54 protein-coding genes, 4 pseudogenes and 1 riboswitch (1 of these 59 cut by a window edge) are annotated in these 54,970 nt (G+C 69.6%); of the genes and pseudogenes, 26 read left to right on the top strand and 32 right to left on the bottom strand.

Annotated elements, in window-relative coordinates; translation table 11 throughout:
• Positions 1-494, bottom strand: the 5' portion of a protein-coding gene (locus ABT294_RS43900) for a sensor histidine kinase (RefSeq protein ID WP_350812417.1). It extends 880 nt beyond the left edge of the window; only the first 494 of its 1,374 coding nucleotides appear in the window; its start codon is at positions 492-494; its stop codon lies off the left edge, out of view.
• 419 nt (positions 495-913) lie between these two features.
• On the opposite strand from ABT294_RS43900, the gene ABT294_RS43895 reads away from it, so the two are divergent.
• Positions 914-1,924 carry an alcohol dehydrogenase catalytic domain-containing protein gene (locus ABT294_RS43895; protein ID WP_350812416.1) on the top strand — a complete coding sequence of 337 codons (1,011 nt, stop codon included), beginning with the start codon at positions 914-916 and terminating at the stop codon, positions 1,922-1,924.
• Between the two features lie 75 nt (positions 1,925-1,999).
• Here the strand turns inward: ABT294_RS43895 and ABT294_RS43890 are convergent, their stop codons facing one another.
• Together ABT294_RS43890 and ABT294_RS43885 are read right to left on the bottom strand one after the other, a co-directional pair.
• A complete protein-coding gene (locus ABT294_RS43890) occupies positions 2,000-2,323 on the bottom strand; it encodes an NAD-dependent epimerase/dehydratase family protein (protein ID WP_350812471.1) in 324 nt (107 codons plus the stop codon).
• A gap of 264 nt (positions 2,324-2,587) precedes the next feature.
• Complete coding sequence (locus tag ABT294_RS43885; protein ID WP_350812415.1) at positions 2,588-3,307, bottom strand: TetR/AcrR family transcriptional regulator; 720 nt, start codon at positions 3,305-3,307, stop codon at positions 2,588-2,590.
• A gap of 101 nt (positions 3,308-3,408) precedes the next feature.
• Between ABT294_RS43885 and ABT294_RS43880 the strand changes: the two genes are divergently transcribed.
• Positions 3,409-4,263, top strand: a complete 855-nt coding sequence (locus ABT294_RS43880) for an NmrA family NAD(P)-binding protein (protein ID WP_502912218.1) — start codon at positions 3,409-3,411, stop codon at positions 4,261-4,263.
• Between the two features lie 159 nt (positions 4,264-4,422).
• Here the strand turns inward: ABT294_RS43880 and ABT294_RS43875 are convergent, their stop codons facing one another.
• Genes ABT294_RS43875 through trpB form a run of 3 tightly spaced genes read right to left on the bottom strand, consistent with a single transcriptional unit; the run spans position 4,423 to position 7,192 of the window.
• Positions 4,423-5,178, bottom strand: coding sequence for a GntR family transcriptional regulator (locus tag ABT294_RS43875; RefSeq protein WP_350812413.1), 756 nt, complete (start codon positions 5,176-5,178; stop codon positions 4,423-4,425).
• The gene (gene trpA / locus ABT294_RS43870) at positions 5,175-5,990 is read right to left on the bottom strand and encodes a tryptophan synthase subunit alpha (RefSeq protein ID WP_350812412.1); all 816 of its coding nucleotides are present in this window, start codon (positions 5,988-5,990) and stop codon (positions 5,175-5,177) included. The genes ABT294_RS43875 and trpA overlap by 4 nt, the downstream gene beginning before the upstream one ends.
• Positions 5,987-7,192 (bottom strand): tryptophan synthase subunit beta, encoded by a 1,206-nt coding sequence (gene trpB, locus ABT294_RS43865; RefSeq protein WP_350812411.1) that lies wholly within the window; start codon positions 7,190-7,192, stop codon positions 5,987-5,989. Before trpB ends, trpA begins: the two co-directional genes overlap by 4 nt.
• 135 nt (positions 7,193-7,327) lie before the next feature.
• On the opposite strand from trpB, the gene ABT294_RS43860 reads away from it, so the two are divergent.
• Entirely contained in the window at positions 7,328-7,702 is a 375-nt protein-coding gene (locus ABT294_RS43860; RefSeq protein WP_350812470.1) for a VOC family protein, read from the top strand.
• 417 nt (positions 7,703-8,119) lie between these two features.
• Positions 8,120-8,878 carry a class I SAM-dependent methyltransferase gene (locus ABT294_RS43855; protein WP_350812410.1) on the top strand — a complete coding sequence of 253 codons (759 nt, stop codon included), beginning with the start codon at positions 8,120-8,122 and terminating at the stop codon, positions 8,876-8,878.
• A gap of 136 nt (positions 8,879-9,014) precedes the next feature.
• Here the strand turns inward: ABT294_RS43855 and ABT294_RS43850 are convergent, their stop codons facing one another.
• From ABT294_RS43850 to ABT294_RS43830, 5 genes are read right to left on the bottom strand one after another with little or no spacing between them, the layout of a single operon-like run.
• Positions 9,015-9,845, bottom strand: a complete 831-nt coding sequence (locus ABT294_RS43850) for a carbohydrate ABC transporter permease (RefSeq protein WP_350812409.1) — start codon at positions 9,843-9,845, stop codon at positions 9,015-9,017.
• Positions 9,835-10,776 carry a carbohydrate ABC transporter permease gene (locus ABT294_RS43845; protein WP_350812408.1) on the bottom strand — a complete coding sequence of 314 codons (942 nt, stop codon included), beginning with the start codon at positions 10,774-10,776 and terminating at the stop codon, positions 9,835-9,837. The genes ABT294_RS43850 and ABT294_RS43845 overlap by 11 nt, the downstream gene beginning before the upstream one ends.
• 1 nt (position 10,777) lies before the next feature.
• On the bottom strand, positions 10,778-12,022 hold the full coding sequence (locus tag ABT294_RS43840) for an ABC transporter substrate-binding protein (RefSeq protein ID WP_350812407.1): 1,245 nt from the start codon (positions 12,020-12,022) through the stop codon (positions 10,778-10,780).
• Positions 12,023-12,034: 12 nt separating this feature from the next.
• Positions 12,035-13,639, bottom strand: coding sequence for an FAD-dependent oxidoreductase (locus ABT294_RS43835; RefSeq protein WP_350812406.1), 1,605 nt, complete (start codon positions 13,637-13,639; stop codon positions 12,035-12,037).
• Between the two features lie 7 nt (positions 13,640-13,646).
• Positions 13,647-14,648, bottom strand: a complete 1,002-nt coding sequence (locus ABT294_RS43830) for a LacI family DNA-binding transcriptional regulator (protein WP_350812405.1) — start codon at positions 14,646-14,648, stop codon at positions 13,647-13,649.
• Between the two features lie 213 nt (positions 14,649-14,861).
• On the opposite strand from ABT294_RS43830, the gene ABT294_RS43825 reads away from it, so the two are divergent.
• Positions 14,862-16,724, top strand: coding sequence for a hypothetical protein (locus ABT294_RS43825; RefSeq protein WP_350812404.1), 1,863 nt, complete (start codon positions 14,862-14,864; stop codon positions 16,722-16,724).
• A 69-nt stretch (positions 16,725-16,793) separates the two neighbouring features.
• On the opposite strand, the gene ABT294_RS43820 is transcribed toward ABT294_RS43825, so the two are convergent.
• The gene (locus tag ABT294_RS43820) at positions 16,794-17,912 is read right to left on the bottom strand and encodes an ROK family transcriptional regulator (RefSeq protein ID WP_350812403.1); all 1,119 of its coding nucleotides are present in this window, start codon (positions 17,910-17,912) and stop codon (positions 16,794-16,796) included.
• A 58-nt stretch (positions 17,913-17,970) separates the two neighbouring features.
• On the opposite strand from ABT294_RS43820, the gene ABT294_RS43815 reads away from it, so the two are divergent.
• Together ABT294_RS43815 and ABT294_RS43810 are read left to right on the top strand one after the other, a co-directional pair.
• Positions 17,971-19,092, top strand: coding sequence for an MFS transporter (locus ABT294_RS43815; protein ID WP_350812402.1), 1,122 nt, complete (start codon positions 17,971-17,973; stop codon positions 19,090-19,092).
• Complete coding sequence (locus tag ABT294_RS43810) at positions 19,089-20,720, top strand: beta-N-acetylhexosaminidase (protein ID WP_350812401.1); 1,632 nt, start codon at positions 19,089-19,091, stop codon at positions 20,718-20,720. The genes ABT294_RS43815 and ABT294_RS43810 overlap by 4 nt, the downstream gene beginning before the upstream one ends.
• Positions 20,721-20,795: 75 nt before the next feature.
• Here the strand turns inward: ABT294_RS43810 and ABT294_RS43805 are convergent.
• Positions 20,796-21,242, bottom strand: a pseudogene (locus ABT294_RS43805) (aminotransferase class III-fold pyridoxal phosphate-dependent enzyme); the annotation flags it as partial.
• Between the two features lie 182 nt (positions 21,243-21,424).
• Here ABT294_RS43805 and ABT294_RS43800 point away from each other — a divergent pair.
• Positions 21,425-21,814 (top strand): Tn3 family transposase, encoded by a 390-nt coding sequence (locus ABT294_RS43800; protein ID WP_350812400.1) that lies wholly within the window; start codon positions 21,425-21,427, stop codon positions 21,812-21,814.
• An 81-nt stretch (positions 21,815-21,895) separates the two neighbouring features.
• On the opposite strand, the gene ABT294_RS43795 is transcribed toward ABT294_RS43800, so the two are convergent.
• Complete coding sequence (locus ABT294_RS43795; RefSeq protein WP_350812399.1) at positions 21,896-22,447, bottom strand: TetR/AcrR family transcriptional regulator; 552 nt, start codon at positions 22,445-22,447, stop codon at positions 21,896-21,898.
• A 260-nt stretch (positions 22,448-22,707) separates the two neighbouring features.
• On the opposite strand from ABT294_RS43795, the gene ABT294_RS43790 reads away from it, so the two are divergent.
• Positions 22,708-23,889 (top strand): 4-hydroxybenzoate 3-monooxygenase, encoded by a 1,182-nt coding sequence (locus tag ABT294_RS43790; protein ID WP_350812398.1) that lies wholly within the window; start codon positions 22,708-22,710, stop codon positions 23,887-23,889.
• Positions 23,890-24,217: 328 nt separating this feature from the next.
• Here ABT294_RS43790 and ABT294_RS43785 read toward each other — a convergent pair whose 3' ends face one another.
• Positions 24,218-25,183 carry a LysR family transcriptional regulator gene (locus ABT294_RS43785; RefSeq protein WP_350812397.1) on the bottom strand — a complete coding sequence of 322 codons (966 nt, stop codon included), beginning with the start codon at positions 25,181-25,183 and terminating at the stop codon, positions 24,218-24,220.
• 113 nt (positions 25,184-25,296) lie between these two features.
• Between ABT294_RS43785 and ABT294_RS43780 the strand changes: the two genes are divergently transcribed.
• From ABT294_RS43780 to ABT294_RS43750, 7 genes are all read left to right on the top strand, one after another.
• On the top strand, positions 25,297-26,190 hold the full coding sequence (locus ABT294_RS43780) for an NAD(P)H-binding protein (RefSeq protein WP_350812396.1): 894 nt from the start codon (positions 25,297-25,299) through the stop codon (positions 26,188-26,190).
• 60 nt (positions 26,191-26,250) lie between these two features.
• The gene (locus tag ABT294_RS43775; RefSeq protein ID WP_350812395.1) at positions 26,251-26,616 is read left to right on the top strand and encodes a darcynin family protein; all 366 of its coding nucleotides are present in this window, start codon (positions 26,251-26,253) and stop codon (positions 26,614-26,616) included.
• A gap of 262 nt (positions 26,617-26,878) precedes the next feature.
• On the top strand, positions 26,879-27,016 hold the full coding sequence (locus ABT294_RS43770) for a hypothetical protein (protein WP_350812473.1): 138 nt from the start codon (positions 26,879-26,881) through the stop codon (positions 27,014-27,016).
• Entirely contained in the window at positions 26,968-27,231 is a 264-nt protein-coding gene (locus tag ABT294_RS43765; protein WP_502912217.1) for a helix-turn-helix domain-containing protein, read from the top strand. The genes ABT294_RS43770 and ABT294_RS43765 overlap by 49 nt, the downstream gene beginning before the upstream one ends.
• Before the next feature lie 275 nt (positions 27,232-27,506).
• Positions 27,507-28,040, top strand: coding sequence for a PadR family transcriptional regulator (locus ABT294_RS43760; protein WP_350812394.1), 534 nt, complete (start codon positions 27,507-27,509; stop codon positions 28,038-28,040).
• Positions 28,037-28,765 (top strand): ABC transporter ATP-binding protein, encoded by a 729-nt coding sequence (locus tag ABT294_RS43755; RefSeq protein WP_350812393.1) that lies wholly within the window; start codon positions 28,037-28,039, stop codon positions 28,763-28,765. The genes ABT294_RS43760 and ABT294_RS43755 overlap by 4 nt, the downstream gene beginning before the upstream one ends.
• A 5-nt stretch (positions 28,766-28,770) precedes the next feature.
• Positions 28,771-30,561, top strand: a complete 1,791-nt coding sequence (locus tag ABT294_RS43750; RefSeq protein ID WP_350812392.1) for an ABC transporter permease — start codon at positions 28,771-28,773, stop codon at positions 30,559-30,561.
• Positions 30,562-30,832: 271 nt separating this feature from the next.
• On the opposite strand, the gene ABT294_RS43745 is transcribed toward ABT294_RS43750, so the two are convergent.
• Complete coding sequence (locus tag ABT294_RS43745; RefSeq protein WP_350812391.1) at positions 30,833-32,065, bottom strand: serine hydrolase domain-containing protein; 1,233 nt, start codon at positions 32,063-32,065, stop codon at positions 30,833-30,835.
• 1,011 nt (positions 32,066-33,076) lie between these two features.
• Between ABT294_RS43745 and ABT294_RS43740 the strand changes: the two genes are divergently transcribed.
• Positions 33,077-33,229, top strand: coding sequence for a hypothetical protein (locus tag ABT294_RS43740; protein WP_350812390.1), 153 nt, complete (start codon positions 33,077-33,079; stop codon positions 33,227-33,229).
• Between the two features lie 188 nt (positions 33,230-33,417).
• On the opposite strand, the gene ABT294_RS43735 is transcribed toward ABT294_RS43740, so the two are convergent.
• From ABT294_RS43735 to ABT294_RS43720, 4 genes are all read right to left on the bottom strand, one after another.
• Positions 33,418-34,089: a hypothetical protein gene (locus tag ABT294_RS43735; protein ID WP_350812389.1), complete on the bottom strand. Its 672-nt coding sequence runs from the start codon at positions 34,087-34,089 to the stop codon at positions 33,418-33,420.
• Positions 34,090-34,485: 396 nt separating this feature from the next.
• The gene (locus ABT294_RS43730) at positions 34,486-35,781 is read right to left on the bottom strand and encodes an erythromycin esterase family protein (RefSeq protein ID WP_350812388.1); all 1,296 of its coding nucleotides are present in this window, start codon (positions 35,779-35,781) and stop codon (positions 34,486-34,488) included.
• Positions 35,782-35,836: 55 nt separating this feature from the next.
• Complete coding sequence (locus ABT294_RS43725; RefSeq protein ID WP_502912216.1) at positions 35,837-36,490, bottom strand: CatB-related O-acetyltransferase; 654 nt, start codon at positions 36,488-36,490, stop codon at positions 35,837-35,839.
• A complete protein-coding gene (locus ABT294_RS43720) occupies positions 36,490-36,777 on the bottom strand; it encodes an ATP-binding cassette domain-containing protein (RefSeq protein ID WP_350812469.1) in 288 nt (95 codons plus the stop codon). The genes ABT294_RS43725 and ABT294_RS43720 overlap by 1 nt, the downstream gene beginning before the upstream one ends.
• A gap of 379 nt (positions 36,778-37,156) precedes the next feature.
• Between ABT294_RS43720 and ABT294_RS43715 the strand changes: the two genes are divergently transcribed.
• Positions 37,157-37,780 (top strand): TetR/AcrR family transcriptional regulator, encoded by a 624-nt coding sequence (locus ABT294_RS43715; RefSeq protein WP_350812386.1) that lies wholly within the window; start codon positions 37,157-37,159, stop codon positions 37,778-37,780.
• Between the two features lie 550 nt (positions 37,781-38,330).
• Here the strand turns inward: ABT294_RS43715 and ABT294_RS43710 are convergent.
• From ABT294_RS43710 to ABT294_RS43700, 3 genes are all read right to left on the bottom strand, one after another.
• Positions 38,331-38,525, bottom strand: a complete 195-nt coding sequence (locus tag ABT294_RS43710; protein ID WP_350812385.1) for a hypothetical protein — start codon at positions 38,523-38,525, stop codon at positions 38,331-38,333.
• Positions 38,526-38,775: 250 nt separating this feature from the next.
• Positions 38,776-38,947: riboswitch (M-box (ykoK) riboswitch) on the bottom strand.
• Positions 38,948-39,297: 350 nt separating this feature from the next.
• Positions 39,298-39,585, bottom strand: a complete 288-nt coding sequence (locus ABT294_RS43705) for a hypothetical protein (protein ID WP_350812384.1) — start codon at positions 39,583-39,585, stop codon at positions 39,298-39,300.
• A complete protein-coding gene (locus ABT294_RS43700) occupies positions 39,582-40,172 on the bottom strand; it encodes a cytochrome b N-terminal domain-containing protein (protein ID WP_350812383.1) in 591 nt (196 codons plus the stop codon). The genes ABT294_RS43705 and ABT294_RS43700 overlap by 4 nt, the downstream gene beginning before the upstream one ends.
• A 225-nt stretch (positions 40,173-40,397) precedes the next feature.
• Between ABT294_RS43700 and ABT294_RS43695 the strand changes: the two are divergent.
• A pseudogene (locus tag ABT294_RS43695) lies at positions 40,398-40,505 on the top strand (TetR/AcrR family transcriptional regulator); the annotation flags it as partial.
• 301 nt (positions 40,506-40,806) lie between these two features.
• Here the strand turns inward: ABT294_RS43695 and ABT294_RS43690 are convergent.
• Positions 40,807-42,078 carry an MFS transporter gene (locus ABT294_RS43690; RefSeq protein ID WP_350812382.1) on the bottom strand — a complete coding sequence of 424 codons (1,272 nt, stop codon included), beginning with the start codon at positions 42,076-42,078 and terminating at the stop codon, positions 40,807-40,809.
• Between the two features lie 77 nt (positions 42,079-42,155).
• Between ABT294_RS43690 and ABT294_RS43685 the strand changes: the two genes are divergently transcribed.
• On the top strand, positions 42,156-42,719 hold the full coding sequence (locus ABT294_RS43685; protein WP_350812381.1) for a TetR/AcrR family transcriptional regulator: 564 nt from the start codon (positions 42,156-42,158) through the stop codon (positions 42,717-42,719).
• A gap of 220 nt (positions 42,720-42,939) precedes the next feature.
• On the opposite strand, the gene sigJ is transcribed toward ABT294_RS43685, so the two are convergent.
• Positions 42,940-43,863, bottom strand: coding sequence for an RNA polymerase sigma factor SigJ (sigJ, locus tag ABT294_RS43680; RefSeq protein ID WP_350812380.1), 924 nt, complete (start codon positions 43,861-43,863; stop codon positions 42,940-42,942).
• 202 nt (positions 43,864-44,065) lie between these two features.
• Between sigJ and wrbA the strand changes: the two genes are divergently transcribed.
• Positions 44,066-44,674, top strand: coding sequence for an NAD(P)H:quinone oxidoreductase (wrbA, locus tag ABT294_RS43675; RefSeq protein WP_350812379.1), 609 nt, complete (start codon positions 44,066-44,068; stop codon positions 44,672-44,674).
• A gap of 202 nt (positions 44,675-44,876) precedes the next feature.
• On the opposite strand, the gene ABT294_RS43670 is transcribed toward wrbA, so the two are convergent.
• Both ABT294_RS43670 and ABT294_RS43665 read right to left on the bottom strand, forming a co-directional pair.
• On the bottom strand, positions 44,877-45,254 hold the full coding sequence (locus tag ABT294_RS43670; protein ID WP_350812378.1) for an MFS transporter: 378 nt from the start codon (positions 45,252-45,254) through the stop codon (positions 44,877-44,879).
• A 6-nt stretch (positions 45,255-45,260) separates the two neighbouring features.
• Positions 45,261-46,265 carry an MFS transporter gene (locus tag ABT294_RS43665; protein ID WP_350812377.1) on the bottom strand — a complete coding sequence of 335 codons (1,005 nt, stop codon included), beginning with the start codon at positions 46,263-46,265 and terminating at the stop codon, positions 45,261-45,263.
• Positions 46,266-46,460: 195 nt separating this feature from the next.
• On the opposite strand from ABT294_RS43665, the gene ABT294_RS43660 reads away from it, so the two are divergent.
• Positions 46,461-46,949 (top strand): hypothetical protein, encoded by a 489-nt coding sequence (locus ABT294_RS43660; RefSeq protein WP_350812376.1) that lies wholly within the window; start codon positions 46,461-46,463, stop codon positions 46,947-46,949.
• 595 nt (positions 46,950-47,544) lie between these two features.
• Here the strand turns inward: ABT294_RS43660 and ABT294_RS43655 are convergent.
• Entirely contained in the window at positions 47,545-48,693 is a 1,149-nt protein-coding gene (locus ABT294_RS43655; protein WP_350812375.1) for a CU044_5270 family protein, read from the bottom strand.
• A complete protein-coding gene (locus ABT294_RS43650; RefSeq protein ID WP_350812374.1) occupies positions 48,686-49,237 on the bottom strand; it encodes an RNA polymerase sigma factor in 552 nt (183 codons plus the stop codon). Before ABT294_RS43650 ends, ABT294_RS43655 begins: the two co-directional genes overlap by 8 nt.
• 221 nt (positions 49,238-49,458) lie before the next feature.
• Here ABT294_RS43650 and ABT294_RS43645 point away from each other — a divergent pair.
• Positions 49,459-49,785, top strand: a pseudogene (locus ABT294_RS43645) (transposase); the annotation flags it as partial.
• Positions 49,786-50,438: 653 nt separating this feature from the next.
• Here the strand turns inward: ABT294_RS43645 and ABT294_RS43640 are convergent.
• From ABT294_RS43640 to ABT294_RS43630, 3 genes and pseudogenes are all read right to left on the bottom strand, one after another.
• Positions 50,439-51,218, bottom strand: a complete 780-nt coding sequence (locus tag ABT294_RS43640; protein ID WP_350812373.1) for a neutral zinc metallopeptidase — start codon at positions 51,216-51,218, stop codon at positions 50,439-50,441.
• 14 nt (positions 51,219-51,232) lie between these two features.
• On the bottom strand, positions 51,233-51,529 hold the full coding sequence (locus ABT294_RS43635) for a hypothetical protein (protein ID WP_350812372.1): 297 nt from the start codon (positions 51,527-51,529) through the stop codon (positions 51,233-51,235).
• A 363-nt stretch (positions 51,530-51,892) separates the two neighbouring features.
• Positions 51,893-52,810, bottom strand: a pseudogene (locus tag ABT294_RS43630) (AraC family transcriptional regulator); the annotation flags it as partial.
• Between the two features lie 74 nt (positions 52,811-52,884).
• Here ABT294_RS43630 and ABT294_RS43625 point away from each other — a divergent pair.
• From ABT294_RS43625 to ABT294_RS43615, 3 genes are all read left to right on the top strand, one after another.
• On the top strand, positions 52,885-53,343 hold the full coding sequence (locus tag ABT294_RS43625) for an SDR family oxidoreductase (RefSeq protein ID WP_350812370.1): 459 nt from the start codon (positions 52,885-52,887) through the stop codon (positions 53,341-53,343).
• A gap of 99 nt (positions 53,344-53,442) precedes the next feature.
• Positions 53,443-53,715, top strand: coding sequence for a Rossmann-fold NAD(P)-binding domain-containing protein (locus tag ABT294_RS43620; RefSeq protein WP_350812369.1), 273 nt, complete (start codon positions 53,443-53,445; stop codon positions 53,713-53,715).
• 183 nt (positions 53,716-53,898) lie between these two features.
• Positions 53,899-54,714: a recombinase family protein gene (locus ABT294_RS43615; RefSeq protein WP_350812368.1), complete on the top strand. Its 816-nt coding sequence runs from the start codon at positions 53,899-53,901 to the stop codon at positions 54,712-54,714.
• The last annotated feature ends 256 nt before the right edge of the window (positions 54,715-54,970 follow it).

The following is a 54,970-nucleotide window of genomic DNA, read 5'->3' as shown; positions in this document are numbered from 1 at the left end:
AACGCCGCCGTGCCGACCACTGTCACGGCCAGCCACGGTTCAACAAACGGAGGGATTCTGGGAGAGGCGCTGTAAACGATCCAGTCCTGTCCGGCCCTGTAGGCCGTTTGTGCGACCACGATGTTGCACTGAGCGGGTGGGAAGACTCCACCGCATACGACGCCGGTGGTGGTGTGCGTACGGCCGAGGTTGAAGGTGGCCATGGCCGGTTTGCCCTGGAGCTGCGGCGTCGAGGCAACGACGGCACCTTGGGCGTTGACGATCTGCACGTTGCGTTCCCTGTGCGTGACCAGCGGTCTGACCACCTCGTTGTGCTCCACCTCGTGGACCACACGCCCACCGGCCGCGGTGATCTCACTGATGAGATCTCCTGTGGCATATCGATAGATCGCGACCATGAGCGCCGTGGCCAGGAACGCAGACAGCAAACCCGCGATCACCCCGGTAAACAGGGTGATACGGGCCGTAATGGACATGCGGCGCCAAGTGTTCATGTTCTTCCCCTCATCAGGGAAACACATGCGTGGTAGCACTCCGAGAATGGAAGGGTTCGGAGTTGGCAGAGGCGATCCCAAGGTCCCGCCAATTAACGTCACCTGCGCGGCGTTCGCCTAAAGCGTTGGTCCGGGCCGCTTCAGCTACGCCGAGACCCACGCCCGCCACCGCACTGGACCCGGAGGACTACGCCGCGGTGATGCAGCGGTGGAACGACGCCTCACGGGCAACCTGTCCGCTTCGCAGCAAGTGGCGAGCCTGACGTAACTCGTTCTCATGCGGGCAGGCTGAAGTCATCCGGCCCAGGTGGAAGCCGTGGAGCAGTCGGATTGTGGTTCCCACCCAGCAGGCCCAGGAGCGGGCGATCGGGTCGCTGATGCGCGGCTCGGCCGTCACGCTACAACGAGGAGCAACAGGCATGGCACGCAAGGTGATCTACAGGCAGTCCGGAAACCCCGCCGACGTTCTCTCCGTCGCGGAGGTCGACGCCCCTGGACCACCCGGAGCGGGCCAGATACTGGTGCGGGTGCACGCCTTCCCGATCCACATCGGCGACCTACTCGCCATCCAGGGCCCCTACCCCTCACAGACCGCACACCTCACTCCCGGCATCGAGGCCACCGGTATCGTCGAGGCGGTAGGACCCGACACTCCCCCAGCTTCCGGGGTCACCACCGGAGCGCGCGTGTCCGTTTTCCCGCACCCCGGCACCTGGAGCGAATACGTCCTCGTCCCGGCGGAGTTCGTCGTCCCTGTGAGCGACGATGTTCCCGACAGCATCGCCGCCCAGATGCTGGTCAATCCCATTACCGTGATCATGTTGCGGCGTGAGCTCGAAAAGCACGCCGCGGTCGGCTACAACGGCGTCTTCCTGCAGACCGCCGCTGGCTCCAACGTCGGCCGCCTGCTGTCCGCTGTCGCTCAGTACCACGCAATCCAGCACATCAACATCGTCCGCAGCGATGCAGGCGCCCAGACGCTGCGAAAGCGCTACCCGGGCGTTCCCGTGGTCTCCACCGCTCGGCCCACGTGGAAGGAGGAGGTCCGCGAGCACGTCGGGGTACGGCCTGTTCCTGCCGCGGTCGACCCCGTGGGCGGCGCGCTGGCCAGAGACCTCCTGCAGTTGCTCTCGCCCGGCGGAACCCTGATCACCTACGGCGTCCTCGCCAAGGAGCCCATCTCTGTCCACGCCGGGGACCTCCTTGGCACGAGCCTCGGGCTGCGGGGCCTGACCGTCCTCCGCTGGGCACAGACCGTCTCCGCCGAGCAGCGCGCTCATGACATGGACACCGCCGCCCAGCTCATCGCCCGTGGGGCGGCTGAGGCATTCGACGTGGCAGCCCAGTACGGGATCGACGAGATCGCGCAGGCCGTTGAGCACGCGGTCCGGCCGGGAAAGACCGGCACGGTTCTCGTCACCATCCCCTGACCCTGCCGTGTCTCCTGGGCGCGTCCAGGACTGACGCCGAACGCCGCAAGGAAGCCGCCGCCGAGGCCCGGGCGGTCAGTCCCATCCGCGCCGACACATCGTTGACGGTCCGTCTGGCGCAATGTCCCGGTACTCTGCGGCCGGCGAGCTGTAGCCGCCGAGGACGTGAACGGAGCTGGCGAGCAGGACGCGCCGTACGCCCGCCTCCGCGGCCGCCGCCAGAACCCCTGTCGCCATTTCGATGCTGGGGCCTCGCAGCTGGTCCCAGTCGTCGCCGGGACGCGGGTTCCCTGCGAGGTGCACGACTGCATCCGCGCCGGCGCAGAGCCGTTCGGCAAACCCGCGGTCGGCGAGGTCGCCGGGGACCACCTCCGCCCGCCGGGCTCGGGGCCAGTAGATCGGTCAGCCGCGACTCGTGCTCTGCGGCGAGTTCCGGCAGGAGCAGCCGGCAGCACCGGTTATCAGTATCCGCATTCCGATCATCGGTTCGTGAAAGAGCACCGCGGGGTCCACCTGCTGCTGATGTGCTGCAGGGCTCGGGGTTCGGAGTGATGCGGAACGCGATCCGGCGTCAACGGGGTTGCCGCAGGCCAGCGGGGCGAGGGACAGGCGGGGATTCGGGTGGCGGGTTAGCGCCGGATTTCCGTTGGTGTAGTAGGCGCCTCAGCCGCTGGTGGCGAGGCGGTCCAGCCACTCCCGCAGCAGGTGCTGCTCGCCGTCGCTGAGACTCGTTTGTTCGGGCAGTACGGCACGGAGTGCGCGGGCAGCACCGGCCGGGCCCTCCTCCTGCACGGCCGGTTTCTGGTTGGTGACGGCGGCGATCATGGACTCGCGGAGCGTGCTCAGCAGGGCCGGGTCGCGCCGGTCTTTCGGCAGGGACAGCCAGGTGAGCACCGCGCCGCGCGCCGTGGCGTGGATGATGGCGGCGGCCAGATCCTCGTTGACGCGGAGCCAGCCACCGGCGGCCAGGCGCCGAATCCGGCCCATGAGGATCTCCATGCCGGCCTTGAAAGCGGCCGAGGATTCCCTGGCGGGTTCGGAGTACATCAGCACGTAGAGCGCGGGGTTGGCCAGGCCGAACTCGACCGCGACGTCCCAGCCCGCCCGCAGGTCCTCGATGGGGTCCTCCGGGGCGGGGTCGACGTGCTTGGCCGCGAGGAAGGCGGCGAATCCGTGCTCGGCCACGGCGTCGAGCAGCCCGTCCTTGTCGCCGAAGAGCCGGTAGATGGCCGGTGGCTGCAGGCCCGCCGCGACCGCGACCGCCCGGGTGGTGACCGCGTCGCGCCCCTCGCGCGTCAGCAGATCGATGGCGGCCTCGATGACCCGCTGCCGAGTCTGCTCGCGGACCGGGGTGTCGGCTCCCTCTGGTGAATGCGGCGTCACGTATCAACGATACCGCACTCCTCAGATCGCCGTTATTATCAGCGTCACTCTGAAATTGATTCCACTGGAAACATCACCGAGAGGCACGCATCGTGATCATCGTGACCGGGGCCACCGGACAACTCGGACGCCAGATCGTCGACAACCTGCTCACGCGCGTACAGCCCGACCGGATCGGCGTCAGCGTCCGCGTCCCACAGAAGGCACAGACGCTCGCCGACCGGGGAGTACGGGTTCGGCAGGGCAGCTTCACCGACCCCACCAGCCTCGCTCGCGCCTTCGAAGGCGCCACCCAGGTGCTCATCGTCTCCGTCGACAAGATGGGTGAGGAGAAGCTGCAACAGCACCGCACCGCCATCGACGCGGCCGTCGCGGCAGGCGCCGAGCGCATCCTCTACACCAGCCACATGGGCGCCAGCTCCTCCTCGCACTTCCAGGCCTGCCGCGACCACGCCGCCACCGAGCAGATGCTCCAGGACTCGGGCACGCCGTTCACCTCGCTGCGCAACGGCTTCTACGCCTCAAGCGCGCTGCGGTTCCTCGGCCACGGCCTGGAATCCGGCCAGGCCGTGCTCCCCGCGGACGGTCCGGTCAGCTGGACCGCGCCCGCTGACCTGGCCGAGGCGGCCGCCGCCATCCTGACCGAGGAAGGCCGCTTCGAGGGACCCACGCCACCGCTCACCGCAGCCGAGGCGCTCACCTTCGACGACATCGCCAAGATCGCCAGTGCGGTGCTAGGCCGAACCATCACCAGGACCGCAGTGCCGGACGAGGAGTTCCGCGCACAGCTGACCGGCACCGGTGTCCCCGGGGAGACCGCCGACCGACTCCTGGGCGTCTTCGCCGCCGCCCGGGCCGGCGAGTTCGCCACGGTAGACCCCACCCTCGCCACACTGATCGGCCACCAGCCCCGCAGCCTGGAAGCGGTCCTGCGAGAGCAGGTGCCAGGCCGGTAAGGCGTAAGGGCGTAGTTGCGACATCGCCGACCCCGACCAGTTCGCCGCCGCACCCGGGTGGACGCTGCACGACCTGCGGCATTCGGCGCTCACCCACGCCGCCGAGGCCGGAGCCAACACCTGCTCGTCGCCAGGGTGGGATAGACCGCACACAGGTTCTCAGCTGGTGGCGCCCCAGGTGAGAGAGAGGCCGGTGGCGGCGCGTTCGGTGCGGATCTCCATCATGCTGCCGAGGATGGTGGCATGGTCGGACACCACGGGCGTGGCGTCGTGCGTGTAGGTGATCCGGGTGCTGACGAGCACCGGGCTGCCCTGCGGCTCGTGGAGGTGGCGGGCGGCGGCGGGGTCGAGCAAACCGGGCCGGACCACCTCGGACGCCCGGGCGACCGTCACTCCCGCGTCGGCGAGGGCCGCGTACAGGGAGACGGCGGTGAAGTCGCGGTCGCGGATCTGGTCGGCCACCGGCCGGCGGACCCAGGACACCTGGTGTACGGCGGGACGTCCCGCGAACTCGCGGACCCGCTCCAGCCGCAGGGCGGTGTCGCCGGGACGCAGCCGCAGCTCCGCGGCGATCCGGGCGGGAGCGCGGCGCACCGCCCGCCCGGCCACCGCGGTGCGCACGTCGTGGCCCTGTTTACGCAGGTCGTCGACCAGGCTGCGGAGCGAGTCGAGCTGGTACGCCAGGTTGGGCGGGGCGACGAACGTGCCCCTGCCGGGCTGCTGCACGATCAGCCTCTCGTCGCTGAGCTCCCGCAACGCCTGGCGCAGCGTCATGAGGGTCACCCCGTAGGAGGCGCTCAGCTCCCGTTGCGGCGGCAGGGCCTCACCGGGGGCGTAGTGTCCCGACCGGATCTTCGCGGCGAGGTCGGCGGCGATGGCGCGGTATCTCGCCTCGTGCCCGGCGTCGGGGGTCATCGTGGTCGGTCACACTCCTGGTCGAGGGCTTGCCGCAGGGTCGCGAGGAAGGCCCGCAGGTCGTCCGGCCCAGCCCCGTCGAGCACCCGCCGCATGACCGCGGCGCCGACCACCACGCCGTCGGCGTGCCGGCGGGCTTCGCGTGCCTGGTCCGGGGTGGAAATGCCAAATCCTAGCAAGACCGGCCGGTCGGTGAGGCGCCTGATCCTCTCGGTGAGCTCCGCCGCCGAAACGGCGAGAACGGCCCGCTCACCGGTGGTGCCCATCAGCGACACCGCGTAGACGAATCCGCGGCTGCGGCACGAGATCTCCGCCAGCCGCGGCTGCGGCGTCGCCGGCGACGCCAGCAGGACCAGCTCGATCCCGGCGGCGGCGGCCACGTCCGTCAGCTCGTCCGCCTCGTGCACCGGCAGGTCGGGCACGATCAGGCCGCCGACGCCGGCCCGGCGCAGCGCGGCACAGAACGCCTCGGGGCCGTCGTGCAGCACCAGGTTGTAGTAGGTGCTGGCGACCAGCGGCACGCCCAGGTCCGGCATGCCGGACAGGTCGGCGAGGATCCGGCGGGTGCTCGCCCCCCGGGCCAGTGCCGTGTCATTGGCCTGCTGGATGGTGACGCCGTCCAGTGTGGGGTCGGAGAAGGGCAGGCCGACCTCGATCGCGTCCGCCCCGGCGGCGGCGAACGCCCGCAGGTAGTCCGTCCAGGCGGCCGTGATCCCCCCGGTGACGTACGGCATGAGCAGGCCGCGGCCGGCGTCCCGGCGGGCACGCAGGCGGCGTTCGACCGCGCCCGCGGCCAGGGTGGGGTGCGTCACAGCAGCTCCTTCAGGGTTGAGACGTCCTTGTCGCCCCGGCCGGACAACGTCATCAGCACCGTCGATCCTGCGGGCAGGTCGCCGACGCCCGCCGCGCGGATCACCCAGGCGAGGGCGTGCGCCGATTCGAGCGCCGGGACGATGCCTTCGGTGCGCGCCAGCCGTACCGCCGCGCCGACCGCCTCCTCGTCGGTCACCGTGACATAGCGGGCCCGGCCCAGGTCGCGCAGGTGGGCGTGCTCCGGGCCGACTCCCGGGTAGTCGAGCCCGGCGGCGATGGAGTGCGCCTGGGTGATCTGCCCGTCGTCGTCCTGCAGGAACAGCGAGCGGCAGCCGTGCAGGACGCCGAGCCGGCCGCGGGCCGCCCCGGCGCCGCCCTCCGCCTCGACCCCGACCAGGCGCGCCGGGGTGTCGGCGAATCCGGCGAACGTGCCGGCCGCGTTGGAGCCGCCGCCGACGCACGCGACCACGTAGTCCGGGACGCCGGTCCGCAGCTCGGCGGCGCACTGCCCGCGGGCCTCGTCGCCGATGACCCGCTGGAACTCCCTGACCATCCATGGGTACGGATCCGGCCCGACGACCGAGCCGATGCAGTAGTGGGAGTCGCCGGTCGCGCCCACCCAGTGCCGCATGGCCTCGCTGGTCGCGTCCTTGAGGGTACGGCTGCCCGTGGTCACCGGAACCACCTCGGCGCCCAGCATGCGCATCCGGAAGACGTTCAGCGCCTGCCGCTCGATGTCGCGCTCGCCCATGAACACCGTGGCCTCCAGCCCGAGCAGCGCGGCGGCGGTCGCGGTGGCCACCCCGTGCTGGCCCGCTCCCGTCTCGGCGATCAGCCTGCGCCGTCCCATCCGGGTGGCCAGCAGGGCCTGGCCCAGCACGTTGTTGATCTTGTGGGATCCGGTGTGGGTGAGATCCTCACGCTTGAGGTGCAACTGCACGCCCAGCGCCTCCGACAGCCGGCGGGCCGGTGTGAGCGGGGTCGGCCGCCCGGCGTGCACGGCGAGCAGCCGCGCCAGGGCGCCGCGGAACCCCGGATCCGCCCAGGCCTCCCGGAACGCCTCGTCCACCTCGCGGCACGCTTCCACCAGGGACTCCGGCGCGTACCGTCCGCCGTACTCGCCGAATCGGCCCCGCGCTCGGGGCTCCCCCATCGTCCCGTCCAGCGGGACCGGCTCCCGCCACGGCAACACGTCTCCCATGCCCTGCTCCGATCGTTCTATAACTCCGTAATGAGTTCTATAACAGTGAGTGTGGCACGGGCGGCATGGACGCGCCACCGCTGGGCCCGGTTAAGGATTGGCTGCGTGCGGTTGACGCCCTGTAGGGTGCCGATCATGGCTAGTCGCATTTCTGAGCTGGTGATCGATTGCCGGGATCCACAACAGCTGGCGGCTTTCTGGTGCGAGGTGCTGGGCTTCATCGTGCTCGACACCGACGACGACGGCGCGGTGGAGATCGGACCACAGGAAGGGTTCGGCGGACTGCAGCCGACTCTGATCTTCAGCCCCACTACCGAGCCCAAGGCGGGCAAGCTGCGGCTGCACATCGACGTCAACGCCACCGACCGCGATCAGGACGCCGAACTCGAACGCCTTCTGAAGCTCGGGGCGCGCCCGGCCGACATCGGCCAGACCGGCGAGGAGTCCTGGCACTGCCTGGTCGACCCCGAAGGCAACGAATTCTGCCTCCTGCAAGCCCGCCTGAGCTGAGCATCGTCCCGCACCGGCAAACGCCGAAACCACAGGATCGCCCCGGCGGCTCCCGGCCCGTTCCTGTTTCGTGATCTACCTGATCCCCCTGGGCGGGCGCCGACGGCGTGCCGGTGGGCGCGCATCACGGTGGAGTCCACGCTCGCCGTCCAGTCCGCGCCCTCGCCCTGGTCACACCCGGCCGCAGCGCATCCAGGACTTTGGCCCACATCCCCTCCATCGACCAGCGGGATGCCGCTTGCAGACGGTCTTCCAGTTCCCGTGACGCGCCTGGACCTGGCCGGTCACCGCGGCGCCGACACGCCCGACCGCAATGCCCGACTTGCGGCATGACGCGACCCTGCATATCGTGCTGATGTATCAAGTCGATATATCGGGCCGACGGTTCGCCGTAGCCCGGCTGACGCGGGAGCTGCGATGAGGCGGATCGACTACGACACGGAGCAGTACCAGGACTACGCGCGCGGCCGTGCGCTCACCGAGCAGCAGTTGCAGACATGGATCAGTGCCTTCGGAGCGGTGCTGCCCGAGCGGCGTCCGCTGGCGGGGCTGGACGTCGGCTCAGGGACCGGCAGGTTCACCCCCGCGCTGGCGCGAGCGTTCGGACCGGTCACCGGCGTCGAGCCGTCGGCCCGCATGCGCGAGATTGCGCAGGCGCAGTCCCAGCATCCCGGTGTGCGGTATCTGGCAGGCTCCGCCGAGGACATGCCGGTGCCGTCCGGCAGCGCCGACTACGCTCTCATGTTCCTGTCCTGGCACCACGTCCAGGACAAGCCGCGGGCGGCCCGGGAGCTGGCCAGGGTGCTCAGGCCCGGCGGGCGGCTGCTCCTGCGCGCGAATTTCAGCGACCACCATCCCAGGCCGTGGTGGCTGGAGCACTTCCCCCGAGGCTTTGAGGTGGACGCCTCGCTGTTTCAGCCACTGCACGAGGTCATCGCGATGTTCACGTCGGACGGCTGGCGCGTTACCAGCTTCGGCACGGTCACCGAGCCGTCCTACGGCACCCGCGCTGACATGCTCGAACGGCTGCGCCTGCGCACCCTTTCGTTCTTCGCGCAGCTCAGTCCCGACGAGCTGGAGGCCGGCTTCCGCCGCCTGGAGCAGGCTGTTGCCGCAGATCCCGGCGCACCAGCGCCGGTGTTTTCTGAGCCGCTGCTCACGCTCGAACGGCGCTAGTCATGCCGATGGCGCCTCGTTGACCTGCGTTGCGACGAACTTCGGGAGTCCTGGGCCGACACCGTCGACGTCCTGGTGACGTGGCTGGGCGAGCAGTACGAGCAGGTGGCGGGCACGCTCCTGCACCCACCACGCATCAGCCCTTCAGGCCCGTGTGCGCCAGGCCCTCGATGAACTGCCTCTGGGCGAGCACGAACACGACCAGGACCGGGAGGGCGGTCATCGTCGCCGCGGCGAGCTGCACGTTCCAGAGCGGGCCGCCGTACGCGTCCACGAACTGGGTGAGCGCCTGTGGCAGCGTGAACCTTTCTGGCGTCGAGAGGTAGACGATCGGCTCCAGGTACAGGTTCCAGCTGTGCAGGAACGTGAAGATGGCCACCGCTCCCAGAGCGGGCCTGGCCAGCGGCAGCGCGACCCGGGCGAATGTGCCGAACCTGCCCAGGCCGTCGACCCGGGCCGCCTCCTCCAGCTCGCCCGGCAGGGTGACGAAGAACTGCCGCATGATGAACGTCGCCAGGACGCTCGGCGCGCCCAGAATCGGCACCACGATCAGCGGCCAGTGCGTGTTCGTCAGTCCCAGGGTGTGGAACATCTGGAACAGCGGCACGATCGTGACCTCACTCGGGATGAGCAGCCCGATCAGCACCACGACGAACAGCGCGTTCTGGCCGGGGAAGCGGATGCGGGCGAACGCGTACCCGGCCATCGCGGCCACCGCCATCGTGCCGAGCGTCACCACGAGGGCGATGTACAGGCTGTTCAGGTACTGCTCGGCGAACGGCTGCACCTGGAAGACCTGCCGGTAGGCGGACAGGTCCCAGCGGGAGGGCAACAGCGCCGGCGGGAAGGCGAAGATGTCGCTGACGGGCTTCAGCGACGAGGTGGCCATCCACCAGGTCGGGAAGACGAACGGCACGCACAGCAGGCAGAGCAGCCCGTACAGGACGATTTTCAGCTTACGACTCATGGAAGACCCACTTCCGGCGCAGCCGCCACTGCACGAGCGTGAGCACGCCGACGATCACGAACAGCACGACGGACAGGGTCGCGCCGTAGCCGAAGTGATGGAACTGGAACGCCTGCTGATACAGGTAGTAGACGAGCACCGTGGTGGACGTGCCGGGCCCGCCCTGGGTGAGGACGGCGATCTGCGCGAACACCTGCAACGAGCCGACGACCGTGATGATCGACGTCAGCAGGATGGTCGGGCTGATGAGCGGCACCGTGATCCGGGCGAACCTGGTCCACGCCCTGGCCCCGTCGAGCTGGGCGGCCTCGTAGAGCTGGGCGGGCACGCCCTGCAACGCCGCCAGGAACAGCACCATGTTGAGCCCGACGTTCTTGACCACCTGCACCACGATCACCGACAGCATCGCGGTGCCCTCACCACGCAGCCAGTTCGGCCCGTCGATCCCGGCGACGCCGAGCAGCCCGTTGATCCCGCCGTCGGCCTGCAGCAGGAACTGCCAGACGACCGTCCAGGCGACCAGCGAGACCAGCACCGGCGAGAAGAACAGCACGCGGAACACCGTGGTGCCGCGCAGCCGCTGGTTGAGCAGGATGGCCAGGAGCAGCGCGAGGGCCAGGTTGAGCGCCACCAGCCCGACGGAGAACAGCGCCGTGGCGGCGAGCACCCCGCGCAGGTTCTGGTCGGCGAACAGCTTGGCGTAGTTGTCGGCGCCGGCGAACTCGAAGGTTCCGGCCAGGACGTTCCACTCCTGGAAGCTGTACCAGCCGACCAGCGCGAGCGGCAGCAGCACGAACAGGGCGCTGCCGACGAGCTGCGGTCCGACGAACAGGTAGCCGACCAGGTTGTCGCGGCGCCGGATGGTCCAGAAGGGCGCCCGGGAGACGGTGTGACCCGTCAGTCCCCGGGGCTTCACCTGGGTCGCCACCATGTCACGAGCCCAGCATCGGCTGGATCTTCGCGCAGACGCCGTCGAGCACCGCCCTGACGTCGGCGCCGGGCTGCCACAGCGGGTCGAGCGCGGCCCGGACCGTCTGCTGCACCTCGGCCTGGTTGGTGTGGGCGGGCTTGACCACGCCCTTGCCCACGCCGTCGACCACGACCTGCTGGAGCTGCTCGGGCTTGAGCAGCGGGTTGCTCTTGGCCAGTGTCGCGGCGGTGAGCTGCGACGAGCGCGGCGGCGGGAAGTACGCGGCGAGTTTGGCGGAGTTCGCGGAGTTGGTGAAGTAGGCCAGGAAGTCGGCCGCCAGGTCGGCGTTGGGCGACTTCTTCAGCACGCCGATGCCCGCCTGCCCGATGACGGCGTAGTCGCCCTTCGGTCCCGACGGCAGCGGCACCAGGTCCCATCCGAAGGTGGCGTCCTTCAGTAGGGCGGCGCGGGAGATCTGCGTGATGACCATCCCGGCGTCGCCCGCGAAGAAGTCGGCGGTGGCGCCCGGCCCGGGCAGCGCCTTGTCCGTGAAGATCGACTTGTGCAGGAAGGTCATCGCCTCGACCATGGGCGGCTGGTTGAAGCCGCAGGTCCTGCCGTCCTCGCTCCACGCCTGCGCGCCCCAGCCGCCCCAGATCGCCGCCAGGTTCGTCCAGTTCTTGTAGTCGAAGTCCTGGACGACCAGACCCGCCTTGCCCTTCTTGGCCACGGCCGCGTTCATCGCCATCGCCTTGTCCCAGGTCCACTGCCCGGCTTTGACCAGTTCCCTGGGTGTCTGCTGACCGGCCTGCTTGAGCAGGTCGTTGTTGACGAAGACACCGAAAGGCGAGGTGGACAGCGGGTAGGCGTACAGCTCGCCGTCCTTCTCCCAGAGTTTGGTCGTGGACGGGATCAGCTCGCCGGCGTTGTCCAGCTTGCCGTTGAGAGGGGCGAGCGTCGAGGAGGCGACGAAGTCGGGCGCGGAGCCTTCGAGCACCCACGCCAGGTCGGGAGGGTTGCCACCGGCCATCTGCGTCGTCAGCGTGGTGGTGTAGCTCTCGACCGGGATCGGGTCGAACGTGACCTTGGCCTTGGGGTATCCGGCCGCGATCTCGTTGAACAGCTTCAGGTGGGCCTCGTTGGCCGTCCAGATCGTCATGCGCAGCGTCTTCGGCCCCTGCTGCGCGGGCGGCGCGTCGCTCCCGCACGCCGTGACGGTGAGCAGGGCGGCGGTCGCGAGGACGGCCAGCCTCCCGAGTGGTTTCATGATCCGATCTCCTTAGTAGCCGGCGATGTCGGGCCAGCGCAGCTCCACGCCGTCACCGGTGAGGCGCAGCTGGTAGGCGGCGAGGAGGGCCTCGCTCTCCCGCACGGCCTGCGGCGAGGTGGCGTGGTCCAGGCAGAAGGCGGCCAGCGCCCCGGCGGCCTCGCCCACGTTCCACTCGACCGGGTGCAGCCGGTACGCGCCGTTGGTGATGTGGGTCGTGCCGAGGTTCTTGCAGGCGGGCAGCAGGTTGGCCATCCGCTGCGGGATCAGCGCGCCCAGCGGGATCTCGAACGGCGAGCAGGCCACGTCGATGTAGTTGTCGCCGCCGGTCGAGGGGTGCAGGTCGATGCGGTACATGCCGACGCCGACCGGGTCCGGGTAGTTCACCGCGCCCTTGTCGCCGCGCACGGCCACCGACAGGTCCTGCTCGGTCACCGTGGTGAGCGCGCGGATGCGGCGGGACTCGCGGACGTACGGGGCCTGGGCCAGGCCGTCGACGCTGCCGGTCACGTCGCCGCGCAGCCGCAGCCCCGGGTAGCCGGTGCCGCCGTCGTGGCGCGGGGCCTCCGTCTGCAGCCAGTACAGGACCGAGCGCGACAGCTCGCGGGCGGCGGCCAGGTGCTCGGCCGCGTCCGGGACGTCGATGACCGGCCCCTCCAGGTAGTCGATCATCGGCCAGTTCACCAGCGTGATGTCGCTGGCGTACGCGCCGGGGACGAAGGTGTCGCGGGCGGCGATGCGGCGGAACGTCCACAGGTTGGCGTCGCCCGGGTTGACCCGCTGGTCCGCCTCCACCAGGAGCGGGTCGTCACCGGGGTTGGGGGTGAAGGAACGCTCGACGATCTCCAGGGTGCGCGGGCTCGGGCAGCGCCACGACAGCAGCCGATCGCCCCAGAACGGCGGCTGGTAGCCGCGCCAGAAGTCGTAGGAGTCCGGCCTGTCGATGGTGTGGTCGCCGTCGACGTGGTCGAGTGCGAAACACACCGACACGGCCTGCATGTTCAGCGGCTGCGCCTCGGTGGGCGCGCTCGGCTCGCCGGTCTCCGCCTGCGACTCGAACCCGGTCACGTACTCGGTGCCGGTCAGCGGCAGCAGCTCGCCTGTCTCGGTGGCGTCCAGGACGTAGGGCGCGGTCACGGTGACCTCGCCGCCACCGTCGCGGTGTGCCACCCGCACCGCCGTGACGCGGTCGCCGTCCACCTCCGCGCCCGTCGCCCGGTACGGCTGGAGCACGCGTAACCGGCCCGACCCGCGGTAGGGGGCCAGCATCGCGTCGATGACGGCGACCGCGACGCGCGGCTCGTGGCACAGGCGGCTGACGTGGCCACCGCCCGGGTTGAGTTCCCGCCTGGCGCGGGCCACCTCCGTCAGCGGGTAGTGGTCGCGGTAGTAGCGCCTGATGCCGTCGCGCAGCGCCCGGTAGCTCGCTGTGACACCGAACCGCTCCACCCAGGAGTGCTCGTCCGGCGGGACGGCCTGGCTGGTGAGCTGGCCGCCCAGCCAGTCGTACTCCTCGCAGAGCACCACGGTGCGGCCCGCCCGCAGCAGGGCCAGGGCCGCGGCCACGCCGCCCAGCCCGCCTCCGACGACGACCGCGTCCGCCGATATCTCAACCACGTGGGGGTTACCTCTCTCCATGAACGGGTGCCAGCGTGGCGCCCTCGACGGGCTCGCACGGCAGCAGCTCCTGCGGGGTTCCGCCGTGTTCAAGCACGTCGGCCAGCAGCTCGACGGCCCGGCGGCCCATCTCCTGGCGGGGGATGCGGAAGCCGGCGAAGTCGATGTCGGTGCGGACCGGACGTGTCAGCGCGCCGAGCGCGAGGATCGACAGGTCCCCGGGGACGCGCACGCCGCGTTCGCCGGCCGCCCGCACCAGCGCGACTCCGTCGGCGGACTCCTCGACGAACGCCGCCGTCACCCCGGCATCCAGCAGGTCGTCCAGCCCTGCGGCCCGGAGGTGCAGCCGCTCCACGCCCCTGGACCCCTCGGTGAAGCCCCGCAGGCGGTCGGCGTAGGATTCGGCGCCCTCGCCCGCGCCCACGTAGGCCAGCCGCCGGTGACCGAGCCGGATCGCCCGCTCGACCAGCTCGCGGACCGCCGCCGGGTAGTCGGCGCCGACGTACGGCACCGGGCCTCCCGCGTCGTCGCGTCTGCCGACCGACACGAACGGGATGCGCTCGGCCAGCAGCCTGGCCAGGTCGTCGCGGTCGATGGTGCGGCCGAGCAGCACGCAGCCGTCCGCCAGCCGGACCCGGCTCTCCTGGTTGAAGATCCGCCGCCGCTCGCCTGAGGCGCGGGCGCTGGTGAACAGCAGCAGGTCGCAGCCGATGTCCTCGGCGCGCTCCTCGATGCCGACCAGGAACGGGTGGTAGAAGTCGGCGCTCCCGGCGGGGAAGACCGCCTCGTAGGTGAAGACGCCGAGGATCCGGTTGCGGCCCTCGGCCAGGCGGCGGGCGACGGGGTCGGCCACGTAGCCGGTCTCCCTGATCACGCTCAGCACTCGCTCGCGGGTCTCCGAAGAGATCCGCGCCTCGCCCTCGGCGCGGTTGTTCAGCACCAGCGACACGGTCGTCTGGCTGACACCGGCCATCCTGGCGATGTCCTGCTGGGTGAGGCGTCGGGTCACGTTGGGTCACACCTGCCGAAGTTGATAATGCGCATTAGCCGGATTTGAGGCATCATTCTGCGATCTACTCCCAATAAACGTCAAGAGGCGATTTTTCCTGAAGTAATTCGCATTAGCATCTTGACGACGGCTTTGCGGTGGACAAATCTGTGCGATCAGCCGCACCGCGATGCACAGTGACCGTGATCGCGCTGCCCGGAGAGGAGCCGTCCCGTGCCCGCCATCCCCCGCCGCGCCTTTCTGACCGCCGCTGTGACCGCCGCTGTGACCGCCACCGGCGCCACCGCCCTGCTCGCCGCGCTGCCGCCACGCCCGGCGCTCGCCCTGGCCCAGCTGGCCCCCCTGCCGGCGGGAGCGCCCGGCCGCCGGCAGTTCGTCCCGGCGGAGCAGCGGTACGCGCCGTACCTGGCGACCCTCGCGCCCATGGTCAACGACATGGACGACAGCGGCTTCTTCGCCGGAGGCTGGTGGCGCTCCCCCGCCGCGCCCTACAACGCCAGGGTGCAGGAGCACGTCTACACGCTGAGCTGGTTCTACGCCAACGCGCGGCCCTGGAACCCGTACGCGGGCGACCCCGTCCTGCTGTCAGCCCTGGACGCCGCGCTCGGCCACTACCTGAGCCTCCAGCACCCCGACGGCGCCTGGCCCGAGTACCACCTCGACCAGCACTCGATGGCCGCCACCGGCTTCGGCCTCGGCTACCTCAGCAAGACGCTGGACGTCCTGCGCCGCGCCGACATCCTCCCGGCCCGCAGGACACAGCTCAGCGCGGCCCTGCGCACGGCCATGACCTGGTTCCTCGACCCGGCCAACGGCACCGTGTGGCAGTCGCGCCTGGAGTACGCCAACCAGACGTCCTCCGGGCTGGCCGGATCGGCGCTCGCGCTGAAGCTCGACCCGGACGCGACGTTGAGCGGGCGCCTGTCGGACGCCATCAGCCGCCTCGCCACCGCCGGCCAGAGCCCCGCCGGGTTCTTCTACGAGCAGCGCGGCATGGACATGAACTACAACTTCGAGGTCATGCTCCCCGAGATGGCCGACCTCTACCACCGGACAGGCGACCCCGCGCTGGCGGCGATGGCCGGGAAGTTCGCCGGCTGGCTCGGCTACAACCTGCTGCGCGAGCCCGACGGCTCCGGGTACCTCACCAACATCGCGCCGTCCACCCGTACCAGCACCCGGTACTACGACGACGTCCGTCCCGACCCCGACCGGACGGCGCTCAACTCGCTGTTCGTGCCGGACGTGCCCGCGCTGGGGGCGTTCATGAGCGCGCGGCAGGACCTCGCCGCCGCCCGCGCGGCCTGGGCCGATGACCCCGCGCCCGTGGGGCGGCTCGCCAAGCAGGACACCTCGCCCCGCATCCTCACCCACGCCCTGTACGGCGAGGCGTTCCCGAACAGGGGGCAGCGCGGCAAGGCCATCGCGGCACTGCCCTACCTCGCCGGTAAGCGCTTCGTCGAGCACCGAACCGACCACGGGCAGGACTTCTTCTACCTCCGGCGTCCCCACCTCTACCTGGGCGGCTACTTCGGCACCCGCGCCACCTCCCTCACCCGCACGGGCCTGAGCTTCCTCTGGCACCCGGTCGCCGGCACCGTCATCCAGTCCCTCAACGACAACGACTACGCCTGCTGGGCGACGGTCCTGCCCGGCCAGGCCCCGGACGCCGACGGCGACCTGCCCGCCGAGTTCCCCGGCGGCGAGCCGTACGTGCTGCGCTTCCGCAACGCCTCGGTCAGCACCGAGGTAACCGTCACGGACGGCTCCGTCCACCGCTCGGTCAGGGCCGTGACGGCGGCGACGGAACAGATCCCGCTGATCCTGCACCCGACCGACCGGCTCACCTTCACCGACGGCACCACCGCCGCGTTCGGCGGCGCCACCTCCGCCCTCGCTGACGGCCTGGACCTGCGCCGGAGCCGGGGCGTCATCCGCATCCGCTGGGGCGCAGCCCGGACGGCCACGCTCAGCGCGGGGTCCCTGACCTACTTCAGGGACGGCAGACGCCGCTTCCACGCCCTGCGCGTCCCGCACGACGGCTCGATCGACGTGACCATCACCCTCAACTACTGACCCACCACCGGCCCGACCGGCTACGCCGCGCTCCGCACTGACGGTCTCGGCGGTCGCCGGTGCGGAGGGTCACGCGCCGGGTTCGCCGAATGTCTGGCGGTGGAGGCGTTCCAGGGCGATGACCACCGCGCCGCGTACCACCGGGTCCCCCTCCACAGTGCCGACGGCGACCTGGGTGGGCAGCGGGGTGTCGCGCTGGAGCCGCTCCTCCACCCTGGCGGCCAGCGGCGGGCCCGCCGTCCGGCCGATCTCTCCTGCCAGGACCACGAAGCCGGGGTCGAGGACGGCGCAGACCCCCATGGCCGCGATCGCGACGCGGTCCGCGAGCGCGTCCAGGAAGTCCGGTGTGGCCCGCCGTACCGCTGAAACGGCGTCGTCGGCGGGCAGGCCGTACTGTGAGGCAAGCTCGCGCACGGCGGGGCCGCCGACGAGGCGCTGCAACGTGCCGCCGCCGAGACCGGTGGGCGCGTAGGCGATCTCACCGGCGCCGCCCGACCTGCCGCGGTGCAGGCGGCCGTCCAGGATCACCGCCACGCCGATTCCCTCGCCGAGCGACAGCAGCGCGAACGTGTCGTGCCCGCGCGCCGCGCCCAGCCGGTGCTCGGCCAGGCCGATCAGGTTGACCTCGTTCTCCACCAGGACGGGGACACCACCGAGCCGGTCGCGCAGGCCCGGCAGCAGGTTGGCGTGCCAGGTGGGCAGCGCCCAGATGAAGGCCACGTCTCCGCTGACCGGATCGACCACGCCGAGGGTGCCGATGACGACGCCGTCCAGGCGGGTGACCTTGGCGTCGGCCAGCGCGGCGGCGATGGCGTCGTACACGAGCCTGTCGGGCGCCGCGTGTGGATCCTGGGGAAGCGCGGCGGCGCCGACCTGGCGTCCGGTGAGGTCGTTGACCGTGGCGAGCACCTGGTCGGGGCGGACCTCCACGCCCGCCACGTGCGCCCGGTCGGCCACCACGCCGTAGAGCAGCGCGTTCGGACCACGCCGCCGGGTCTGCGCCTGGCCGACCTGGGAGATCAGGCGCTGCTCCACCATGCGGTCGACCAGGTCGCCGACCGTCGCCCTGGACAGGCCCGTGTGCTGCTGCAGCTCCGCTCTGGACAGGGGGCCGTGGGCGAGCAGCAGGTCGTACGCCGCCCTGTCGTTGATCAGGCGCGCGGTGTGCGGGGAGGCGGTGCGGGGCATGGCGACTGTTTATCACAGCCCCTTTCTTTCTGGATACCGTCCTGTTAATTTGCGACGTATGCCCCTGTCGCTGTTCTTCTTCCTGGACGGCGTCGTCATCGCCACCTGGGTGGTACGCATCCCCTCGGTCAAAGACCACCTGGGTGTCACCACGGGCGGGCTCGGCGTCGCGCTCATGTGCATGTCGGTCGGCACGGTGCTGGCCATGACCGTCAGCGGAAGGCTGTGTGTGCGGTACGGCACGCGGCCGGTCATCCTCGGCGCCCTCGCGCTGGTCAGCCTGGTGTTGCCGGCGGTCGCGCTCGCGGACACGATGGCGGCGCTGTGCGTGGCACTCGCGGTGACCGGACTCTGCTACGGCGCCGTCAACATCGGGCTGAACAGCGCGGCCGTCGAGGTCGAGAACGCCACGCAGCGGCCGATCATGTCGGTGCTGCACGGCTTGTGGAGCGCGGGCGGCCTGGCGGGGGCGCTGCTCGGCGGCCTCGTCGCGGCCCGGCTGACCACCTGGCAGCACTTCCTGCTGGTGTCCGCCCTCGTACTCGCCGGCACTGCCGCGTTCGCCAGGCCGCTGCTGCGCGGCAGGACCCCCGCGGTGATCACCGCGCAGGGCGGGCGGCGGTCGCTCGGCCTGGGCGTGGCGCTGTGCGGGGTGCTGGCCGTGTGCACGGCGTTCGGCGAGGGAGCGGTGGCCGACTGGAGCGTGCTGCACCTACGCGACTCCCTGCACGCCGGGGCGAGCCTGGCCGCCTACGGCTTCTCGGCGTACTCGGTGGCGGTCGCGCTCGCCCGGCTGGCGGGCAGCCGCCTGGTGCGCCGCTACGGCCAGACCGCCGTCCTCGTGATCGGCGCCCTGCTGGCGGCGGGCGGCATCCTCGCCGCGTCGTGGGCGGGCTCCGTGGCGGTGGCGTTCGGCGGGTTCGTCGCCGTCGGGGTGGGACTGGCCAACGTGTTCCCGCTGGCCATCGCGCAGGCGGGGGCGCTCGGCGGCCCGGCGGGCGTGGGCCTGGCCGCCAGCATCGGGCACGCGGGGATGCTGGGCGGGCCGCCGCTGATCGGGTTCCTCGCCGACCACGTCGGGCTGCCGGGCGCGCTCACGGCCGTGGCGGTCTCCTCGGGGGCCGTGGTTCCACTCACGCTCTATCTCCGTACCAGAAGCTCGAGAAAGGTACTGGCATGACCGATCCCTATCGCACCTTGCTGCCCGCTCCCCGCCACGCGGCGAGCGCCGCGGGGACCTTCACGCTCGGCAGCGTGCACGGCGATCCCGCCCTGGTCGAGGTGGTGCAACAGCTGCTCGGCCCGCTGCCCGCGGCCCCCGGCCCCGAGGGCGCACTGTCCGTGCGCCTGGCTGCGGGCGGCCCGGAGTCCTACCGGCTGCGGGTCTCGGCCGGCGGAGCCGAGATCACCGGTGCAGATCTTGCTGGAGTACGGCATGCCGTACAGACACTGAAGCAGTTGCTCGGCCCGGACGCGTATCGAGCCGCCCGGCGCCCGGGTGGCGTGGTGCCATGTGGCGAGGTCGAGGACGAGCCCGCGCTGAGCTGGCGCGGCGGCATGCTCGACATCGCGCGGCATTTCATGAACAAGCGCACCCTGCTGCGCTATATCGACCTGTTCGCCATGCATCGGATGAACCGCCTCCACCTGCACCTCACCGACGATCAGGGCTGGCGCATCGAGAGCAGGAAATATCCGGAGATCAACAAGCTGGCCACGCACCGCCGCGAGACCATGGTCGGCCGTCATCGCGCGGAGCCCGCCTTCGACGGCACGCCGCACGGCGGCTACTACACCCTCGACGACCTGGCCGAGGTCTCCGCCTACGCCGCCGAGCGCGGAATCACCATCGTCCCCGAGATCGACCTGCCCGGACACGCCTCCGCGCTGCTGACCGCCTTCCCTGAGCTGGGCACCGGCGCCGACGAGGTGCTGCGCGGCTGGGGCATCTCGGCCGGCGTGCTCAAGCCCATCCCCGCCGCGGTCACACTGGTGTGCGAGCTCATCGACGAGCTGCTCACCGCCATCGACACCCCGTACGTGCACCTGGGCGGCGACGAGTGCGTCACCAAGGACTGGCCGGGCGATCCCGAGGTGGCCGCGCACATGGCGGCCATCGGCGCCGAGCAGCCGGGCGAGCTGCACGGCTGGTTCCTGCGCGAGGTCGGCACCCATCTTGCCGGCCGCGGCAAGCGCATGGTGGTCTGGGACGAAGCGTTCCAGACCGGCGGCGTGCTGCCCGACACGATCGTGATGTGCTGGCGCGGCGACGCCATCTCCCGCCAGGCGGCCGCCGCGGGGCACGACGTGGTGCGCGCGCCCGTCTACCCCACCTACCTCGACTACGACCAGTCGGACCTGCCCGAGGAGCCGCTGGCCATCGGCGGGCCGATCACTTTGAAGGACTCGGCCTCGTTCGCGCCGCTGCCCGAGTCCTGGACGGACCAGGAACGGGCGAAGGTGCTCGGCGGACAGTTCCAGGCGTGGAGCGAGTACATTCCGCAGGAACGGCACCTGGACTACATGGTGTTCCCGCGCGCCTGCGCCATCGCGGAGACCGTCTGGTCCGGCGCGCCGGCCGACTACCCGTCCCTGGTCGAGCGGCTGCGCGATGGCCACCTGGCCAGGCTGGACGCGTCCGGATGCGAATACCGGCCCCTGGAAGGCCCGCGGCCCTGGCAGGCGGGCGGCACCGGACGGCGCGCCCACTCCCCCGCGAACCGCACGACCAGGGAGCGCTGGCTGCAATGGGCCGCACGGCTGCCCGACTCCGGCGTGGTCGCCACGGCCACCACCCACGACGGCTGACGCCATCGAGCCGGCGGCACCGGGCCAGGCGACCGCGGTCTCCTCGGTCGCCGGCTCCAGGGTCTCACGGTCCCGGATCAGCTCCAGGCCGAGGTAGAGCCCGGAGCCGTGCACCGCGCCGACCAGGACGTGGCGGTCACCGAGGGCCTCCAGCCCCGCCTTGAGACGGGCTCCGGTGCGCATCGCGTCGCCCTGGAGGTCTTCGTCCCGCAGAGCGTCGAGTACGGTGAGACCGGCGACGCTGGAGACGGGGCTGCCTCCGGTGGAGGAGAAGAAGTAGCCCTGGTCGCGATAGCGGTCGGCCACGGCCTTCGAAGTGATCACCGCCCCCAGCGGGTGGCCGTTGCCCATGGCCTTGGCCACGCAGACGATGTCGGGCACCACCTGCCGCCGCTCGAATCCCCAGAACCAGTGGCCCAGGCGCCCGTAGCCGACCTGGATCTCGTCGGTGACGGCCAGACCGCCGTGCCGGCGCACCGCCGCGTAGACCTCCCGCAGATAGCCGTCGGGCAGCGGCACGCCGCCCGCGTTGCCGTAGAAGGCCGCGCTCCATTAGCGCCGTGCCCTCACGTCTGGTCAGCGAACGGGAGGTGAATCCTTCCCGACCTCTGATGGAGGTTCCGACGGATTCCGTCGTTTGAACAACGGATACGAGCGTGGCGCGTCGCTTGCAGGCGTGATTCGATCAGCCTCTCCGCATCCGCATGCTCTCGCGCGACAGCCGCCCCACCCCGCTCGGCGACGCGATCGCGCACTACGGGCGGGCCGCCAAGGCCCTGCACATCCTGCGCCTGGCCGACGAGCCCGGCTGCCGACGGCGGATCAAGGCGCAGGCCAACCTCCAGAAAGGCCGCCACGCCTTGGCCCGGAAAATGCGCTGGGCCTGGTCCTCAACGCGCTCGTGCCGTTCAACACCCGCTACCTGGGCCCAGCCGCGCACGGGCGGCTGCGAGATCCGTGACGAGGACGTCGCCCGGCTCTCCCCGTTCGTGCGCCACCACATCTACGTGCTGGGCCGGCACTCCTTCCAGCTCCCCGACCTGCCCGGCGCCTTGCGGCCCCTGCGCCACAAGGACGCCACGGACGAGCCGTGATCGGATGTTGCGAAGCCGGGCGCCGAACAGTTCGCCCTCAGGGCCGAGTCCGTGGTCCGGGCGGGCGGAGAGCGTCCGGTGTCAGCGCGGTACGCCGAGGCCGTCGAGGACGATGCCCACAGCCCGGTCGAGGGCCTCGCCTTCGCCGAGGTCCGTGGCGTGCGCGAGGGCTCGCAGAAGGAGGGAGATGTCGTCGCCGGTGACCTCGGGCCGGGCGGCGCCGACGGCCTGGGCGCGATGGAGCGCGCCGTCGAGAGCCGCGCGGAAGGCGTCGACCGCCTCGGTGACGGGCCGGGACAGGCCCTCGCCGTCGTCGTGCGGGGGCAGCAGGTCCAGCAGGGTCATCTTCACCGGCCCGGCTGCCGCGAGGGTCCTCACCAGAGATGCGAACGCTTTGCCGGGGTCCTCGCGGTCGGCGAGCCGCAGCGCCTCGGCGGTCAGTTTCTCCAGGTAGCGCACCGCGGTGGCCTCGATCAGGGCGTGCTTGGTGGGGAAGTGCCGGAAGACGGTGGCGATGCTGACCCCGGCTTGCCGGGCGACCTCCTCGGTGGAGGCGGCCGCCCCCTTCGCGGCGAACACGTGCTCAGCGGCCAGCAGGACCTTCTCCTTGTTGGCGGCTCCATCCCGGCGCATACCGACTCCTTTTGCAAACGTAGTGAGCACTACGTATGATGCGTAGTGCAGACTTCGCTTAAGGGTAGGGGCCACGCCCCGGTGCGCCAAACGCGCAGGACAGGCCGCCCTTGCGCCCCCGGCGGCCGCGGGCGCAAGGGCGGCCCCGCCCACGGCGAAGCCCCACGCTCGTCACGCCGCAGAACGCCCGGCCCCCGGGCGTCGGCGCAACCCAACGGCCTCATCACAGGCCGGTACGAGAAGACGAAGGAGCACCATCCATGTCCGTGACGGACGAGAACACCACTGTGGTGATCGTGGGCTCGGGTGTCGCCGGGCTCACCCTCGGCAACTTCCTCCTGCGCAGCGGGATCGACTGCGTCGTACTGGAGCGCCGCAGCCGGGAGTACGTCGAGCAGCGGCAGCGCGCGGGCGTCATCGACACCCGCGCGGCACGCATGTTCCGCCACTGGGGCCTGGAGGACAGGATCCTCGGCGGCGTCCCCTTCGAGCCGGTGATGAACTTCCGCATCGACGGCCAGACGCGGCCCTACACGTTCCTGGCCGACGACAACGGCGACGGTCGCTTCTGCCCCCAGCAGGTGCTCGTGCGCAACCTCATCGACGTGTTCGTCAGCGACGGCGGCGACCTCCGCTTCGAAGCCGAGGAGGTGTCGCTGGAGGACATCACCGGCCCGCAGCCGCGCGTGCACTACCGCGACAGCGCGGGCGCGTCGCGGACCATCAGCTGCGACTTCATCGCCGGCTGCGACGGGGACCGCGGCACCAGCCGGGCGAGCATTCCCGAGGGCGAGCTGACCCGCCACTCCCACGAGTACGGGTACGCCTGGCTGACCGTGCTGGCCGAGGCCCCCGCCAACCACCAGTCCCTGATGGCGATCCACCCCCGTGGCTTCGCCGGGCAGTTCGCACGTGGCCCCCAGGCGAGCCGCTTCTACCTCCAGTGCCCTCCGGACAGCTCCACCGAGGAGTGGACGGACGCACGCATCTGGGAGGAGATCGAGACACGCTTCGGCGAACCGGTCGGCGCGAAGGGGAGGATCTCCAGCAAGACGCTGGTGCCGCTGCGCAGTGTGGTCTACGACCCGATGAGCTACGGCCGCCTGTACCTGCTCGGGGACGCCGCGCACATCGTGCCGCCCATGAGCGCGAAGGGCATGAATCTGGCCCTGCACGACGCCGAGGCGTTCGCCACGGCCGTCCTCCAGCAGGTCAAGGAGCACGATGCGGGCCTGCTGGAGGCGTACTCCTCGACCTGCCTGAAGCACGTATGGAACTACCAGGCCTTCGCCGCATGGTTCACCGACCTCATGCACGACGCGGGAGACGCCTCCTACCACGGCGAATTCCGGCGCCGCCTCGCCCGGGCCGAGTTCGAGCGCCTCTACGACTCCGAGACCGCCAGCCGGCTCTTCAGCGAGTTTCTCACCGGCCTGAACTGAGCCCGCCCCTCGGCGAAGGGGGCAGGAGCGTGTGAGTCCGAGCAGCTCAGGATCTTCCTCCCGACAACTGAACACCCCCGGGGGGCGGCAGGACACCCGTCCCGCCGCGTGCGGGCCGGTCGACCGCTTCTGAGGCGGGACTTCGCCGCTCAGCCCGCCCCGGGACCTGCCGAACAGGGCTTGCGTCAGGCGGAGCTTGCGCCGCAGCCGGACGCGTCTACGCTGCTGACCACCGACAGGTCGGTAGGAGCCGGAGCATGACTCAGCTTGCTTTCCGAACTCCGACGTTGCTGTCAACGGGCATGCGTCCGCATAGGCCGGTGCCGCACTACTCGGGGTCCGCCATGGTGATCTCAGAAGCTGCTGTCGGTGTGCAGAGAGTCCGGCGGACGGCGTTGCGGAGCCAGCGGTGGGCTCCGTCGGCTGTGTGTCGGGGGTGCCAGGCCATGCCGATGGTCAGCGGTGGCAGTTCCAGGGGGATGTCGAGGAGGTGCAGTCCGAGGGCGCCGGCGTCGTGGGTGAGGGGCGAGGGGGCAGCGCCGGGGGGTGCGGCGGGTACGAGGCAGACGATGTCGCTGCGGGTGGCGAGGGTCATCGCGGCCAGGTGGCTGGGGAGGACGACGCTGACCCGCCGGTGGAGGTTCTGCTCGGCCAGGGCGGTGTCGAGGGGGCCGGTGAACCGGCCGCGGCGGCTGACCGCGACATGTTGGGCGGCAGCAAGCCGGACTGGGGTCAGTGGCCCTTCGGTGAGCGGATGGCCCGGCCGGACGGCCGCCACCATGCGGAGGCTGACCAGTTCTTCGATCTGGGTTTCCGGGTCCACGTGGTCGATGGATCCGATCTCCAGGTCGATCCGGCCGTCGCGCAGGGCGGGTCCGGCCTCCAGTTCTTCGGCCCGGATCCGGAACGAGACCCCCGGCGCCTCCCGCTGGGCCAGTTGCAGCAGCCCGGGGGCCAGTGCCGCGCCGACCAGGTCGGCGGCTTGGAGGGTGAAGGTGCTGCGGAGGCTGGCGGGGTCGACGCTCGCGCCAGGGCTGAGCAGCGCTGCGAGGCTGCGCACCACCGTGGCGGCTTCCTCACGCAGGGCCTGGGCGCGTGGGGTGGGAACCATGCCCTGTCCGGCCCGGACCAGGAGGGGGTCCTGGAGGATGCGGCGCAGACGGGCGAGGGTGCGGCTCATGGCGGCGGGCGAGGTCTGCAGACGTGCGGCGGCGCGGGTCACGCTGTGCTCGGCCAGCAGAGCATCCAGCGCGATGGCGAGGTTGGCGTCGATGACCGGATCCGGGCTGCTCACCAGTATTATTCCATTTCAGTCAATAATTCCGTGCCGAAGTTCCCATTGTGGCAGCACGGAGATCCTCAGCAGGATGAGGGGCGTACCGAACCAGCACGACCTACGAGGTTTTCATGATCGTCATTACTGCTCCCACCGGGAACATCGGCCGTCACCTGCTCTCCCGGCTCCTGGACTCCGCCCCCGCCGCGGGCGAGGAACTGCGCGTGATCGTGCGCGATCCCGCCCGGCTTCCGGACGCGGCGCGCGGACGCGTCGAGGTGGTCACCGGCTCGCACGCAGAAGCCGAGGTCCTCGACCGGGCCTTCGAGGGGGCGGACGCCGTCTTCTGGCTCGTCCCCCCGGACGCCTCCCTGACCCCGCAGGACGCCTACAGCGGTTTCACCCGCCCCGCCGTCAAGGCGCTCGCCGCCCACGGCGTCGGCCATGTCGTCGGCGTCTCCGCGCTCGGCCGCGGCACCCCGCTCGCCGACCGGGCCGGCCTCGTCACCGCCTCCCTCGCCATGGACGACCTCATCGCCGACACCGGCGTCGCCTACCGGGCCCTGGCCAACCCGTCCTTCTTCGAGAACCTCCTGGAGGAGTCCGACTCGATCCGCGAGAAGGGCGTCTTCACCGACTCCGTCGACGCCGACCGCAAGGCCCCCTTCGTCGCTGTCGCCGACATCGCGGCCGCCGCCGCCGGCCTGCTGCTGGACCGCTCGTGGACCGGCACCGACAGCGTCCCGGTCCTCGGGCCGCAGGACCTGTCCCCCAACGACCTGGCCCGCATCATGACCGAACAGCTCGGCCGCCCCGTCCGCTACGAACGCCAGCCGCTCGACGAGCTGTACACCACCCTCGTCGGCTACGGCCTCAACGAGGCATTCGTCCAGGGCATGGTCGACATGAAGCGGGCCAAGGACGAGGGCCTCGACGCCGGCGTCGCCCGCACCCCGGAGACCAGCTCCCCCACCAGCTTCGAGCAGTGGTGCGCCCAGACCCTCAAGCCCGCCGTCCTCTCCTGAAGTCCAGCGCCCAGCGCCACAACACGAACCAAGGCCACCTGCCACTTTGGAGGCATCCTGATGCCCGCTGAAAAGACCGAACCGCCGGTCACGGCGTTCCTCCTGGTCAAGACCACACCCGAGTGGCTCGCCCTGACCGTCCAGGAACGCGTGGACGCCTTCACCACCCAGGTCCTGCCGGCCATCGAGGCCAAGACCACCGGCGTCCGGTCACGCTTCTACGACACGGAGTTCTACTCCGCGCGCGTCACCGACGTCTGGGTGTGGGAAGCCGAAGACCACCACGCCTACCAGCTCCTCATCGACGCACTGCGCGAAACCCCGTTCTGGGACCGCTACTTCGAGGTCATCGACCTCCTCGTCGGCACCGAGAACGGCTACGCCCGAACCTACGGCCTCGAACCCGTCGCCACCATCACCACCTGACACACCGCCCACCCGCCGATGCCCTCTGGCCGGTTACGGCCAGAGGGCATCTGTCCGGAGAGGGTTGGTGCTGCCGAATCTCGTTGATCAACGCCTGCCGCGCAGCCGTCTGGCGATGTGCCGCAGATGACCATCTGCAGGCGGAGGGTCTGCACGAGGACGGTGGAGTCCCTGGGGCCGGCCCGACCCTGCGGCGCCCACCCCGCGTCCTGCGCCCGCTCAATCGCCGGCGAACGCGGCAGCCGCCGGGTTGACTGCACTGGTGACCGCATGGCCCGTGCCCGCCGACCTGGCCCACCTGGTGGCCGGCAACTGGGTGCTCGACGGCGACGCGGTGCCGACGTACGGGTCGTGGCCCGCGGTGACGCCCTGCTCGCGCCCGGCATCACCCGCGGACTGATCGCCGAGTTCACCAAGACCCGGCCGCCCGCGCCCCGCCCCTACGACGGGCTGACCGCGCGTGAGCTGGAAGTCCTGCGCCTGCCCGCGCGCGGGCTGTCCAACGCCGAGATCGCTGCCGAACCCGTGGTCACCGAGCACACGGTCAAGACCCACGTCACCCGGGTGCCGGCCAAGCTCGGTCTGCTGGTAGGTGCCGGCGACGGCGGACCGTGACCGGCAGGGCGATCCGGGTTCGACGCCGCATCGCGGCCAGGGGTGACGTTCGACCTCATCGCCGTCACGGGTGACGTTGTCGGCGATGCCGGAATCCGCGGCGGGTACGGCGCTTCCACGGGGCTGGGCAATCCGCTCAAACAGCCTCGGTCGAGGACTTGTTCCCTCCACCCCTCAGTTGGCGGCGGGGCCGGTCCAGGAGATCGCCAGGTGTAGCGCTTTGACATCTCTGATGGGTAACCGCTATCTATTGGCTAGCCGTTAGGGGGGATGGAGTGCAGGACGCAGTGCTGGCGATGCTCGCCAAGGAGCCGTCGCACGGGTACCACTTGCATGCTCGGCTGCGGCGGAGTCTTGGCCCGCTGGGCGAGTCGATGAACCGCGGTCAGATCTATGTGACGTTGGCCCGGTTGGAACGAGCAGGGCTCGTGGTCTGCGAGCGGGCCGATGGCCTGCCCGAGCGGCCGGAGCGCAAGGTCTATGCGCTGACACCGGCCGGGCAGCAGCGGGTGGCCGCCTGGCTGGCCGAAGTGGGCTGGCCGAAACCGGATCTGGCGGAGTTTCATCTCAAGCTCGCCGCGGCCGCCGCGGCCCGGCTGGCCGACCCCGTGGAGCTGGTGGCGGCGCAGCGCCGTGAGTTGCTGCGCCGCTTGCGTGAGGCGCAGCACGCGGCGCTGGCCGAGCCGGCGGGGTCGGGCACCGGCCTGCTGCTGGAAGGGGTCGTGCTGCGCTTGCAAGCGGACCTGCGCTGGCTGGACGCCTGCGAGCGAGCCTGGTCCAAGGGCGATGACGAAGTCGAGGGTGCATGAACGTGTTACAGGCTTGCGGCCTGGTGAGGACGCATGGTCAGGGGCAGAGCCGGGTCCGCGCGGTCGACGAGGTCGACCTGGAGGTGCCGCAGGGGCAGATGCTGGCGGTGATGGGGCCCAGCGGCTGCGGGAAATCCACCCTGCTGCACCTGCTGGGCGGCCTGGAGCGGCCCACCGATGGAGAGGTGTGGCTGGCCGGGCGGCGCATCGACACGCTGAGCGAGCGAGCCTTGGCGCGGCTGCGGCGCCGGTCGGTGGGGTTCGTCTTCCAGGCCTTCCATCTGGTGGAGGAGTTGTCGGCGGCCGAGAACGTGGAGCTGCCCGCGCTGCTGGCCGGGCGCTCGCGCCGCGAGGCCAGACGGCGCGCGGGCCTGCTGCTGGAACGGGTCGGGCTCGCCGGCCGCGCCCGGCACCTGCCGTCACAGCTGTCCGGCGGGCAGCGCCAGCGGGTCGCCATCGCCCGCGCGCTGGCCAACGAACCACTGGTCGTCCTGGCCGACGAGCCGACCGGCAACCTCGACACCACGGCGACCCTCGACGTCCTGAGGATCTTCGAAGACCTGCGTACGGCGGGGCAGACGCTGGTGATCGTCACGCACGACGAACGGGTGGCGGCCACCGCGGACCGGCTGATCTCGATGCGCGACGGCATGTTCGTCGACGACACCCGGCTGGCCGGCTCCCCCACGCGCGGGCTCGGCGGGCTGATCGGACTGGAGGGCTGAACGACATGGGCTCCATCGTGCTCGTCGCGCGTCTGGTACTGGCTGACGTGCGCCGGCACCAGGTCCAGGCCGCGGTGCTCCTGCTCGCGGTCACCGTGGCCACCGCCACCCTGGCGTTGGGCCTGTCCCTGCGCGGCGTGAGCGACGCACTGTACGAACAGACCCGCGCGGCCACCGCCGGGCCGGACGTGGTGGCACTCTCCGGCGACACGGGCCCCGCCGTGACCTCGGCCCTGGCCTCGGTGGCGAACGAGCCCGAAGTCATCGCCCACCATGGCCCCTATCGCATCGTCTACGCCAACCTCACCACACGCGATTCCACCTCGTCCCCAGTGGTGGTGCACGGCTTCGCCGAGACGCCCCGCGCGCTCAACCGGCCGCTGCTGACCTCAGGTCAGTGGGTACGCTCCGGCGGCACAGTCCTCGAACGCGGCTTCGCCACCGCGCTGGACGTCAGCGTCGGCGACCGCGTCACCATCGCCGGCCGCTCCTACCCCGTCGTCGGGATCGCCGTCACCGCGGCCACCTCCATCTACCCCTGGGCGGCGCAGATCGGCCCGGGCGGCGGCCCCAGCGACGCCAGCGGCCTGGCCTGGATGACCCGATCAGATGCCCGGGCACTGGCGTCGTCCCACCATCTCCCCGTGACCATGGCCCTGGACCTCAAGCTGCGCGACCCCGCCACGGCGCAGGCCTTCCTGGACGCCCACCGCATCCCCACCCTCAGGGTGAACTTCCAGACCTGGCAGTTCACCGCCATACAGGACATGGTCATCCTCAGGAACACCCAGCCGATCCTGATCGTCGGCAGCTGGCTGCTCGGCTTCCTGGCCATCACCGGAGTGGCCGCGCTGGCCGCGGGACGCGCCGTCGAACAGACGCGCCGGGCCGGGCTGCTCAAGGCCGTCGGCGCCACCCCGGGCCTGATCGCCACCGTCCTGCTCACCGAATACCTGGCGCTGGCGCTGGTCGGCGACACGCTGGGGCTGATGATCGCCCGCCTCACCATGCCCGCCATCGCCAGCCCCACGGCCAGCCGGATCGGCGACGCGGTCGGGCTGACCGGCGCCACCGCCGCCGCGGCGACCGTCCTCGCCGTGGCGGTGGCAGTGCTGTCCACGCTGCGTCCCACACTGCGGGCCCTGCGCACGGCGACCGTCACGGCGCTGACCGCCACCGCACACCAGCCCCGCCACCGACCCTGGCTCACCGCGCTGTCCGCGCTGCTGCCCACACCGTTGCTGCTCGGGCTGCGGCTGACCGCCCGCCGGCCGGGCCGCGCCGTGCTGCAGGCGTGCTCCACCGCCACCACGGTGATCGCGATCGTCGCCCTGCTGACCCTCTACGCCCAGCCGGAGAGGGGCTACGGCCTGGACGGCTCCTCCGCCCTGCCCAACCTGCGCGGCGAGCACGACCGCCGGCTGATGCTCGCCGTCACCATCCTGCTGATCGCACTCGCCGTCGTGAACACCATCACGCTCACCTGGACCACGGCCATGGAGGCCCGAGCGAACATGGCCATCGCACGTACGCTCGGCGCCACCCCCGGACAGATCTCCGCGGGGCTGTCCGCCGCCCAGCTCCTGCCCGCGCTGCCCGGCGCCATCATCGGCGTCCCTCTGGGCATCGGCCTGCTCTCGCTCTTCGCCGCCGGGAATTCGGCGGAACCCCCCGCCTCCTGGCTGCTCGGCGCCGCACTCGCGACCCTCCTGGCGACGGCGGCACTCACCGCCCTGCCCGCACGCCTGGCGGCCCGCCGACCCGTGGCACAGACCCTCAGCGCCGAAACAGCGTAACCGGGCCCCGCTCAGCGGACCGAGGCCCGCACAACCCCGCAGAGACCCCATCCGCCGCGCGCCGCCGAACCCCGGCCCCCGCTCCGGCTCACGTTGTCGATGAACCCCAGATCCTTCCGCGTCAACGTGAAGAACCTCATCAACTCCTCCCTGCCGAGGTCCGGATGCGACCGCAGCCGCTCCATCTGCTCGTCGGAATCGCTGCCGGCCCGTCGAAGGCTGGAGCCTGGTCGAGGTCTTCTGCCGGACCGACCTCTACCAGGCAGCCGGGTCAGTCGTCGATTGCCTGGTAGAGGGTGGTCCAGAAGTCGTGGATGGCCCGCGCCGAATCCGGGGTGGACATCCCGGTCTGGGTGAGCAGGATGCCGACGAGCTGGTTGTCCGGGTCGGCGTAGGTAGTGGTGCCGGCTCCGCCGTCCCAGCCGAACTGGCCGACGGGCGCGTAGTCGCCACGGTAGGTGCGCACCGCCATCCCGAAGCCCCAGCCGCCATGCTGCCCCTGGCCGTGTGACACATGGACGACGCTGCGGGCCCAGGCCTGTAGGGCGGCTGTCTGCTCGGGCGTGAGGCGGTTGGTGGTCATCAGCTCGACGGCGGGCCGGGACAGGATCCGCTGGGTCCCGTGCATCCCGTGGTTGAGCAGCATCCGGAAGTAGGCGTGATAGTCGTCGACGGTCGAGTCCAGTCCGCCGCCGCCTGACGGGAACGCCGGAGGCCGGCTGTGGTGTCCCCCTTCGGCCTCGTCCTCCACGAGGAACTCTCCGGTCTGCCCATCGGGGGCGTACAGGGGCGGCAGCCGGTCGATCTTGTCGGCGGGCACGTGGAAACCGGTGTCCTTCATGCCCAGCGGCTCGAAGATGCGTTCACGCAGGAACGTCTCGAACGACTGGCCGCTGACCCTGGCCACCAGCACGCCGAGCACGTCGTCGCCGACGTTGTACAGCCACCGTTCGCCGGGCTGGTACATCAGCGGGAGCGTGCCCAGGCGGCGCATCCACTCATCCGGCCCCGGTTCGGGCAACATCCATCCGTCCTCCTGGCCGTAAACCCCCTGCTCGAAGAAGGCGCTCATCATCGGAGCGGTCCGCGCCGTCATATCCAGTCCGAGTCCCAACGTGTTGGTGAGCAGGTCCCGGACGGTGATCGGCCGCCGCGCCGGCACGGTGTCGTCCAGCGGGCCGTCGGGCCGCTTCAGCACCTTCCGGTCGGCGAGTTCGGGCAGCCACCGATCGACCGGGTCGTCCAGCCGGAGCCGGCACTCATCCAGCAGGACCATCGCCGCCGCCACCGCGACCGGCTTGGACGTCGAGGCCATCCGGAAGATGGTGTCGCGGCGCATCGGCGCGCCACCCGCATGGCGCATCGTCCCGATCGCTTCGACATGTGTCTCCTCGCCCCGGCCGACCAGGGCGACGAGCCCGGGAATCTTCCCGGACTCGACATGCCGGGCCAGCACCTCGCGCAGCCTGCGCAGCCCTGCTTCGGAGAAGCCGCTTCCCATCATGAATCTCCTTACACACAGTGTTCGATCTTGATAGATCCGTCCCGGCGTGGCGCTCATGGGCTTGTGCATGGGCGACACACGAGGGTCGGGAGTGAGCTCGGCGTGGCCCGGTTCGCAGCCCCGAGGGCGCAACCGCTGAACCGTTCCTGGCATCCGCCATCGGCGCGCGCTCTGATACTGGTTGTCGCCGCCGCTGACCCGCGGCGGGAAACAGCCGGCCGGGGGCATGACCCCGTAGCCACGTTGTGCAGACAGTCGATGACAGCGGCGCTCGGTGCCAGGCACGATGCGCTACGTCGCTTTCAGACTGTCTCGTCTTCTTTTCGGTGTCCTAGCCGGCGGCGCGCGTGACGGCGTCGGTCAGCCGCTTCCGCTCACGGGCGGGGACGTAGCCACCCTCCGAGTAGTTGCGGACGAACGCCTCGACTCACTCCACCGGGTTCTCCCGACGATCTCGCGGATCGGCGTTCCGTCCGCCGTGGCCCGTTCGAACAGGTCGGCGAGGTCTTCGAACATCGGCTGTCGGACGGACCTTGTCCATGGAACACCCCCGTCCCTTTCAGCTACTCGGCGTTGCTGACTACCAGTACACAGTAACACCGACTACCGGTATATAGCACCACTAAATAGCTGGGGTTATAAGCCGCACCCGCACGCGTGCGGGTGCGGGCGGACCTGATCACTGCTCCCGAGCGAGCCGCCGCCGCCCCCCACTGAGAGAAGACGGGCTGCGTCAGCCCGACCGCCAGGCCTCACCGTCGGATGCGGCGGCAACACCGGCGACTACGAACGCGGTCGCGAGCGCTGCATCGCTGAACCGTTCACGGAATCCGCCATCGCCAACCGCTCTGAAGCCGGGCCATTGCCGTGCTGATACGACCGCTGGCACGACACCGCATCAGACCTGATCACCGCCGGGACCTCTGCCGACCTGGCGCGCCGCCCGACGCAGCCATCATCCCCGGCTCCGCAATGGCGCCGCCGACGGTCAGCCGCCTCCTGGCTCGCCTGATGCCGGACCAAGAAACATCGGGCGGCCCCTGCCTCCCGGCCCGCCTCGAGCGCCGCCGCGAGAATCCGGACGAGACCAAGGCCGTGGCCAAGACCACCCTGCACCGGCTGCTGCCGCTCCGCGACATCCCGCTGCGGGAGAAGACTCTCTAGCGGATGCTCTACGAAACGACGGCCAGGGCCGCAGAGATCCTCGCGCTCAACGACGCCGACCCGCTGCCGATGCGGGGAGCGGAATCTGCGCCTGGGACGCGAAGGTGGGGTACTTCGTGTGCGGCGGGTGCGGGAACCACGTCGGCGCGGCCGAGGAACGGAGTCTGGTCGCCGAAGAAGCGGGCTGATCAAGTGCAGGGCGTGATCCCGCGGCGGACCCCCTTGAGGGAACCCGGTTCGATGGAGATGCCGCCGTCAGGCTGGGTTTCTAGCCCGATCCACTGAGAAAAGTCAGGAATGAGTTGAGGTTTCGCCGACAGGATGGGTCTCGTCCAGACCTGCTGTCTGGTAGATACAGCATCCCTTTTGGCGATGGCCAATGCTTGGCTGCCGCCGAGGGTGTCAAGCTTACTTTTCGACTCTGGGAGCACGATTTCGCCTTCGCTGCACGGTTCGACGACGAACTCCCAGAGCTCTGTGGGCTGCTTGTTGGGGCGATGCAGGACGTACACGTAGGCCCGCTGCGAGTTGGCGTTGCGCACATACCAGGCCCAAGCGTCACGAATGGTTCCATCTGGTTCGTCCACTATCTGGACACGGTTGGGAAATGCGACCTTCGCGAGCGCGTCCGCATCGGCCTTCGACTGTGCTTCCTTCCTTTGGTCCTCGACGCGCTGGGCGAGTGCGTCTTGCCGCTGCTGCTGGCTGAGCTGGAGAGCGTTGAGAGAAATGACGAGCGCGGGAATGGACAGGAGCCCAGCGACGACGCTGGTGAGAGCAGCCCACCATTGGACAGACAAACGGACCTCACGCAGCCTTCGGCGTTGGCGTGGCTTCAGTCGTTGGCGTGCGGCGATCACCCTCGTGGTGTGAGCTGTGGAGCGCGGTGCAATGCCGCGGACCGAAGAAGGACGGGGGCGTCGTGCGGTCACGACTGAGTATCGTGCGCCGAGGAGGCGATGTAACGACCACAGATGCGACCCGTGCGCCTCCCGATCGTGAGGGTGGAATCGGTGGAATGGTAGCTGGAACGGCGCTGTTCGGCAGCGGCAGATCGACCGGGTCGCATCAGTCGGTGCCGCCCCGGTCATAGGGCGCGCTGGCGCAGGTTGAGATAGTCCAGCCCGGCGGCCACCCCTCCCGGCAGTAGCACGACCGCCGGCCCGCCCGTGCCTGAGCGACGCACAAGCCAAGCAGCGTCCCAACGGCGGCGTGGCCGGAGTGGAATCGTGATGCTGCGGCCTGAAACTGGCTCCTCAACTTTCGACGTCGTCGGCCACGGTGGAGGTCGGGGTGTTGAGGATGCCGTCGAACGCGTCGAGGACGGAGGTGTGCAAGTAGGCGCTTTGTATCCGGATGCGGTCGGGGCCATGGGCAAGGCCGACGCTGCCGGAAGCCTCCGTGCGCCCCTGGCGAAGATCGGCGACGCTCAGCCCGAGGCCGGCATCGGCGAAGGCGGCTTCGATGCTTCCCGGCTCAGGCGGCTCCAACGCGGTGTTGTCGATGGCGAAACCGAAGCGCGCGTTCTCGTCGGGGCGCATATCGGCTGTGTGTCCGGTGATACTCGTCAGGCCGAGGGCGAAGTACTCACCGCCGAGAACGCGGTGCAGGTGCTGTCCCATCGGGAGCCCCGTGAGGTGACCGTTGAAGGAGATCGGCACCTTCTGGATGTGGGCGTTGTGAGCCGCCAGCACAACCCGGGCCCCAGGTTCAAGGCGCTCCAGATGCCACAGGACCGACCCGGCCATATAGACGTCACGGGCCGAGGTGTCGGCGGTCAGCCCGTTTCCGGCGTAGAGGCCGGCCATGGCGCGGAAGCCGTAGTCGGCGTGGCAGGCGCCTTCGAGGCGACGCAGGGCGATGTCATAGCTGCGCTGGTCACCACGGGAAAGGTACAGCGCTTCGACCGCACGGAACCGGATGAGCAGGCGCATCAGGATAGCGCTGAGAGCGTCCTGTTCGGCGGCGGCCAGGCGTGTCCAGGCCGGTGCGGCCGAGGCCGCGGAGGCACCGGCGAACGATTCGGCGATCCGCATCGCCGTCTGGAGCGCCGGTAGGACTTCTGGATCGATCTCGCGGAGGTATTCAGCGACCGGGGCCAGGGCAGGAACCAAGGATCCACCGGCTGCCGGGATGTCGATCCCGGCGAAACGCACCGGCTTCGAAGCTGTGGCGTTGTGCCGGCGCATCCAGCGCAGCGGCTCATCGACTCCCACGGGGATCGCCTCAGCGAGATGGGCCAACAGATCATCGTCCGCCCCCTCCCCCTGAGCCCAGGCGTCAAGAGGGAAGCCTTCGCTCAAGCCGTACTCGAAGGCCAGGACGGTGAAACCGCAGTGTTCGACCAGGAACCGCAGGATGCGCTGGCGCATGAGTGAGAACTCGGTGATGAAGTGGGAGTTCTCACCGATCGCGACGACACGCGCGTTGCCGATGATGTCGCGTAGCGGCTCCAGGTCATCGAGCGGCGCCTCAGGGTCGAGGTGAGTGAGCGGGACGGCACAGCCGCGAAGCCAGCCGGCGAACGGGTTGTGGTGGGACGAAGCAGACATACTGATGGCTCGATTCCCAAGTACTGGAACGGTGAAAGGCCGGAACGCGAGTGGATCACCGGCGCCGGAGCGCGGCCGCCGCGTTCTCCAGGTCGTCGATGCTGCCGGACATGATCGTGCGGATGTGCTCGCTGATGTGCTCGGTCGGCCAGTCCCACCAGGCCAGGGCGAGAAGGCGGTCGATGTCCGCATCGCTGTAGCGGCGGCGGATGACTCTGGCCGGGTTGCCGCCGACGATGCCGTAGTCGGGGACGTCGTCGACGACGACGGAGCCGGAGGCGATGATCGCTCCGTGGCCGATGCGGACGCCGGGCATCACCATGGCCCGGTACCCGAACCAGACGTCGTTGCCCACCACGGTGTCACCTCGTCCGGGCAGGCCGGTGATGAGATCGAAGTGCTCGGCCCAGGAACCACCCATGATCGGGAAAGGGAACGTCGACGGGCCGTCCATGCGGTGGTTGGCACCGTTCATGATGAACCGCACACCCTCGCCCAACGCGCAGAACTTCCCGATGACCAGCTTCTCCGGCCCGTAGTGGTACAACACGTTACGAGTCTCGAAGGCGGTCGAATCATCCGGATCGTCGTAGTAGGAGAACTCCCCAACCTCGATCAGCGGCGAGGTGACCAGCGGCTTCAGCAGCACCAGACGCGGCTGCTCGGGCATGGGATGCACCACGGTCGGGTCAGCGGGAACAGGTGACATCACGAATCGTTTCCTTCCTGAAGCTTGAAAGACATCCCGTGGCGCGGGAAGCCGAAGTCGCATGCACGGCCGGATGGGCCCCCTGCCAGCGCCGACACAGCAGGCGACCGTGGCTGACCGTGAGAGTGCCGCCGTAGCCGGCCAGAGCGGCCTCCAGGTCCTCGGACCAAGGCGAGCGACAGATGGTTGGTGGGTTCATCCAGCAACGGGACATCTGACGGCTCGCTGAGCAGGCGCGCCAGGGCGAGACGCTGCTGCTGTCCGGTGGACAGCCAGCCAATCGGCATCGTGAGCCGGCCGCGGTCGAACAGGTCGAGGGACGGCAGGTCCTCGGTGTGGTCCGCGCATCTCCCGCCCGTCCACGGGCGTCCGGCGGCACCCCGTCCCGGGCGAGAAGGCCGACCCTGCCGTGTTCGCTCGCCCGCAGCGAGCGAACACGGCACCGAGTCAAGGGCGAGCCTCCTGTCGAAGGGCTTGCCGACAGCGAGCGCGGTGATCTTCGTGGGCATGCGAGCACTCCAAAACATTCGAGAACGGGGCGACCGTCAAAGGCCGCACGGCCGGGCGAACGCTTCGGAAGAACATCGACAACTCCACTAGTGCGACAACTGATGCATTAAGATACTGGCATGACGCCGTCCCACTGAGCAAACCGGATGACCAGCGATGACTCCTCCAACACCACCGACCCGGCGCCGCCCCGGCGGCCGTACTGCCCGCATTCGTACGCAGGTACTCGACGCGGTCCGCGCAGAGCTTGGCGAGCACGGTTATGACGGGCTCACCATGGACGCCGTCGCCGCGCGCGCGGGCGTGCACCGCGCAACGGTGTACCGGCGCTGGGGGGACATCGGCGGCTTGCTCGCCGACGTCCTCGACGCGGCGGGCGAGGACGACTGGCAACCCCCGGACACCGGCTCACTGAGAGGCGACCTGGCAGCACTGAACCATGAGATCCAGGCAGCCCTGACTGCGCAGCCGCCGATCGTCGCAGCCCTGATCGCCGCCTCATTCCGCTCCGAGAAAGCCGACCGCGCCCAACAGCGGCTTTGGGAGGACCGGTACGCCCGGTGCGAGATCATCGTCGGCCGGGCGACCCGGCGCGGCGAACTCCCGCCGCGCACCGACGCTCGGCGACTGCTCCTCGCCGCCACCGCACCGGTGTACCACCAGCTGGTACTTCTCCGCATGCCGCCCGACCCGCACCTGCCCGACCACGCGGCCAGAACCGCCGCCCTCGCCGCGTCCATCGGAGCCTTCGCCGAACCCCCATCAGTTGGCGACGCCTGACGGGACCCATGGTCTCGCCTCCCGCCTTGATGCAGTAGCCCACCGGCGAACAGGGCGACCTTGCAGGAGCGCGCAAGCCGTTTAGCGGCTCCCCCATCGAGACGTGCGTGGCGCGTCGGCCTGGACAGGGCGGGCCCGGTTCGCTCCGTCTGGACGACCAGGACATTCCTGTGTCGGAGCGTACGGGCGGAGCCCGTTCCTTAGATGTTCGGGGACGGCGGATGCCGCCCCAGCCGAGCGCCTTTACATTGTAGATTCATAGCGAGAACGAGGAGGGGGATCCCCAACAGCGGCCGCCTGCGCAAGCTGCCAAGGTCGGCCAGGTCGCCGAAACACTTCTCAACCCATGCAGCCAGGCATACCGGAAGCTGTCCTGAGCAGCCCGCTACTCCCCTGCGGTGCGCCCAGACTTGCCGGCAGTCGCGTGGCCTCTTGATTTCGCTGTTCAACGCTTCGCTTCGTCGGGCCAGGCCGAAGGTATCGCGTGCCACCCCTGCCCCACTGCGCAGCGGACCCGGCTCGCCCTACCCAGGCCGTCGACTCCCGCGTCTCATGCCTGCTGGAGACCTATGGCGCGCTCGGCCATCCGCATGGCGACCTCCAGCATCATGCGCACGAGCACAGGCGCGCCGGCGATCTCGGCCAGAGCCGACAGCGCGATGGCGGCCAACGGCCACAGCGCACGCAGCGCCCGGCCCAGGTCGGCAGTGACGGGCATACGGGACAGCGTGATCGTGATGGTCATGGCGGCCTCCTCTCCTGGGGACGCCCCGCAGCAGCATCGCACCGGCGAGACGGCGGCCAGCACCATGGGCTTGATCTCCCACAGAGCTGCCGTGGAGAGTCAGCCACGCTGACGCCGGCGGGCGCGGGGTGTCACGAACTGAGATCGTTGACTTTGGCAATCGCCTTCGAGCACAGCGTCCACCTCCTTACCTTTCGCCCGTTGCGGGCGCACGCGAGCGCCGTCAGCACTCCCAAGGGCCACATTGATGCCGGCACCCCTCATGTAAGAGCTTTGGCACTGCACGGCGTGATCCCGTAGCCGGGAAGCCACGTGGGGTTACCCCTTAAGCCGGGGAAACCTGTCCTGACCCTGGGCGTCTCTCGATGTCGTGGGGTCAGTGGCCTGTATCCGTGCAGACGCCTCACCGAACGAGGTGCCTTCCCATTCAGGGAACCTCCTGTCATCTGCCCAGGTCAAGACAGGACGCCGAAGATCTCCCCGTCCCGGCACCGGGACATACTGAGCCCATCCTGTCGGCGTGAAACGCCAGGTTCGGGGTGTTGAAACGGGTCTGCGGAACCGTACCTGCCAGCGCTCAGAGGCCCTACGGGACCTCTTCTGCTCTTCAGGGGTGTGCAGCCAGATGCTGCCGTGAGCGGCCTGTTGTCGCCGGCCCACCCATATGCGCGCAATGATCTTGAGTGTGTTTCCGCAGCTGCCGACGATGAGCACCTCGCAGCCCGGGCGCCCCGAGCCCATGACCAGGACGTTCACCGCGTGGATCTCGATATCAGCGTTGATCGGCATATGCGGGCAGTGTGGTGGCCGCCTGGTGGACCTCGGTGTATTCCCCACGGGGCGAACGGCGGATGATGCCGGTCTCGACCCCATGCGCACGCAGTTCCTGATCCTGTGTCTGCAAGGCCAGACAGATGCGGCGAGTGACCTCGAAGACCACGGCGGGTCCGGCGACGACCGCGATGCGGAAGAACCAGGTGACGGCGAACAGGGACAGGCTGAAGTGATGGGCGAGCTGGTCGTTGCCGGCCGCCGCCCACAGCAGGCCGTAGAAGGTCACGCCGGCGGCGCCCAGGCCGGTGCGGACAGCGGCCTCACGGGGCCGATCCAGGGGACGATGGACCCCGCTATCGCCGGTGAGCCGGCGTTCGACGAGGGGGTAGGCGGCCAGGACGGTGAAGAAGCCGCCCGGCACGACAAGAGCAGGGATGAGGACCGACAGGGTGAGCGGGTGGCCGGCGACGACGGGTTCCCAGCCGGGCATGATGCGGATGGCTCCGTCCAGGAAGCCCCATGTACCAGTCGGGCACCGCGCCCGCGCCCGTTGCGCCCGGCCGGCTCGGGCCGTACAGCCAGATGGGGTTGATCTGAGATGGCCTGGATGACGCCCTGGATCAGCGCGAGGCTGCCACCGGACAACAGGTCGTCGGGCAGGATGCCCCCGGTGACGCCTGCCACGATGCCCAGGACGAACAGGCCGACCCAGATCAGCCAGTTCAGGCCGTGCGGACGGCGGAAGGCGCCGGTGAAGAACAGCACCACCAGGCTGTAGACCGCCATCTCCCCGAACACGAACGACCAGTGGTCGGCGCGGCTCCGCGGCCGCGCCCCCACCACGTGCGCGAGCCGTGCGTGCAGGCCCTTCATGCGTAGACCGGCCGGATAGCTCGGGATCGGCGCAGTCCAGCGGCACAGCCTCTCCCCCGACAAACCCGATTCAGTACTCGCGCGGCGTTGTCACCGGCGAACCCGCCGCCGGTGATCACGGCTCGCGGCTCATTGTTCTTAGCCCGCGGGCTGCTTGATGGTCGCGGTGATGTGGTTGACCATGTTGATCACGGCGACCGTGCGGATGATCGCCGTGAGTGCTGGATGGCGAGCCCTCTGGCTCGCTTCAAAGCCACCAAGGAGCCGGGGCAACTCGCACCCGACGTCGACCTGGACCCGGCGTTCGAGATCCTGTCCGGTCCCTTGTACTTCCGACTGCTGATCACACAGCAGCCGGTGACGCACGCCTACATCGACCGCGTACTCCACGCGCTCTTCGCCGGAATGAACCCCAGACGAGGTCGGCAAGGCGCACCGGTGACGGCCGATTACCCGCTGCTGGTCACCACGCGGGCGACGACGGGACTCGGCCCGACGCCGCAGAGCCTCGAGGCCCACCTCGGCCATCCGCGCCCACAGGTCCGTGCGAACTCCGGCGACAATCTTGGTCAGCATGCTCACCTGGCAACGACCTCTCAGGTTCGTGGCACACCCCAATCGCCCAATGCCCGGGTTAATGCCCAGGCGAAGGAGCGCGATCTGGTGCCGACGAGGGGGCGCGCTCGGGTGCCTGGCCGTCGGCTGGCGGCACCGTGCCCCGGCCGGCCACCATCGCGACGATCACCTGGCCGGCCGCAGCGACGCACATCAGAATGATGGGTGCCTGCCAGCCGGAACTGACGGTGTGCAGCAGCCCGAAAATCACCGGTCCTGCGGCGGCCAGCAGGTAGCCGATCGACTGCGCCATCGCTGACAACGTGCCCGCCACGGTTGCGTCCTGGGCACGCAGGCCGAGGAAGGCCAATGCCAGCACAAGGCAAGCTCCGCCGCCCAGCCCGAGCACAACACTCCACAGCAACGCCCATCCCGGCGCCACCAAGAGTCCGAGGCAGCCGGCGAGCAAAACCAGCGAACTTACCGTCGCCACCGCGCGTTGGTCACGCGCCCAGCGCAGCGCGGCGGGCACCGCCAGGCTGGTCACCACCGCGACCGCCTGGAACAGGAACAGCAGCCATCCCGCCGCGGCCGCGGTTACTCCACTGTCCTGGAACACCTGAGGCAACCACGTTACGACGACATAGAAGCCCAGCGACTGCAATCCCATGAACGCCGTGACCGCCCACGCCAGCGCCGATCCCCACGGCAACCGGTGTCTGCGAATCGCCTCCGAGGCCGGCCGCGAAGTCCGCAGCTGCGGGAGCCACAGCACGACAGCCACCAGCGCGAGCACGATCCAGCAACCCAACGCGGTGTACCAACCACCAGGGGCGACCTGGCTGATCGGCACCGCCACCCCGGAAGCCACCGCGGCGACAGCCCCCATCACAGTGGCGTATGCGCTGGTCAGCAGTCCGACTCTGGTAGGGAAGTCGCGCTTGATCAGGCTCGGCAGGATCACGTTGCCCACGGCGATTCCCGCCCCGATCAGCATGGTTCCCGCGAACAGCCCGATTGCCGTCGGTACCCACCGGACCGCGATCCCGAGCGTCAGCACCACGAGCGCACCCCAGAGGAGCCGCTCGGGCCCCCACTGCGCCGCAAGTCGCGGAACCATCGGGGATATGACGGCAAACGCCAGCAATGGCAGCGTGCTCAGCAGACCCGCCACGGCCGGAGCCAACTCCAGATCGGCCTGCACGCGATCCAGCAACGGCCCGACACCGGTCAAGCTCGGCCGTAGATTCGCCGCCACCACCAGCAATCCCCACACCAGTAGCGCCCGACCGGAACGCCCCGTCGACCGCTTTGGATGGAGTGAGAACAGAATGAAACGCTCCTTCGACATGGAGTCGGCCTCTCGTGCATAATACGGAATGAGGAATCCGGATTCCGAATTGAAGTCTAGACAGAGGATCGCTTGGGATGTCAACTCCGCAGACCCGCCGCAAGACGCGTACCGACGCCGAGCGCAATCGAGATCGTGTCCTGGAGGCGGCTCGCGCGTTGTTCGCCGAGTACGGCTACGACGTGCAGATGTCGGAGGTCGCACGGGTGGCGGGCGTCGGCATCGGGACCCTCTACCGCAAGTTCCCGACCCGGGAGGCCCTGATCGAGGCCATCGCCGAGCACCGGGCCAACGACATCGTCGCCGCCGCACGCCAGCTCACCGACGCGGACGATCCGGCTCAAGGCTTGGCCGGGTTCCTGCACCACGTGGGTGAGGTGCTGGCCGGCGATCGCGGCATGTCCGAGGTGATCGAGAACGCCATGGGATCGACAGAGCCGCGGGGAGAGACTCGCGAGGCGCTGCTCGCCATCGTCGCGGAGCTGATCGACCAGGCGCGGGCGCGCGGCACGGTCGGGCAGGACGTGACGGCCGGGGACGTCAACATGGTCATCTGCGGCCTGGCGGCGGTCATCCGCAACGCTGCGGGCGATTGGCGGCGGTACATCGAGGTCGCACTCGACGGTCTCCGCCCCCGCTGATCGGGCGGTCTCGCGAAACGCAGCGTCCGCGCCGGACGGCCCTCGCCCAGCTCGCGCCCCACCACTGATCGCTACCTTGCCAGATATGAACTGGTGGCGGCCCGCTCCTCCCGCCGTCGCAGCCTGGAGCAGTCCACGGATGAGTGGTGGTCGTGTCAACCTGCGGGGAATGTGAAGAGACACGTCGGAGTCGTGTCTCTGGTGATACGAAAGACGCGCGTCATCCTGCTGTCCAAGGCCGGAGCTTCTCGGGGTTGCGTACTGCCCAGAGGTGCTTGATCCGGTCACCTGCGACGTCGAACGCGTACACCGCCACGGTGACGCCATCTAGCTGAGCCACCAGACCGGGCTGACCGTTGACCGTGCGCTCCACGATCGCCAGGTCGGGTGCCCCGTCGGCGAGCTCGACCAAGAAGCGTGCGACCTGCTCGCCGCCTTCGATCGGGCGAAGCACGGCGCTGACGAGGCCGCCGCCGTCGCCGGTCGCCGTGGCGTCGGGGTCGAGGAGGCCGATGAGGGCGCCGATGTCTTTGGCTTCCCAGGCTTGCTTGAAGCTTCTGACGATGCCGGCCTGGTGGGCTGTCGGGTTGGCGGGGGGCTGTGAGTCGCGGATGCGGCGGCGGGCCGAGGTGGCCAGCTGCCGGCAGGCCGCCGGGGTACGGCCGACGATCTCAGCTACTTCGGCGAAGGAGTAGCGGAAGACATCGTGCAGGATGAACGCGACGCGCTCGGCCGGGGTCATCGATTCGAGCACGACGAGGAAGGCCATGTTGACCGACTCGTCGAGGGTGACGTGATCGGCCGGGTCAACGGTGGCGCCACCCGACCACTCCATACGTTCGGGCAGCGGCTCGGGAATCCACTCGCCCACGTAGCTCTCGCGCCGGGCCCGTGCCGAGCCGAGCAGGTTCAGGCAGATGCGGCTGGCGACCGTCGTCAACCAGCCGCCGACCGATTCGATGGTCTCCTGCTGCTGCCGGGACATGGCGTACCAGCGGGCATAGGTCTCCTGGACGACATCCTCGGCCTCGGACAGGGAGCCGAGGAGCCGGTATGCGAGGTTGATCAGCTGACGCCGCTCGCTCATGATCGCGCTCAGGCTCGGATCGAGCAGGCTGTCTCCTGCCCCGGGCTGGATGGTCATAGTGTCCCGGCTTCCTTGTACCGCACATGCTGTCAGCAGTACGACAAGACAGCCCGCCGGAATGTGAGGCTGACGCCTCGCCTCACATTGTGCCGGGCTGTCTTGTCGTACTGGTCAGACCAAGCTGGCGGCGCACCAGCCCCGCCGTGGCCCGGCGCCAGCGGCACCACCGGAGAGAACACGAGAAGGACGAAAGCCGATCATGGAACCCGTCAACGCCGCAATCATCTACTACAGCTCCACCGGCACCCTGCACGCCCTGGCGCAAGCTGCCGCCGAGGGGGCGGAGAAGTCCGGCGCACAGGTGCGACTGCGCAAGGTCGCCGAAACCGCCCCACCGGCAGCGATCAGCGCCAACCCGGCCTGGGCCCAGCACCTCCAGGACACCGCCGATGTCGCCGAGGCCAGCCACGACGACCTGGACTGGGCCGACGTGGTGCTGTTCGGCACCCCCACCCGCTTCGGCAACCCGGCCAGCCAGCTCAGGGCGTTCATCGAAACCACCGGCCCGTTGTGGTATCACGGCAGGCTCGCGGGCAAGGTGTACTCGGCTTTCACCGCCTCCAACACCGCCCACGGCGGACAGGAATCCACCATCCTGGCGCTCGGGAACACCTTCTACCACTGGGGCGGCATCATCGTGCCCCCCGGATACACCGACCCCGTCCAGTTCACATCGGGCAACCCCTACGGCACTTCCCACGTGGCCGGCGACGGCGCGCCCAATGACGTGGTCTTGGAAGCGGCCCGCTTCCAGGCCCGGCGCGCCGTCGACACCGCCGCCGCGCTCAAAGCCGGCCGCGCTGCCTAGCCGAGCCGCTCCAGCAGCGCCGAGGGTGTAGATGACCAGCAGCATCCGCTAGCTGGCCGGGTTGTGAATGAGCCGGTGGGCTCCCACAGGTGCTTGTGGGAGCCCACCGGCATTGACTTGTCGGTGGAGTGTGGGGGCATGCGGGCCGGGTGTGGCTCGCTTGCTCAGCCACCGATTGGAGGCTTCTCGCGGTGGTCCGAGGCTACGGAGCGGTCGCGTTGGCTGGTTCCGGTTCGTTCGCTGGTGTGCGAGTGGGTTGCCGTGGTCCTCGGGCGAGGACGTAGAGAAAGAGGGCGGCCATGACGGCGGCTCCTGTCCCGGAGGACAGGAGCGCTCCGAGCAGGGCGACACCGAGCGCGGTGCCGAACTCGCGGGTGACGTCGTTGAGTGCGGACGCGACGCCCTGGCGTTCTTGCGGGAGGGCGCTGGTGATGGCCTCGGTGGAGGGCGTCATCGACAGGCCCATGCCGATACCCATGGCGAGCATGCCAGGAAGGAAGGACAGGTAGCCACCGCCGACGGAGACGATGGCGGCCATGACCGCCAGACCGGCACCGGCCAGGAGGATGCCTGTGGCCATAGTCGCTCAGGGACCGATACGCGCGGCCAGCCGTGGGGCGAGGCCGGAGGTCATCATCATCAGCACGGCCATGGGCATCAGCGCCAGCGTGGACAGCAGCCCCGACCAGCCGAGGACAGCCTGGAAGAACGGGAAGAGGGCCACGAAGATACCCGCCTGAACACCGAAGACCACCAGCAGCGTGATCGAGCCGCCGGCCAGTCGGCGCTCACGGAACAGGCGCACGTCCAGGAGCGCGGCATCCCGGCGGCGCAGTTCCCAGGCGACGAAGCCGACTGCGGCGATGATGCCGACGGCGAGACTGATCAGGGTCGCGGGCGTGGTCCAACCGCGCTCCGGACCCTCTTGGAGAACGAAGATGAGCCCGACCACGGCCACGATGGAGGCCAGCGCGCCGACGGTGTCGAAGGCGTGCCCGAAGCCCTCGCGAGAGTTGGGAACGGACCGCAGCGCCATGACCAGGGCCACGAGGACCAGGACCACGGGCAGGACGAACAACCACCGCCAGCTCGCGACGTCGACCAGGGTGGCGGAGAGGAACATGCCCAGGATGCCGCCGCCTCCGGCGACACCCGTCCACACGCCGATCGCCCGTCCGCGCTCCTCCTCGGGGAAGGTGGAGGTGATGACCGCAAGGGTGATAGGCATGATCATCGCCCCGCCGACACCACTCGCCAGCCGCGCGGCAAGCATCACCTCAGCCGTCGGGGCCAGACCTGCCGCGGCGCTCGCGACGCCGAAGACAGCCAGCCCGATGATCAGCATGGGCTTGCGGCCCCAGCGGTCCCCGATCGCGCCGAGCGGCAGCAGCAGTGCGGCCAGGCTGAGGGTGTAGATGTTGATGATCCACAGGATCGTGCCCTGCGAGGCGTCGAACTCGACGGCAAGGTCGGGCTGGGCGACGTTCAGCCCGGAGACCGAGGCGATGACGGCCATCAGCGCGATACAGACGGCGATCAGGATCGTACGCAGCTGGCGCGCGTCCGGGACGCTCGGGCCGGCGGCACTCACCGGGGTCTCGGTAGTATCGGCGAAATTTTCAACGGATACGCAGGTCAGAGCCTCCCGTGGGGATCTTCGAGTACAGCCTGGAAGAGGATCCCTGACCTGCATTGACGTTGTTTCCTGCGCCGTTTCTACCGGCACCCCATCTAACGCGCCACAGCACTTGCATAGACCCATAGTTGTCAGGAATCCTTGACGACTATGACGTTCGAGTCCCCTGACATCCCCAACCACAAAGGCTTCGCCGCGCCAGTACTCCCTAACGGCGAGTTGGCCCCTTCCGCGAGCGCCTTCACCAAGACCTTCATCGGTTACCAGGCAACATGTTCCTGCGGATGGGCCGACCGGCGCCGCTTCCCGGCCACGCCGGAGGGAGCGAAGGAGGCGGAGTACCGGTGGTGGAGCAGGCATGTCCCGCCCCTGCTCGCCGCCGCGCCGCCCGTGGAGCTGGTGAGCAAGTCGAACCTGCTGTGCGAACGGATCGTGCAGCTGGCCGGCGAGCGTCCGCTCGCCGCCCTCACCCTGCTGAGCCAGGTGGAGAGCTGGCAACGCACCCTGCTCGACCAGGCCGTAGCCGGAGCCAAGGAAGCTGGCGCCACTTGGACAGAGGTGGGAGAGGCAATCGGCATCTCCAAACAGGCCGCCCACGAACGGTTCAGGGCAGCCACGACCGCACCACTGGAGGCGTAGCGGGCCTCAGTGGTCCGGCGTGGCCTACGTGCAACAGCTCGCCGAGCATCCACGGCGCTCGAGCTCTCCCTGCCGAGATCACGCTGGCAATCAGAGGTGGGGTGCCGGTAGAAACGGCGCAGGAAACAACGTCAATGCAGGTCAGGGATCCTCTTCCAGGCTGTACTCGAAGGTCCTCACGGGAGGCTCTGACCTGCGTATCCGTTGAAAATTTCGCCGATACTACCGAGACCCCCGGACGCTCGACCGCGCCGAGAAAGCGGCCGAGCGGGAGCGGGAGAGCCCTCCGGGGAGGATCGGACCGGATTTTGGCGGTACAAGAGCACCGAAGAATCACGCCATGCACCCGGAACCGCGTTGGTCTTGCAAGAGTCCTCGTTGGTGGGTTCGGGCAGGCCGGATGGCGGCGCTCTCCTGCGCCGCAGCTGCGTCAGCAGGTCAGCGATCCGTGCGGAGGGTTGAAGCTTGCTCGGAGAGGTCGATGAGCACCTGGACGCCGAGGGTGACGAGCATCCGAACTCGAAGGGTCGCCTTAGTGCGCCGGGCTGAGGCAGCTTGGCGTGGATGGCCGGAGGCGGGGTGCCTCCGGCCATGATCATGGAATGGGCCGGTCGCTGAGCCTGCAGCTACGAGGCCGACCCGGTCTGTCGTTGGTCCAGCCCGCCTCGGAGGCCCATGCCGTGAAGTCCAGGTATGTGCCCTTGGCGAGCCCTTCGGTGCTCTCGTCCGCGATCGCGGCAGCGGATGCCAAGACGGTGCCGGTCCTGGGGTCGAGGATGGTGGTGTACCGCTCGGCCACCTCGTCGTCCGCGCCGAACTCGGTGGTGAATCCCTCGCTCTTGATGAAGGTGACCGCAAGGCCTGGACGCCCGAGCGGGTCGGTGATCGTTCCGCCTACCTTGGTGGTCGGCAGTCCGGCCAGGAGACGGAGGGTAGCCGCCCTTACCGCGGGGCTGACCGGCATCTCCAGCAGTGCCCCCGAGCCGGACAGGAACTCCTCGAAGCTCTGGCTATCCGCATCCGCCTGCCAGTAGCCGCGCAGCTTCTCTCGCAGCCCGTCGACGTCGGCGGGCAATGCCGCGAGGTCGGCCAACGTGAGGTCGCCCAACCGCCGGTCGCCGAACACGCCGCCCGGTTCGACGGCACGCGTGTATACGCACTCGGTGGGCTCGCTGCTCACCCGCTCCTTCCTGCAGTCCTTGGCAGGCCTGCCCGGGCTGCACACTTGCTGGACCACCGACGGAGAGCCGGCCGCCCTCCAGCTGCGCTCGTCGGCGGGGGTGGCGGGACGCACGTACTCCTCCCGACTCCGCGCCTGGACAGGATTGCGTGGATCACGGGGCTGCCAGAGGTCGACACGAGAGACGGACAGCACGTTGAACGTCTCCTTTTCGGCCTTCACCCGAATCAGCGCGCCGTTGAGCAGTGGTCTGCGCCAGTACGCGCTGGTCTGGTCAGGAAGCCGAGCGACATCGTCCGCGAGCCCGAGTAGCGCGTCGTTGCCGCGGGCAGGCACGATCACCGGCGCGGGAGCCGGCGTCAGGACCGACACCAACGCGATGACGGCGGTGATGACGGCGACGGTCGCCACAGCCGTCCATCCCCACGAGACGTGGCGGCGCCGGACGCGCCGCACGGGCTCGTGCATGATCACCAACAGCCGGGTGTGCGCCCTGTCGACCACCTCCGGCGACGGCGGCGACGTCTTGGGGAGGGACCTGGCCAGCAGGTCGAACTCATCCATGATTGTCCTCCAGAGGGTTGACGTCGTCGAGCGCCTTGCGAAGTTGTTTACGGGCCCGGTTGAGGCGGGACGCGACCGTGCCGGCCGGGATGTTCAGGGCGGCGGCGACCTCGGCGTGGCTGAGGCCGCCCAGCGCATGGAGCAGGACGACGTCGCGGTCCCTGCGGTTGAGACCGGCCAGTGCTCCAGCCAGCCTGCCGGTCAACTCACTGGCCGCCACCCGCGTCAAGGTGGCGTCCTCATGGCTGTGTTCCAGCCGCTCCGCCGTCCGGCTGAGTGCCTTCCACTTGCGCATCTCATTCCGGTGGTGCCGCGCGATGAGATGGGTGGCGATCCCGTACAACCAGGGCCGCACCGCGCCGCGCGAGGCGTCGTAGCCTCCCCGGTACGCCGCCAGGAACACCTCGGCGGCCAGATCGTCGGCAATGTCTTCGGTCAGCCGCCCGGCGATGTAGCGATGGATTCCCGCGAAGTGCGTGGTAAAGATTTCCCCCCAGCCGGCCCGGAGATCAGGCGGGTCGGTGAGGTCGGGTGGTGTAGCCATGCAGGCAACTCCGCTGAGGTCGGGTGATGCTGTAGGTGCTGAACACCTCTTGTTGCCCGAAGCCTTGTAGTGCTTTCACGCGGCGGCCGCCTTGGAGCAATAGTGAAGACCTGTGGATCGGGGTTAACAAAATGATCTAGGGCCGTGTCTCGTGCGGCCGCTGGTCGTTGGTCTTCGCGTGAAGAAAGGGGGCCCCGGCCGGCGAACCGGACGACCATGCCATCGGCCGGTCCCGCGGCGGACTGACGACGAAGATCCACCTTGCTGCCGATGACCGCTGTCGGCCGATGGCTTTCCATCTCACCGCCGGCCAGGCAGGCGACGCGCCTGCCTTCACGGAGGTGATGGACCGCCTGCGCGTGCCCCGACCGCGCGGTCGGCCTCGCACCAGGCCCGACATGGTTCTGGCCGACAAGGCGTACTCTTCCCGCGCGATCCGAAACCACCTGCGCAAGCGCGGCATCCGTGCGGTGATCCCAGTCCCGCCGGACCAGCAACACCACCGGCTGCGACGGGGAAGCCGGGGCGGCGCTGCCGCTCGGAGAGACCCACGTTCTCAGCGCTACCAAACGCCGGCGTGGTGTGCGTGCCCGCCGAGAGGGAGAAGATGTCCTTCCGCTCGAACGAGTACAGGCCCTGCTCGAACTCGGCGACCTGGCCAAGCTGCCGGAACTGGCCGGACTTCATCTCGGCGTACGCGTCGGAGTCGAGGAACGCCTCGGACAGGCTCTTGTGCTGCTTGCCGTGCGCGGATGCCACGGCGTCGCGGGCCGCGTGGCTGGGCTCGTTGGGCTCGTCCAGGTACCGCTCGATGCCCAGGTGCTCCTTCTGCTCCTCGATCAGGGCCTTGATCTCGCGCGCCTCGCCGAGCGTCTTGGTGTAGTCGGCGTGCGCCTCGGTCGAGAGGACCAGGTGACCCTTGCCCGTCTCGTCGGTGATCGAGTTCGAGATGTCGTTGAGCCGGGCGGACTTCGTCTCCAGAGCGGAGGTCAGTTCCTTGATGCGCTTGTTGATGTCGCTCTTAGCCGTGGTCACGGCTCCCCCTTGATGCTGACACGGATTGACTTCGCGGTCGCGCCGCCCGGTCAGCACCGGGACGTCAGACGATCAAGGGGGAGGAAAGCGGCATGGTGGGGTTTGCGTCAGCGTCCGATCCTGCGACGCTCACCGAGGTACTCAGCAGATGGGGGGCTATCCGTGGTTAGGAAACCTTGGATGCGGAGGCCGTCCAGGTGTTGCAGACTTGCGGGGATGTGGCGCGGAAGCCCTTGTCGAGCCAGACAGCGATGTTGCGTCCCCTGCCGTGGGAGCGGATCTTGTCCTGCTCGTCCCCACTGTTCCGCGTGATCTCCAGCAAAGTTTCCCAGTCTTCTTTGCTGCGCTCTCTCAGGGCGTCCCAGACGCTGCCGATGAATACCCCGCTCAAGCACTCTGCCTGCAACTCCATGCGGCGAGTCTGCTCGTTCAGTTCGGTCTTGTTCCGAAACGGATAGCGATCGTAGGCACGGGCGATCCCAGTCAGGTTCTGCACGTGGTGCCCGTACTCGTGGGCGGCCAGACCGAACAGGTACAGGTCAGAGGGATCTTCGAGCAGAGAGTCGTCCAGCAGGACGAGAAAGCGCCGTTCTGCGTTGCAGTAGGTGGCCGAGGTGGAGCCCCAGGAGTCTCCGCAGTACTTGCGTGGTTTGGTGATGAATCCGATCCTGGCCTTGGTGAAGGGCAGGCCCGCCCGCTTGAAGTGCGCGCCCCACGACCGGTTGAGACAGTTCAGCACCGCAGTCAAGTACCGCTTGGCTGCGGCGACATCGTTCGGCTTGACATCGCGCTCCGCGCACTGGCTCGCCCGGAGTTCGCCCGTACGGTACAGCTTGTTCGCGGTCAGAACTCGGTCCCGTATGGGGTAGGCGGACGCCGCGTGTGCGGTGCCGGATAACAGCAGACAGGCGAGCGTGGTTGCAGCGAGAAGGGAGGAAAAACGCATGATCGGCATCTTAGTTAGAGGGAGACAGAACGCCGCTCGGCGGCTGCTAAACCCGCCTCCAGGTGGGCGATCGTCTCCCGCGCCCGCGCCAGCTCCGACCGATCGCCGAGCACCAGCCGGGCCCGCAGGTTCGCGTTCTCCAGACGCAGATCGTCACGCTCGGCCCGTAGCCGGTCCGCGTCGATCGCCTCCAGTCGGCGGGTAAGCCCGTCCACGTGCTCCCACGCCCGGTCTTTCTCCCCACGGGCCTGTCGCCCGGCCTGCTCCGCCGCCGCCTGCGCCTGCCGCGCGTCCGCCAGCAACCGCTCCAACCGCTCGATGGCCTCCGGGGAGGATCGGACCGTATTTTGGCGTTACGGGGTGCGGGCGCCATGACCACGGCCGCAGGGTCAGCGGGTGGTCAGGCCCTGGGCCGGGTCGGCGACGACGGCCCAGGGAGGAGCGGTGGTCGGCGGGATCGTAGCTGCCAACGCCGCCGGACTTGCAGCGCAGCACGTCGCCCGGCCCGGCAGCGTCGGGCCGGGCGACGATGCCGACGTAGCACAGCGTGCACCAGGGCGGCCGGTGTACGGGAGGAACTGGTCGCCAGCGGCCCCGCAGGCCTGGCAGGCGGCCTGTCCGCACCCGTGGCCCTGCCAGTCGGCCAGATCGCTACCGTGGGAATGGACCAGGTTGCTGGGCGGCATGCCGCGAACCCGTTTGAAGGCATTGCTGAAGGCGAACCCGTCGGCGTACCCGACTCTTCTGGCCACGGCGGCGACGGTGGCGCCGGGCGCGCGGAGGAGGTCGGCGGCGATGGTCATCCGCCACTCTGTGAGGTAGGCCATGGGCGGCTGCCCGACCAGCGCGGTGAAGCGACGGGCGAACACCGCCCGCGACATGCCCACCTCCGCGCCCAGGGCCGCGACCGTCCACTGGCGGTACGGGTGTGCGTGCATCAGACGCAGCGCCTGCCCGATCCGTGGGTCGGCCAGGGCCCGGTAGCCGGGCGGTGCTTCGACGTCGGACCGCGCGAACCATGACCGCAGGGCCCGGACCAGCAGCAGATCCAGCAACCGGTCGAGGATGACCTGCTGGCCCGGCTCCTCGCGGCCGATCTCGACGCCCAGCAGGTCCAGCAACGGCGCGAACTCCGGCTCCGACGGGATGACGGCCACCTCGGGCAGCGCCTTGAGCAGACGCTCGGACACGTCGCCACGCAGCGGGTACTCGGCGGTGACGAACAGGTCGGAGCCGTCGGAACGGAATCCGTACGTGCGCGGCCCCAGCACGAGATTGTCCCCGGCTGTCGCCGGGCCGCCGGTCGTCGTCCAGCAGTTCTCCGCACCGTCGATCATCACCTGAGGCTCCGTGTCCGGGCGATCGGCCACGGTGAACGGCCGCAGGCCGCGCACCAGCACGACGCCTCGCTCCCGGACCGGGACGGGAGCCAGGCCGGCGCGCACGATCCAGGACTCGCCGCGAAGCATCGCGCCCAGCGCCAGCGGGGCGGGATCGCTGAACCGCACAGCCCACGGCGGCTCGGCGACCGACTGGCAGAAGACCGCACCGTGCGCCCGGACACCCGCGAGATAGTCCTCCAGCACATCCATGATGAGACGATCCCACATGCGTACAAGATGGATGGCCATGGATCGTCTCCCGCGACACCTGATGTGCTGGGCCCATGTCCATCTCACCCATTCTCGTGCTCGGCGCCCGGGGCAAGACCGGCCGCCGCGTCGTCGCCCGGCTCGACCAGCTCGGCCATCCCTTCCGTGCGGCCTCCCGTTCCGGCAGGCCCAGATTCGACTTCGCCGACCGTGACACCTGGAAGCCAGCCCTGGCCGGCGCGGGCGCGATCTACCTCATCCCGATGAACGAGTCCGTTGCGGCGGCCACCGTGGGAGAGTTCCTCGCGGCCGCGGCGCAGACCGGTGTCCGCCGGGTGGTGCTGTTGTCGGCACGCGGCGTGGCCGGTGCGGCGTGCCCGTTTCAGGAGCCGGTCGAGCTGGCGCTGCGCGCGACGGACCTGGAGTGGACGATTGTGCGGCCGACCTGGTTTGCGCAGAACTTCAGCGAGGATCTGTTCCTGGAGCCGATCCTGTCGGGGGAACTGGCGCTGCCGGCCGGGGAGGGCCGGTAGGCATTCGTTGACGCCGACGATATCGCCGACGTCGCGACCGCGGCGCTCATCCGGGACGGCCACGCGGGTGAGATCTATGAGCTGTCGGGCCCCGAACCGTTGTCGTTCCGCACCGCCGTCGAGCTGATCGCCGAGGCCACCGGGCGGCGCATCCGCTACACGCCACTGGAGGCCTCCCAGTTCACCGCCGCGCTGGCGGCTCAGGGGGTGCCGGCCGAGGCGGCCGAACTGGTGGCCGAACTTCTGGGCCGGATCCGCGACGGCGCCGGCGAACACGTCAGCGACGGCGTACGACGCGCGCTCGGCCGCGACCCCCGGCCCCTAACCAACTACATCAAGACGGCCGCCGCAGCCGGAGTCTGGGGTGACTGAGTTTGAAGTCGGCGGTATGTAGCGCTGAGTGACGATCGTAACTCCCGTGTGTTCTCAGAAATGAGGAGTTCTGACACGTAGTGCCGACCCGCCGACTGGTGTCCGGTTTGTCTCCGGCCGTCGTTCTCATAACCTCTCGCAAAACCGTGTTCTCACAACAGCGTGCGCGGTAGGTGTTGCGACATGAGCGATCTTGCCGATCCGGCGGCCGCGGTCGAGGGCTTCGATTGTCCGACGTGTAAGGCGCCGGCTGGGAGCGCCTGCCGTACGCGGGGCGGGAAGGTCACGCCGAAGTACCACACCCCGCGCTTCATGCTGGTGCCGCAACTGCGGGCGGAGCTGGAGGTGAGGACGCCCGTCGATCGCGGTCCCAGCCGGGTCTGGGTGGCGGGCCCGGCTCGCGAGGCCGCCGACGCCGGGGCCGGGACCAAGCCCACCCGAGTCGGTTATGCCCGGTGCAGTACCGTGCAGCAGGAGCTGCAGAGTCAGCTGGACGCTCTGCGCCAGGCGGGGTGTGAGCCGACCTTCTCGGAGAAGATCAGCACGCGGGTGAAGGTGCGGCCGCAGTTCAGCAAGGCGATGGACTTCGCCCGCACCATCAAGACGGCGGTTCCGCATCAGCGGGTGATCTTCACGGTGCATGAGATGAAGCGCCTGGGGCGGGGCGCGGCCGAGCTGCTGACCATCGCCGAACAGCTGCGGCGGGCCGATATCCAGCTGGAGTTGCTGGGCGTGTACGACCCGAGCGGGCACGGGGCCGCGCTGTTCGCGTTCTTCGCCGGGATGGCCGAGTCCGAACGCGAGTACATCCGGGAGAAGTCGCTGGAGGGCCAGGCCTCGGCACGCGAGCGCGGACGCCACGGCGGCCGTCCGAAGGTGTTCGACGACGACATGGCGGCCTACGCCCGCAGCCTGCGCGCCCGGGCGCTCTCGTTAGCACCGTCATGGAAGGAACGCAAGCCCCCGGCCACGTCGGCGCGGGAGAAGGCCTGTCGGTAAGAGTGCTGCAATGAGGTACATTCCAGGGTCGTCGTCCCAGGTCACGCAGGGTGCGCGTGTCGAGCAGGCCCTCCGCTCGGGTCCGTGTCACCAGACGCAAAGTAGCTGCGAGTGACCGGGAGCTCCCGGATGGCTTGACATAGAAGCACTTACCGAGCAGGAACCCCGATGAGTTGCATTTGATGCGACGACTCATCGGAGTGCGCGCGGAGTGGTGATGTGCAGCTGGAGTGCTGGTGGAGGTGTGCATCGGGTC

Origin of the sequence: Nonomuraea sp. NPDC000554 (assembly GCF_040300065.1) — a bacterium.
Taxonomy (GTDB): domain Bacteria; phylum Actinomycetota; class Actinomycetes; order Streptosporangiales; family Streptosporangiaceae; genus Nonomuraea.
The sequence above is the reverse complement of the archived record's forward strand: the minus strand, read 5'-3'. Positions and strand labels throughout refer to the sequence as shown.

Bases quoted from the DNA above. Each gene is read 5' to 3' on its own strand.
- ABT294_RS43895 (WP_350812416.1), top strand. From the start codon at position 914: ATGGCACGCAAGGTGATCTACAGGCAGTCCGGAAACCCCGCCGACGTT.
- ABT294_RS43875 (WP_350812413.1), bottom strand. From the start codon at position 5,178: ATGACCCCCGACGCCGGGCACGAGGCGAGATACCGCGCCATCGCCGCC.
- trpB (WP_350812411.1), bottom strand. From the start codon at position 7,192: ATGGGAGACGTGTTGCCGTGGCGGGAGCCGGTCCCGCTGGACGGGACG.
- ABT294_RS43860 (WP_350812470.1), top strand. From the start codon at position 7,328: ATGGCTAGTCGCATTTCTGAGCTGGTGATCGATTGCCGGGATCCACAA.
- ABT294_RS43855 (WP_350812410.1), top strand. From the start codon at position 8,120: ATGAGGCGGATCGACTACGACACGGAGCAGTACCAGGACTACGCGCGC.
- ABT294_RS43850 (WP_350812409.1), bottom strand. From the start codon at position 9,845: ATGAGTCGTAAGCTGAAAATCGTCCTGTACGGGCTGCTCTGCCTGCTG.
- ABT294_RS43845 (WP_350812408.1), bottom strand. From the start codon at position 10,776: ATGGTGGCGACCCAGGTGAAGCCCCGGGGACTGACGGGTCACACCGTC.
- ABT294_RS43840 (WP_350812407.1), bottom strand. From the start codon at position 12,022: ATGAAACCACTCGGGAGGCTGGCCGTCCTCGCGACCGCCGCCCTGCTC.
- ABT294_RS43820 (WP_350812403.1), bottom strand. From the start codon at position 17,912: ATGCCCCGCACCGCCTCCCCGCACACCGCGCGCCTGATCAACGACAGG.
- ABT294_RS43815 (WP_350812402.1), top strand. From the start codon at position 17,971: ATGCCCCTGTCGCTGTTCTTCTTCCTGGACGGCGTCGTCATCGCCACC.
- ABT294_RS43810 (WP_350812401.1), top strand. From the start codon at position 19,089: ATGACCGATCCCTATCGCACCTTGCTGCCCGCTCCCCGCCACGCGGCG.
- ABT294_RS43800 (WP_350812400.1), top strand. From the start codon at position 21,425: ATGCTCTCGCGCGACAGCCGCCCCACCCCGCTCGGCGACGCGATCGCG.
- ABT294_RS43795 (WP_350812399.1), bottom strand. From the start codon at position 22,447: ATGCGCCGGGATGGAGCCGCCAACAAGGAGAAGGTCCTGCTGGCCGCT.
- ABT294_RS43790 (WP_350812398.1), top strand. From the start codon at position 22,708: ATGTCCGTGACGGACGAGAACACCACTGTGGTGATCGTGGGCTCGGGT.
- ABT294_RS43780 (WP_350812396.1), top strand. From the start codon at position 25,297: ATGATCGTCATTACTGCTCCCACCGGGAACATCGGCCGTCACCTGCTC.
- ABT294_RS43775 (WP_350812395.1), top strand. From the start codon at position 26,251: ATGCCCGCTGAAAAGACCGAACCGCCGGTCACGGCGTTCCTCCTGGTC.
- ABT294_RS43755 (WP_350812393.1), top strand. From the start codon at position 28,037: ATGAACGTGTTACAGGCTTGCGGCCTGGTGAGGACGCATGGTCAGGGG.
- ABT294_RS43750 (WP_350812392.1), top strand. From the start codon at position 28,771: ATGGGCTCCATCGTGCTCGTCGCGCGTCTGGTACTGGCTGACGTGCGC.
- ABT294_RS43745 (WP_350812391.1), bottom strand. From the start codon at position 32,065: ATGATGGGAAGCGGCTTCTCCGAAGCAGGGCTGCGCAGGCTGCGCGAG.
- ABT294_RS43740 (WP_350812390.1), top strand. From the start codon at position 33,077: ATGCCGGACCAAGAAACATCGGGCGGCCCCTGCCTCCCGGCCCGCCTC.
- ABT294_RS43730 (WP_350812388.1), bottom strand. From the start codon at position 35,781: ATGTCTGCTTCGTCCCACCACAACCCGTTCGCCGGCTGGCTTCGCGGC.
- ABT294_RS43725 (WP_502912216.1), bottom strand. From the start codon at position 36,490: ATGTCACCTGTTCCCGCTGACCCGACCGTGGTGCATCCCATGCCCGAG.
- ABT294_RS43720 (WP_350812469.1), bottom strand. From the start codon at position 36,777: ATGCCGATTGGCTGGCTGTCCACCGGACAGCAGCAGCGTCTCGCCCTG.
- ABT294_RS43715 (WP_350812386.1), top strand. From the start codon at position 37,157: ATGACTCCTCCAACACCACCGACCCGGCGCCGCCCCGGCGGCCGTACT.
- ABT294_RS43710 (WP_350812385.1), bottom strand. From the start codon at position 38,525: ATGACCATCACGATCACGCTGTCCCGTATGCCCGTCACTGCCGACCTG.
- ABT294_RS43700 (WP_350812383.1), bottom strand. From the start codon at position 40,172: ATGAAGGGCCTGCACGCACGGCTCGCGCACGTGGTGGGGGCGCGGCCG.
- ABT294_RS43690 (WP_350812382.1), bottom strand. From the start codon at position 42,078: ATGTCGAAGGAGCGTTTCATTCTGTTCTCACTCCATCCAAAGCGGTCG.
- ABT294_RS43685 (WP_350812381.1), top strand. From the start codon at position 42,156: ATGTCAACTCCGCAGACCCGCCGCAAGACGCGTACCGACGCCGAGCGC.
- sigJ (WP_350812380.1), bottom strand. From the start codon at position 43,863: ATGACCATCCAGCCCGGGGCAGGAGACAGCCTGCTCGATCCGAGCCTG.
- wrbA (WP_350812379.1), top strand. From the start codon at position 44,066: ATGGAACCCGTCAACGCCGCAATCATCTACTACAGCTCCACCGGCACC.
- ABT294_RS43670 (WP_350812378.1), bottom strand. From the start codon at position 45,254: ATGGCCACAGGCATCCTCCTGGCCGGTGCCGGTCTGGCGGTCATGGCC.
- ABT294_RS43660 (WP_350812376.1), top strand. From the start codon at position 46,461: ATGACGTTCGAGTCCCCTGACATCCCCAACCACAAAGGCTTCGCCGCG.
- ABT294_RS43655 (WP_350812375.1), bottom strand. From the start codon at position 48,693: ATGGATGAGTTCGACCTGCTGGCCAGGTCCCTCCCCAAGACGTCGCCG.
- ABT294_RS43650 (WP_350812374.1), bottom strand. From the start codon at position 49,237: ATGGCTACACCACCCGACCTCACCGACCCGCCTGATCTCCGGGCCGGC.
- ABT294_RS43640 (WP_350812373.1), bottom strand. From the start codon at position 51,218: ATGCGTTTTTCCTCCCTTCTCGCTGCAACCACGCTCGCCTGTCTGCTG.
- ABT294_RS43625 (WP_350812370.1), top strand. From the start codon at position 52,885: ATGTCCATCTCACCCATTCTCGTGCTCGGCGCCCGGGGCAAGACCGGC.
- ABT294_RS43615 (WP_350812368.1), top strand. From the start codon at position 53,899: ATGAGCGATCTTGCCGATCCGGCGGCCGCGGTCGAGGGCTTCGATTGT.